The 57,671-nt window shown below is 43.3% G+C and carries 36 protein-coding genes and 1 riboswitch (2 of these 37 only partly in view); of the genes, 26 read left to right on the top strand and 10 right to left on the bottom strand.

Annotation, left to right across the window (positions count from 1 at the left end; genetic code table 11):
* Positions 1-84, top strand: the final stretch of a protein-coding gene (locus MHH68_RS01865; protein WP_180309617.1) for a CoA transferase. It extends 1,119 nt beyond the left edge of the window; only the last 84 of its 1,203 coding nucleotides appear in the window; its start codon lies off the left edge, out of view; its stop codon occupies positions 82-84.
* A 45-nt stretch (positions 85-129) separates the two neighbouring features.
* Positions 130-1,446 carry an MFS transporter gene (locus tag MHH68_RS01870; protein WP_339164867.1) on the top strand — a complete coding sequence of 439 codons (1,317 nt, stop codon included), beginning with the start codon at positions 130-132 and terminating at the stop codon, positions 1,444-1,446.
* Positions 1,447-1,486: 40 nt separating this feature from the next.
* On the opposite strand, the gene MHH68_RS01875 is transcribed toward MHH68_RS01870, so the two are convergent.
* Positions 1,487-2,845, bottom strand: a complete 1,359-nt coding sequence (locus MHH68_RS01875) for a hypothetical protein (RefSeq protein ID WP_339164868.1) — start codon at positions 2,843-2,845, stop codon at positions 1,487-1,489.
* 146 nt (positions 2,846-2,991) lie between these two features.
* On the opposite strand from MHH68_RS01875, the gene MHH68_RS01880 reads away from it, so the two are divergent.
* The 5 genes from MHH68_RS01880 to MHH68_RS01900 all read left to right on the top strand — a co-directional run bounded on the left by MHH68_RS01880 (position 2,992) and on the right by MHH68_RS01900 (position 8,296).
* The gene (locus tag MHH68_RS01880) at positions 2,992-3,765 is read left to right on the top strand and encodes an IclR family transcriptional regulator (protein WP_058015269.1); all 774 of its coding nucleotides are present in this window, start codon (positions 2,992-2,994) and stop codon (positions 3,763-3,765) included.
* A gap of 85 nt (positions 3,766-3,850) precedes the next feature.
* Complete coding sequence (locus MHH68_RS01885) at positions 3,851-4,408, top strand: shikimate kinase (protein WP_050943259.1); 558 nt, start codon at positions 3,851-3,853, stop codon at positions 4,406-4,408.
* A 361-nt stretch (positions 4,409-4,769) separates the two neighbouring features.
* A complete protein-coding gene (locus tag MHH68_RS01890; RefSeq protein ID WP_003213849.1) occupies positions 4,770-5,717 on the top strand; it encodes a dihydrodipicolinate synthase family protein in 948 nt (315 codons plus the stop codon).
* Between the two features lie 77 nt (positions 5,718-5,794).
* Positions 5,795-6,802 (top strand): LacI family DNA-binding transcriptional regulator, encoded by a 1,008-nt coding sequence (locus MHH68_RS01895; RefSeq protein WP_058015270.1) that lies wholly within the window; start codon positions 5,795-5,797, stop codon positions 6,800-6,802.
* A 120-nt stretch (positions 6,803-6,922) separates the two neighbouring features.
* Positions 6,923-8,296: an MFS transporter gene (locus MHH68_RS01900; protein WP_058015271.1), complete on the top strand. Its 1,374-nt coding sequence runs from the start codon at positions 6,923-6,925 to the stop codon at positions 8,294-8,296.
* Between the two features lie 202 nt (positions 8,297-8,498).
* Here MHH68_RS01900 and MHH68_RS01905 read toward each other — a convergent pair whose 3' ends face one another.
* Positions 8,499-9,272: a class I SAM-dependent methyltransferase gene (locus tag MHH68_RS01905; RefSeq protein WP_339164871.1), complete on the bottom strand. Its 774-nt coding sequence runs from the start codon at positions 9,270-9,272 to the stop codon at positions 8,499-8,501.
* 118 nt (positions 9,273-9,390) lie between these two features.
* Here MHH68_RS01905 and MHH68_RS01910 point away from each other — a divergent pair, with 118 nt between their 5' ends.
* Positions 9,391-10,287, top strand: a complete 897-nt coding sequence (locus MHH68_RS01910) for a LysR substrate-binding domain-containing protein (protein ID WP_339164873.1) — start codon at positions 9,391-9,393, stop codon at positions 10,285-10,287.
* A gap of 45 nt (positions 10,288-10,332) precedes the next feature.
* On the opposite strand, the gene MHH68_RS01915 is transcribed toward MHH68_RS01910, so the two are convergent.
* Positions 10,333-11,118: a carbon-nitrogen family hydrolase gene (locus MHH68_RS01915; protein WP_061406700.1), complete on the bottom strand. Its 786-nt coding sequence runs from the start codon at positions 11,116-11,118 to the stop codon at positions 10,333-10,335.
* 236 nt (positions 11,119-11,354) lie between these two features.
* Here MHH68_RS01915 and MHH68_RS01920 point away from each other — a divergent pair, with 236 nt between their 5' ends.
* Positions 11,355-12,311, top strand: coding sequence for an acetylxylan esterase (locus tag MHH68_RS01920; RefSeq protein ID WP_268496631.1), 957 nt, complete (start codon positions 11,355-11,357; stop codon positions 12,309-12,311).
* A 35-nt stretch (positions 12,312-12,346) separates the two neighbouring features.
* Here MHH68_RS01920 and MHH68_RS01925 read toward each other — a convergent pair whose 3' ends face one another.
* Positions 12,347-12,661: a hypothetical protein gene (locus MHH68_RS01925; RefSeq protein WP_268496630.1), complete on the bottom strand. Its 315-nt coding sequence runs from the start codon at positions 12,659-12,661 to the stop codon at positions 12,347-12,349.
* Between the two features lie 60 nt (positions 12,662-12,721).
* On the opposite strand from MHH68_RS01925, the gene MHH68_RS01930 reads away from it, so the two are divergent.
* The 5 genes from MHH68_RS01930 (at position 12,722) to MHH68_RS01950 (ending at position 18,954) form a co-directional block, all read left to right on the top strand.
* On the top strand, positions 12,722-13,525 hold the full coding sequence (locus tag MHH68_RS01930) for a nucleotidyltransferase domain-containing protein (protein WP_081042336.1): 804 nt from the start codon (positions 12,722-12,724) through the stop codon (positions 13,523-13,525).
* A gap of 161 nt (positions 13,526-13,686) precedes the next feature.
* On the top strand, positions 13,687-14,604 hold the full coding sequence (locus tag MHH68_RS01935) for a proline dehydrogenase (protein ID WP_058015277.1): 918 nt from the start codon (positions 13,687-13,689) through the stop codon (positions 14,602-14,604).
* Between the two features lie 23 nt (positions 14,605-14,627).
* On the top strand, positions 14,628-16,175 hold the full coding sequence (gene pruA / locus MHH68_RS01940) for an L-glutamate gamma-semialdehyde dehydrogenase (RefSeq protein ID WP_058015278.1): 1,548 nt from the start codon (positions 14,628-14,630) through the stop codon (positions 16,173-16,175).
* Positions 16,176-16,300: 125 nt separating this feature from the next.
* On the top strand, positions 16,301-17,533 hold the full coding sequence (locus MHH68_RS01945; RefSeq protein WP_058015279.1) for a helix-turn-helix domain-containing protein: 1,233 nt from the start codon (positions 16,301-16,303) through the stop codon (positions 17,531-17,533).
* A 122-nt stretch (positions 17,534-17,655) separates the two neighbouring features.
* The gene (locus MHH68_RS01950) at positions 17,656-18,954 is read left to right on the top strand and encodes an arsenic transporter (RefSeq protein WP_339164876.1); all 1,299 of its coding nucleotides are present in this window, start codon (positions 17,656-17,658) and stop codon (positions 18,952-18,954) included.
* 46 nt (positions 18,955-19,000) lie between these two features.
* Here the strand turns inward: MHH68_RS01950 and MHH68_RS01955 are convergent, their stop codons facing one another.
* Both MHH68_RS01955 and MHH68_RS01960 read right to left on the bottom strand, forming a co-directional pair.
* Positions 19,001-19,678 carry an amino acid ABC transporter permease gene (locus MHH68_RS01955; protein ID WP_144463120.1) on the bottom strand — a complete coding sequence of 226 codons (678 nt, stop codon included), beginning with the start codon at positions 19,676-19,678 and terminating at the stop codon, positions 19,001-19,003.
* A 12-nt stretch (positions 19,679-19,690) separates the two neighbouring features.
* The gene (locus MHH68_RS01960; protein ID WP_058015282.1) at positions 19,691-20,563 is read right to left on the bottom strand and encodes a transporter substrate-binding domain-containing protein; all 873 of its coding nucleotides are present in this window, start codon (positions 20,561-20,563) and stop codon (positions 19,691-19,693) included.
* 180 nt (positions 20,564-20,743) lie between these two features.
* On the opposite strand from MHH68_RS01960, the gene MHH68_RS01965 reads away from it, so the two are divergent.
* Positions 20,744-21,073 carry a YckD family protein gene (locus MHH68_RS01965; protein ID WP_339165778.1) on the top strand — a complete coding sequence of 110 codons (330 nt, stop codon included), beginning with the start codon at positions 20,744-20,746 and terminating at the stop codon, positions 21,071-21,073.
* A gap of 49 nt (positions 21,074-21,122) precedes the next feature.
* Here the strand turns inward: MHH68_RS01965 and MHH68_RS01970 are convergent, their stop codons facing one another.
* Positions 21,123-21,887 (bottom strand): MBL fold metallo-hydrolase, encoded by a 765-nt coding sequence (locus tag MHH68_RS01970; RefSeq protein ID WP_061406708.1) that lies wholly within the window; start codon positions 21,885-21,887, stop codon positions 21,123-21,125.
* Between the two features lie 115 nt (positions 21,888-22,002).
* Here MHH68_RS01970 and MHH68_RS01975 point away from each other — a divergent pair, with 115 nt between their 5' ends.
* A complete protein-coding gene (locus tag MHH68_RS01975) occupies positions 22,003-22,419 on the top strand; it encodes an Lrp/AsnC family transcriptional regulator (protein ID WP_034664465.1) in 417 nt (138 codons plus the stop codon).
* 29 nt (positions 22,420-22,448) lie between these two features.
* The gene (locus MHH68_RS01980) at positions 22,449-23,255 is read left to right on the top strand and encodes an AAC(3) family N-acetyltransferase (protein ID WP_058015285.1); all 807 of its coding nucleotides are present in this window, start codon (positions 22,449-22,451) and stop codon (positions 23,253-23,255) included.
* 1 nt (position 23,256) lies between these two features.
* Here MHH68_RS01980 and MHH68_RS01985 read toward each other — a convergent pair whose 3' ends face one another.
* The 3 genes from MHH68_RS01985 to MHH68_RS01995 form a co-directional block, all read right to left on the bottom strand.
* Complete coding sequence (locus tag MHH68_RS01985) at positions 23,257-23,643, bottom strand: competence protein ComJ (RefSeq protein ID WP_339164879.1); 387 nt, start codon at positions 23,641-23,643, stop codon at positions 23,257-23,259.
* A 120-nt stretch (positions 23,644-23,763) separates the two neighbouring features.
* Positions 23,764-25,461: a methyl-accepting chemotaxis protein gene (locus tag MHH68_RS01990; RefSeq protein WP_339164881.1), complete on the bottom strand. Its 1,698-nt coding sequence runs from the start codon at positions 25,459-25,461 to the stop codon at positions 23,764-23,766.
* Between the two features lie 127 nt (positions 25,462-25,588).
* Positions 25,589-26,017 carry a NucA/NucB deoxyribonuclease domain-containing protein gene (locus tag MHH68_RS01995; RefSeq protein WP_169057407.1) on the bottom strand — a complete coding sequence of 143 codons (429 nt, stop codon included), beginning with the start codon at positions 26,015-26,017 and terminating at the stop codon, positions 25,589-25,591.
* 367 nt (positions 26,018-26,384) lie between these two features.
* On the opposite strand from MHH68_RS01995, the gene MHH68_RS02000 reads away from it, so the two are divergent.
* The 9 genes from MHH68_RS02000 to MHH68_RS02040 form a co-directional block, all read left to right on the top strand.
* The gene (locus MHH68_RS02000; protein WP_144463110.1) at positions 26,385-28,454 is read left to right on the top strand and encodes a hydantoinase/oxoprolinase family protein; all 2,070 of its coding nucleotides are present in this window, start codon (positions 26,385-26,387) and stop codon (positions 28,452-28,454) included.
* Positions 28,444-30,429 carry a hydantoinase B/oxoprolinase family protein gene (locus MHH68_RS02005; protein ID WP_144463108.1) on the top strand — a complete coding sequence of 662 codons (1,986 nt, stop codon included), beginning with the start codon at positions 28,444-28,446 and terminating at the stop codon, positions 30,427-30,429. Before MHH68_RS02000 ends, MHH68_RS02005 begins: the two co-directional genes overlap by 11 nt.
* Positions 30,426-31,511, top strand: coding sequence for an ABC transporter substrate-binding protein (locus MHH68_RS02010; RefSeq protein WP_169057404.1), 1,086 nt, complete (start codon positions 30,426-30,428; stop codon positions 31,509-31,511). Before MHH68_RS02005 ends, MHH68_RS02010 begins: the two co-directional genes overlap by 4 nt.
* Positions 31,512-31,519: 8 nt before the next feature.
* Entirely contained in the window at positions 31,520-32,611 is a 1,092-nt protein-coding gene (locus MHH68_RS02015; protein WP_061406716.1) for an ABC transporter ATP-binding protein, read from the top strand.
* A complete protein-coding gene (locus tag MHH68_RS02020; protein ID WP_058015293.1) occupies positions 32,611-33,480 on the top strand; it encodes an ABC transporter permease in 870 nt (289 codons plus the stop codon). The genes MHH68_RS02015 and MHH68_RS02020 overlap by 1 nt, the downstream gene beginning before the upstream one ends.
* Positions 33,473-34,276: an ABC transporter permease gene (locus MHH68_RS02025; protein WP_061406718.1), complete on the top strand. Its 804-nt coding sequence runs from the start codon at positions 33,473-33,475 to the stop codon at positions 34,274-34,276. The genes MHH68_RS02020 and MHH68_RS02025 overlap by 8 nt, the downstream gene beginning before the upstream one ends.
* Before the next feature lie 369 nt (positions 34,277-34,645).
* A riboswitch (cyclic di-GMP riboswitch) is annotated at positions 34,646-34,738 on the top strand.
* 146 nt (positions 34,739-34,884) lie between these two features.
* Positions 34,885-45,591 carry an amino acid adenylation domain-containing protein gene (locus tag MHH68_RS02030; RefSeq protein ID WP_339164889.1) on the top strand — a complete coding sequence of 3,569 codons (10,707 nt, stop codon included), beginning with the start codon at positions 34,885-34,887 and terminating at the stop codon, positions 45,589-45,591.
* 20 nt (positions 45,592-45,611) lie between these two features.
* Positions 45,612-56,306, top strand: coding sequence for an amino acid adenylation domain-containing protein (locus tag MHH68_RS02035; RefSeq protein WP_339164891.1), 10,695 nt, complete (start codon positions 45,612-45,614; stop codon positions 56,304-56,306).
* 44 nt (positions 56,307-56,350) lie between these two features.
* Positions 56,351-57,671, top strand: partial view of an amino acid adenylation domain-containing protein gene (locus tag MHH68_RS02040; protein ID WP_339164893.1) — the 5' portion only. The gene runs 2,513 nt beyond the window's last position; 1,321 of the gene's 3,834 nt are visible here — the first part of the coding sequence; the start codon lies at positions 56,351-56,353; the stop codon falls past the right edge of the window.

Genomic DNA, 57,671 nt, shown 5'->3' on the forward strand with positions numbered 1-57,671 from the left:
GAACATAATTTTGAGATTTTAACAAATATGCTTGGCTTAACAGAAGAAGAGTGCAAACGATTGGAAGAAAAAGGGGTTATTTAAGGCGCTCAACCGAACCGCACGCTGCGGAAACAAAGGAGGATGGTTATGAAAGTGCATTCAGAACTGAAGGGAAATGAATTGCAGCCCGCTTATATGAAGCCAACGAAAGCCCGTTTTGGCATATTGATTCTGTTGTTTTTTATTACCGCCATTAATTATATTGATCGAGCCAGTGTATCCATTGTTGCACCTGCTATTCAATCTTCATTGCAATTAAATCCTGCCTTATTAGGCCTGATTTTTTCAGCTTTTAGCTGGACATATACAGCGATGCAAATACCAGGCGGCTTTATTCTCGATAAATTTGGCTCAAAGATAACGTATGGGATATCACTCATTACTTGGTCTATTTTCACAGGCCTGCAGGCGTTTGCGAACAGCTTTGCCTTTTTATTCGGCTGTCGTTTGTTGATTGGGATTACAGAATCTCCCGCATTTCCTGCGAATAACCGCATTGTCACCACATGGTTTCCAAGGCGGGAACGGGCTTTTGCAACAGGAGTATACACAGCTGGAGAGTATGTGGGTCTTGCCTTTGCGACACCTCTTCTTTTTTGGATCATGACGACTTTCGATTGGAGAACCGTCTTTATTACAGCAGGTGCGCTCGGTATTATATTTGCTTTCTTTTGGTACAAGTATTATCACGAACCGAAAGAGCATCCAAAGGTGAATGAAGATGAGTTAGAATTCATCCGGCAAGGCGAAGGGATGACAGTCGCATCACAGGAGAAACTGAAATGGGCAGACTTTGCCGCCCTTCTAAAATATCGTAAATTGATTGGGCTCTATATTGGTCAATTCTCTGTTGCGTCTACACTTTTTTTCTTTTTAACATGGTTTCCGACCTATTTAGCAGAGGCGAAAAATATGGCGTTTCTTAAGGTAGGTTTTGCTGCTTCTCTTCCTTATATTGCTGCATTCTTTGGGGTCTTGTTTGGAGGTTATGTGTCTGACTGGCTGCTTAAAAAGGGCGTATCCGTTAATGTAGCGAGGAAGCTGCCGGTAGTGGTTGGCTTGCTTCTGACGAGTACCATTGTTTTAGCAAACTTTACAACGAATATCCCGCTTGTGCTGACCATTTTATCCATCGCTTCATTTGCACAAGGACTGTCTAATATCTCTTGGACGATGCTGTCTGAAGTGGCACCAAGGGAAATGGTTGGGCTGGCTGGCGGTGTATTTAATTTTTTTGCTAATTTATCTGGGATCATCACTCCGCTTATTATCGGATTCATCGTGTCGGCGACAGGCTCTTACAACGGGGGGATTTTATTCGTCAGTTTAGTCGCATTAGGAGGGGCATTGTCGTACATTTTTATCGTAGGGAAAATAGAACGTATTCAATTAAAACCAGAGTGAGAAAGCAAAAGAGAACTCAAACCAAGGTGAGTTCTCTTTTTTATGAATAAAAAAGAACGGTGATGATCGTTGCACATGCGATACCCATGCTGATATAAAAGCCAGCAAACCATATATTCCAGCGTGTAATACGGTAAGGGTTGACCTTCATCAAATCAGCTAACAGGGAGACAGAAACATTAAAAGGACTAAACATGACAGTTGATGTTCCAGCAACGATCAGCATGATGGCAATAGGGAGAACAGGCAGTTCTTGGATGACAGGTGCCATCATGCTGACTAACAAAGCAAGCGAAACGAGCGGGTGAAAGCCGCAAAGAGCGGTGATCAGAAAATATAACCCAATGACACAATAAACCAAAATAGTATGGTCTGATATACTGACAATAAATGCTTGAATCGGCTGCATACTGTTTGTGGCAAGCAGCATATCGACAAAGAAGCCAGCACTTAAAAATAGACACATATAGTTGGAGAGCTGACGGGTTCTTTCTTTCCAATGAGGGACAGAGACGGCTATATATTGTTTTCTTTTTTTGATAACAGAAGAGAATAATAGAGCAAATGGAATAATGGTCAGCACAACAGCGAATAAATAGCCTTTCCCAATCCATGCATCGACAAGTGAGACGGCTGTCATAAAACTCAGCAGCATGAAAGCAAGCTGAAGGGTTTTTCGCTTAATTCGACGAGGATTGGAGTTTGTTTCTGCGGACTGAATGATGTTTGGGAATCGTTTGCTTTGACGAGAAAAGAGCATCCAATCTGTCGCCAGCACGATGACCATTAAACCAAAAGTAACAGGTGCAATTTGATAATATTTGAGTTTGGTTGCATCAATGGTGACGCTTACGAGCACTTCAACAGGACTCCAGCTTAAACATAATGCATATGACCTTAAAAGGTTGCGTGTATAAAGATGTTGTTTCACTTGTTCTTTTAGGGATTCCAGCGACGGTTTGAGCGATGTATATAGTAAGGGGATCGTCGCGATATTTAAAAACATGCCAAGAATATGAGTGACAAATGAACTCTTGCGATATAGCTGGTTTGTGTTCGTTGTATGTAGTGTAAGCAGTTTATTTAATTGTGTATCGAAATGTCCAACATGTATGAGAGAATGAATAAAAGGCAGCATGAAAAATAGAGAAAGCAAGCCTAGCATGGAATGAAAGTGAAGAAAAAAAGTGTGCAATGGCTGGTCGGATAAAAAGAATAAGAACAAGCCAATCATGAGAAACATACCACCTGTTTTCAAATAAAGCCCACTTGCTTTCTTAAAAGAAATGGTGAGCGAAGCAGCAGCCAGCAGACCAACAAAATAGGAGAGTATGGCAGCGGGAAATAGCTGATGAACAATAGATAAGCTAATCAGAAGTGTAAAAACGAGCAGGTACATTCAAATGCCACCTCCATCAAATCTTCAATTGATTTTATTCCGTCTGACGGAATTTGTTTTCTCATAGTGGAACGTTTAAAATGGATTATAGCAAAATCGATCGTTTGTGTCGATAAGAAATCAAAGGGGAAAAGGAGAAAGTGAACATGGCTGATAAGAAGTCAAAAGAAGAATCAGGACTGCGTACGGTTCAGCGCGCTTTGGATATTCTTTATTGTTTTAGTGAAGAACGGCAAGAGCTGACGCTAACGGATATTTCAAAAGAGATGAATTTAGCAATGTCTACTACAACGAGACTGCTCAAAGCACTTGAAATGAATCATTTTGTGGAAAAGAATCCAGACACAATGAAATATAGGTTGGGTCAAAGACTTTATCTCCTTGGATACATTGCGGGGAAGTCCATTAAATTGAGAGAACTGGCTAAACCACTCATGTACGCACTTCGTGATGAAACAAAAGAAACCGTCAACCTGTATGTACTGGATGCAACAAGCAGGGTTTGTATTGAACAAGCGGAAGGGCTGCAATCGATTCGGCATCTTGTCAAAATTGGTGAGAAGCTGCCATTGTACGCAGGTGCAGGCGGAAAGGTATTATTGGCATTTCAAAGTGAAGAATTTCAACAAAAAGTATTAGCGTCTGAGGCTGATCATGTGATGAGAGATGACTGGCAAAAGGAATGTAAACATATTCTTGACACGTATACTTCTTGCAGCATCGATGAACGAGAGGTAGGCTCTGCGGCAGTAGCGGCACCAGTCTTTAACATTCATGGGGAAGTGAAGGCTTGTTTATCCATATCTGGTCCAACCCACCGGTTTACTGAAGAAGTCATTCCCAAGCTGCAGCAAAAAGTGAAAGAACAGGCACAAAGGCTTTCTGAACAGCTCGGCTACGTCGTCAAACACAATTTTTAAGATTGCCTATCTTTTCGCGCTCTATTTATCATATAATAGAAACATTATGTAGCATTCCTTGTCGTAAGGAGGACGTGTCACGATCATGAAAATCAATAGAGAAATCCCTGTAAGACAGCGGAATATTGTTCTCATTGGCTTTATGGGTGTTGGGAAAACAACCATTGGTCAGCTAGTTGCCAAAAAGCTATATCGAGATTTTATTGATGTCGATCAGGAGATTGAGAAAAAATACAACATGACGATTCCAGAGATGTTTCAGCAAAAAGGAGAAGCATTCTTTAGACAGGCTGAAAAGGATTATATCGTCGATTTATGCGAACATACACAGCTTAAGATCGTCTCACTTGGAGGCGGTGCATTCAAACAGGAAGAAATCAAACGTGCCTGCTTGAAGCATTGTACGGTTCTTTTCCTTGACCTTTCTTGGGAGAATTGGAAGCAGCGGCTTGATATTTTAATTGAAAACCGTCCTGTTCTTCACAACCGGTCACTTGATGAAATGAAAGAGTTGTTTGAAGAACGCCGTGAGATATATTCTCTTCATAACTCCAGAGTGGAAACAGATCATTTAGAGGCTGAGGAAGTCGCCAATTATATTGTGGACACACTCAAGCTTGGCTGGGATTTATATTCGAAATAAAAAAGTCTACCGTTTAGGGTAGACTTTTTTCTATTGATGCCTTTTTCTTCGTAGATAGGATGATGTTTTGACAGTAAAATTTATTTATCCTTTTTTTGGTGTGTGACTGTTTGGAAAAAGTGATCATACATCATCAACCAAATCATGATGATGAGGTTTTTTGGTTGATATAGTAAACAAAATATACCCCTCATTTTATTTTTTGGAAAAATAAAATAGTATCTAAAATTCAATAATAGTATTTTGAATTATTATAATTTTTAAAAAATAATGTTGACACCCTCGGCGATATCATTCTATGATTGTTTACGTAAACGCTTACCGTAAACGTTTACTATAACGAGTGGGGAGGAATTTGTTTATGAAAAATAAAGAAAAATGGAGCGGTGTATTCCCGGCTGTCTTAATTCCTTTTAAAGATGACTATTCAATTGATGAACCTGCTTTTCGTAAGCTTGTCCGTTGGGTAGCGGATCACAAAGGGATTAACGGGATCGTTGTCAATGGACATACTGGCGAGATTATGACTTTACTGCCACATGAACGAGCTGAAGCAGTGCGCATTGCAGCCGACGAATTAAAAGGGGAAGTACCTGTCATTTCTGGGGTTTCTGCAGAAGGGACAATTGAAGCGATCCAGCATGCAAAAGCCGTTGAAGAAGCTGGTGGTGAAGGTATACTTCTCATGCCGCCACATTCATGGCTAAGATTCGGTATGCAGCCTGAATCACCTGTCCAATTCTTTAAAGATGTTGCAGAAGCGATTGATATTTCAATCATTGTCCATCAATATCCAACATGGACAAAAACCTCATATACAACCAGTCAATTACTAGAAATGTCGGAAATTGAGAATGTTGTTTCGTTTAAAATTGGTCAAAGAGACATGGCACAATACGAGGTCGATGTACGGGCATTGAAAAAACATGCACCAGATGTATCGTTACTCACATGTCATGATGAATATTTATTGCCAACATTGGTTCAAGGCATTGATGGAGCACTTGTAGGTTTCGGCTGTTTCGTGCCAGATTTGATCGCTGAACTTGTGAAATGTGTGGAAGAAAAAGACCTTGTAGCGGCTAATAAAGTTTACGATAGAATCTTTGAATTAAAGCATGCTGTGTATAAAATGGATGAACCTTCATCTACTTCTCATCTGCGCATGAAAGAAGCGATGTATCAGCGAGGTTTGATCAGCAGCTCGCTTGCTAGGAAGCCGGTATTACCTTTAACTGATGAGGAAAAAGAAGAAATTCGCCAGGGCCTTCAAAGTGTTGGTTTGCTTAAGGAAAACGTCGGTAGATAACAGACCATTGATTTCATGATGAAGGTGAGTCAGGTTATAATAGTGTATAAAACAACAGACTCCCGGAGGTATGAAATGTGTCAGTAAGTATTAAAGATGTCGCATTGAAAGCTGGAGTGTCTATCGCCTCTGTTTCCCGAGTATTAAGTGGTAAACCAGGAGTAGGTGCTCAAACGGCTGAAAGAATCAAACAAGTGATTGATGAGTTAGGCTATCGTCCTAATCTAGGAGCCAGAGGGCTCGTTAAAAGAAAGACTGGGAATATAGCGGTCGTGGTTCCGCGTGGCTCATATATTTTGAATAATCCATTTTTTTCGACGATTTTAGATGGTATAGCGAAAGAGTTAGATGAAACTGAATTCAATATGTTGATGTCATTTACATCTATACAGCAGCAGCGATTACTTGAAACGCAAGCTGTAGATGGTGCGATTTTATTTTCGCCAAGAAATGAAGAATTGAGCATGGATTGGTTAAAAAGTTTAGCGATTCCCATTATTGTTGTTGGAAGTTACTTAGAGGATTCTCCTTTCCCATGTGTCAGACCAGATGATGAAGAAGGTGTGTGTCAATCTGTAACGGCCTTATTTGAGAAAGGTCATCGAACCATTGGGCTGGTCAATGGTCCAATGAGTTCGATGCATAGTGTCAGGTATTACAATGGATATGAGCGAACACTTAAAAATTTAGGGTTAACAATGAACAAAGAACTTGTGTTTGAGTTAGATGAATTTGATGGGGGAAAAGTAGTAGAAGTGGTTTCTCAATTTCTCCAAGGAAACCAGCACATGACTGGAGTTGTTTGCTCTTCAGATTTTTTGGCGATGGGGGTCATGAAAGCTGCAGATCACGCAAATGTGTCTATACCTCATGACTTGTCTGTCGTTGGTGCCGATGATGTGCCCATTGCAAGCTTTCTAACCCCTTCTTTATCTTCAGTTCATGTTGATTTAGTTGGCATGGGGAGAAAAGCTGTTTCTTTATTAACACAGGTATTAGATGGAGATCTGATAGAGGAAATGGAGCATATCTTCCCTATGTACTATATAGATCGGGGCACCACGGGAACGCCAAAAAAGAAATGATAGATGCTGAAAACTCGTATGAACGCTTTAGAATGTCTCTTGATTTGAAATGTAAGCGATTTCTTTAGCGCTCTTCGGCATGTACTTTTGCATCATTTCCTCTAATAAGGAGGAGATATCATGACGTTAGAAGTCAGCGGAAATTCAAATTCTCATGATGGGCAAGTTGTTGATAGAGCTTCACAACTATTGACGAGAATGGAAAGTGTACCTTTTTCTAGATGGCATTTAAAGCCTCGTATCATTATGGGATCTGCCACCTTTTTTGATGCTTTTGATGCTCTGTCTTTAGCGTTTGTTCTCCCAGTTCTCATCGGCATGTGGAGTTTATCACCTGCTCAAATTGGTCTTCTTATTGGGTCTGGTTATATAGGACAAGCGATTGGTGCCATTTTCTTTGGGTGGTTAGCAGAAAGGCGTGGCCGTGTTTTTAGTGCAAAGTGGACTGTACTCCTCATGTCCGTCATGAGTATTGCATGTGTGTTTTCAGGTAATTTTATGGCACTGTTTATTTTTCGTTTTATACAAGGGATTGGGGTAGGAGGAGAGGTGCCGGTAGCAGCCTCATATATCAATGAGCTATCCCGAGCTCAAGGGAGAGGTAGATTTTTTATGCTTTATGAGATGATTTTTCCTTTAGGTTTAATGATCTCAGCTCAAATCGGCGCATTTGTGGTACCTAGTTTTGGGTGGAAGTGGATGTTTTTAATTGGAGGTATTGGAGGTTTAATCGTCTTTGTATTCTTTTTTATGTTACGTGAATCTCCACGATGGCTGATTTCGAAAGGCAGATTAGATGAGGCCGAAAGAATTATTGTAGAAATTGAAGCTAGTACTGACAAACGAATGCCTGTAAAACAAGTATCTAATAGTACTGAAAAGGGCGACTGGAAAGAGCTTTTTTCAACTTTCTACCGTAAAAGAACATTGATCGTATGGGGACTATGGTTTTCTGCCTACTTTGTATCGAATGGTTTAAATAACTGGTTACCAAGTCTTTATAATACGGTTTACAATTTGCCAGTTGGAGATTCATTAAGGGCAGCCTCTCTGACAAATATTTTACAGACTGTCGGTGTATTCGCTTGTGCATTTTTGATTGATAAAGTAGGACGAAAGCGCTGGGCAACCATTGCATTTATTGTAACAGGTGCTTTATTAACTGCTTTATGGATCAGCGGAGCGAGTTCTCCAGAAAGTGTGATCTATTTAGGGTCCGCTGCTTACGGAATGATGGGGACAATCACAGTTCTTCTCTATTTATATACACCTGAAATTTATCCAACTCGTATGAGGGTGATTGGAACGGCATTTGCTACTGCTTGGCTTAGGCTGGCCTCAGCGATTGCTCCTATTATGATAGGCTTTATTTTAGAGGTGAGCGGTGTTTCAACTATTTTTATTCTTTTCGCAAGTGTGACTATAGTGGGAGCAATTCTTGCTTTTAAAATGATCGAAACGCGCGAGAAAGTATTAGAGGATATTGCACCGTGATTGACGCACGCAGTGAAGAACTTATTCCAAAGAGGGTAGGTTCTTTTTTATTCAGAGGATCTACGTACAATTTTTAAAATGCCTAACCGATCTCCGTTCATTTATCATATAATAGAAACATGAAAAGCCATACCTGTGAGACAGTGAAGATGTATATCCGAAATAAAAAGTCTACCGATGAAGGTAGACTTTTTCTATAAGTTCAATTCTTGATTCCTTGAATGAGTGCAGCTTTTAAGCAGAAGGAAATAGGCTGCTGCTGTGCATCGAATTGAAGCTGAAATAGCTGCTTTGTATCAGGGTCTGCGGCTTGAAGATGGGAAACGATCTCCTGCTGGACATTTTCTGGTGTGCGTCCACGTATGATCCAGTCCTGATAATCAATTTGCAGATCCCAGAAACGAATCTCTTTTTGAGTTAGTTGGTTGGCAGCGAAAAGCTCTTCCCATTCTGATAAAGAGCTTTCTCGCACATGAGAAGGATCTCTGAGTCTATTTAAGTGATTAATGAATGAATCCTGTGCCGCATTCTCAGGTGCATAATGGTCGACGAGCAGAAATGCGCCGCCTTTTTTTAAGACCCGGCTGATTTCAGACATGGCTGCGGGAAGGTTTGGAAAGTGGTGAGCGGCAAACCGGCACGTCACGATATCAAATGATTCATCAGCGAATGGCAATGCTTCTGCGGCTGCCCGTTCAAAAATAATATGTTCCAGCTGGCGTTCTTTTGCAAGTGCTGCTGCAACCTCGATCATTTTTTGCGTGACATCAATGCCGATCCCTTTAGAAATAATGTCTGAAAAGGAAAAAACGGTATGCCCTGCTCCGCAGCCGATATCAAGTAAATGCTCATGACCCTTCGTATTTGCTGCCTCTTTTATCCATTCCAACTCTTCTCCGGCTGCAAATATAGGTGAATCTCGATAGTTCTCGGCATTTTGTGAGAATTGGTTTTCGGCTTTAGCATATGGATTCAATTTTTTCTCCCCCTTTTGTTGTCTCTTTATCGTAAAATTCCTTTTGTTATTTGTCTAAGACATAAAAGATATGACATGAATAGTTAAAACCTATGAGGTGATGAAAGTGGATATACGAATGATGGAATATGTCATGGAAGTGTACCGGCAGAAAAGTTTTACAAAAGCAGCGGACCAGCTTCACATTGCACAGCCTTCTTTAAGCCAACAAATAAAGAAGCTGGAAGAGGAATTAGACACACCCCTATTTATTCGAAAGTATGGACAAGTCACACCCACACCTCAAGGGAGCCGGTTCATTAAAAGGGCAGAGAACATTTTGAAGGAAAGAGATGATTTGCTGCGTGAAATGGGAGAAGCAACTTATGAGGTGGGGAAAGAGCTGAACATTGGGGCGCCAGCCGTCACAGGGGGATATGTCTTGCCCGGTTTATTAAAAACCTTTTGCCAAACGTATCCTCATGTTCACGTTCAACTAATAGAAGAATCACCTCGTGAGCTAGAAAAACTTCTATTGGCTGGTCAGCTGGATTTGGCTATTTTATCTATGCCGGTCGAGCATGAATCATTGAAAACGAAACACATGCTGACAGAGCCGCTTCTTCTTGCAGTACCGCCATCTGCTCAACCTTGGTTACAGGCGGAATTGAACGATATCATCAATCAAGCAGATCAGAAAGGGACTGTTCCGTTTCGCCTTTTGGAAGATGCCGCATTTATTATGCTGAAAGAGGGATATGGCTTTCGACAAGTGGTCACAGAACTTTGTCATCATCATGGTTTTCAGCCGAAGATAACCTTTGAAACAAGTCATATTCAAACAGCACAGGCATTGGTCAAAAATGGACTAGGTGTGACAGTTGTGCCGAAAATGTTGGCACAAGAGGAAAGAAACGAAGTCACTTATTTGAAAATTGATTCATGTCCAACCCGTACACTTGTGTTTGCATATGTGGAAGAAAGGTATTTAACGAAAGCCGCTCGAGCCCTAATGGACCTTTATCAAAAAGCTTAAACAAACGTTTAATTAAATGCAAAAAGCAGGGGAGCACCCTGCTTTTTAATAAATATCCAGACGCTGATCTGTCATCACAGGAATCTGCTGTCTTACTTCATCCACTAGCTGAAGATCAATGTCCGCATAATAAATATCTTCCTCATGGTTTGTTTCAAGTAAAATACGGCCAAGTGGATCAATCACCATGGAGTGTCCAGGGAATTCAGTGTCTCTGCTTGTGCCTGTTCTGTTAACAGCAATCATAAATGACTGATTTTCAATCGCTCTTGCGATAAGCAAGCTGCGCCAATGATCTACTCTTGCTGATGGCCATTGCGCCGTATTGATAAGCACCTTCGCCCCTTTGTTGACAAGTGTTCTGGAAAGCTGCGGAAAGCGAAGGTCGTAGCAGATCATCGCCCCGATCTTCACATCCTCATCATAGTCAAATAAACCAAGCTGATCACCAGCGGTTAAATAGCTGTGCTCATCCATTAAGCGGAATAAATGAATTTTGTCATAATCGACTAAAAGCTCACCTTGGCGGTTAAATCCATACATCGTGTTGGTGATCCTCTCATCTTCTGTGCGCTTGTTCAATACACTTCCTGCAATGAGAACGACTTGGTGCTTACGGGCAAAGGAAGAGAAAAGCTGTTTTGTTCGTTCACCGTTTACATCCGCTAGCTGATCGGCTTTTTCAAGAGCGTAACCAGTATTCCACATTTCGGGTAAAATGATCAGATCAGGCTGCTCGCGGATCGCTTCTTCTAAAAATGCTTCTGCTTTTTGAAAGTTCACATCAGGTTCTCCAATTTGTACGTCCATCTGGACAAGGGCGATTTTCATACAGGTTCCTCCTTTATTCGATGATTGCGAATGTGAAATCCATGAATGGATTTGTTGATTTGTTTTGTCTAAGAATCTCTAGTTTTCAAGCCAGTTTCTTTATCATAAAGGTTTCAATCTTCTTTGCCAATAGAAATGTCAGAAGGTTTTGTCTTTTGTGGTGAAAATGTCTTTCTTCGTCAAGAAAACAGTGATATGATACACATAACTAATAAAACAAAGGGGGATAGTAGGATATGCAGTTGTTTGATTTACCGTTAGATGAGCTAAAAAAGTATAAACCGAAGAAAACAGCACGTCCTGATTTCTCAGACTTTTGGAAGGCGTCGCTTGAAGAACTGAACCAAGTGGAGGCAGAGCCAGCACTTGAACCTTATGATTATCCAGTAAAGGGCGTTAAGGTGTATCGCCTGACGTTTCAAAGCTTTGGTCAATCTCAAATTGAAGGCTGGTATGCGGTACCAGATCAAACAGGTCCGCATCCAGCACTCGTTCGTTTTCATGGCTATAATGCAAGCTATGACGGCGACATTCATGACATCGTCAATTGGGCACTCCATGGCTATGCGACATTTGGCATGCTCGTCCGCGGTCAAGGCGGCAGTGAAGATAAGACAGTGACACCAGCAGGGCAGTCTCTGGGCTGGATGACAAAAGGTATTTTATCGAAAGAGACCTACTATTATCGGGGTGTTTATTTAGATGCGGTTCGAGCGCTCGACGTGATTCAGTCCTTCCCAGAAGTGGATGAACACCGAATCGGTGTGGTGGGCGGCAGCCAGGGTGGTGCACTAGCAGTTGCAGCTGCAGCACTTTCAGACATTCCGAAGGTCGTCGTGGCAGATTATCCGTACTTATCAAATTTCGAACGTGCGGTAGATGTGGCATTACAGCAGCCTTATTTAGAAATCAATTCATACTTTCGCAGAAACAGTGATCCAGAAGCGGAAGAAAAGGTATTTGAGACGTTAAGCTATTTTGATTTGATCAATTTAGCCGGATGGGTGAAACAGCCCACGTTGATGGCAATCGGTTTGATCGACCAAATCACCCCGCCATCTACTGTGTTTGCGGTATACAACCATTTAGAAACAGATAAAGATTTAAAGGTGTACCGCTATTTTGGACACGAGTACATCCCGGCTTTTCAAACAGAGAAGCTTGCCTTCTTACAAAATCATTTAACGAATTAAAAGAAAAGAGGCCACTCTCTAGGAGGGCCTCTTTTTTAATAGTTCGTATTCTGTCTCGTTTTTTCATCAGGCACTAACGCGGTGATAATGAGGGCAAGGGCAGTGATGATATGAAGAATGAATCCGAGAATCGGAATCCATGCAAGGCAGGATGTGACAATTCCAATGATACTTCCAATCATTGGTCCCTGGTCTCGCTTCGATAAGACGAGTGTGATAATATGCAGAATAAGCATGACCATGAGCGGCGAATAGCCATTGCTAATAACGAATAGACCTCCGATCACAGGGATAGCAAGGCAAGCTTCAAAAATCCCAGTGATCCATTTCATAATGCGAGATATAGACATCAGATCCAACTCCTTTTTCATATATGTCTTATTCGTATTTTCCCAAAACGTGAAGAAGTCATGCAGAATTCTATAGAAAGAGTTGATGGACACTTGAGAGAGAGAATTAAGGAAGAGCTGAAAATCATCGAAACAACGTATGACGTAAAGATTTGTCTTGCCGTCGAATCAGGCAGCAGGGCATGGGGATTTCCTTCGACCGATAGTGATTATGATGTTCGCTTTTTATATGTTCCCCGGAAAGAATGGTATTGGGCGATGGAAGAGCATCGTGATGTCATTGAACGGCCGATTGATGACATGCTTGATATCAGCGGCTGGGAGCTTAGAAAGGCACTGCGCCTATTCAATAAATCAAATCCGTCCATTATGGAATGGCTGTCTTCTGATATCATCTATGCTGAATCTTTCTCTTTGGCAAAGCAGCTAAGAGAATTAAAGGATCGAGCGTTTTATCCTGCGGCTTTGATGTATCATTACCTCAATATGGCGAAGCGGAATGAGAGCCGGCATTTACGAGGAGAGCAGGTGCGAATCAAGAAGTATTTCTATGTGCTTCGTCCTCTGCTTGCCTGTCAGTGGATTGAACGTTACCGAACAGTTCCACCAATGGACTTTCATGAATTACTCAAGGAGCTAGTGGAGGAAGGCCCGCTGTTAGCAGAAATTCACGAACTGCTCAAACGTAAAATGGACGGAGAAGAAATGGATGTAGAGAACCGTCTCGCTCATGTCCATCCATTTATTGATCAAGAGCTGGCGCGTTTTGATGAATTGGTGAAAAGCTACAATCAGCCGAAAGACAATCTGATGCAAGAATTAAATGAGCTTTTGCAGTCTACCCTTGATGAGGTGTGGGCGTAGGAGGGGAGAGTCAGCCGGATAGCGGCAGACTCTTTTTTTATCTCTTATTGTGATAAAACCACAAAAAAAGTCAGAATTTTTGTCATCTTCAAATATTGTAGCGGACAGCTTATGAGCCTTACAATAAAGACATAGCTTACAAAGAGTGGGAGGTGCCCTTTATGGAGTCGGTCACAAGAAATTTCTTCTTGTTTTTGTCAAAGAGCAGTCTCTTGAACCATATTGCTCGTAATTGGGGAAGTGCTGTTGCATCTAAGAAAATCATCGGTGGGAAAGATTTTGAGAGCGCTATCTCTGTCATTAAACGATTAAATGATCAAGGAATGGCTGTAACAGTCGATCACCTTGGTGAGTTTGTCACAAAGGCAGAGATTGCAAATGAGCGGACGGATGAGTGTATTCAAACCATTCAGCGGATTGCAGAGGCCAAGCTCAATTCCCACGTGTCACTCAAAATGACATCACTTGGACTAGATATTGACGATGACCTTGTGTATCGCAATATGAAACGTATTTTAGATACGGCAGAAAAACACCGTATCATGGTGACAATCGATATGGAGGATGAACAGCGCTGTCAAAAAACGCTGGACATTTTTAAAGAGATGAAATCTCAATATGAGTATGTCAGTACGGTTTTGCAGGCGTATTTGTACAGAACAGAAAAGGATCTTGATGACCTGAATGAGCTGAATCCATTTTTACGACTTGTAAAGGGTGCCTATAAGGAATCCGCCGAAGTGGCGTATCCAAACAAAAAAGACGTTGATCAGAATTACAAGAAGCTGATCGAAAAGCAATTACTCACAGGGAACTATACAGCCATTGCGACACATGACGATCAAATGATCGAGTTCACGAAAAATATTGTGAAAAAACACAATATACCGACAAGTCAGTTCGAATTTCAAATGCTGTATGGCATGAGATCAGAAACGCAGCAGGCACTTGTGAAGGAAGGCTATCAAATGAGAGTCTATACCCCGTATGGACGAGAGTGGTATGGCTACTACATGAGACGTCTTGCAGAACGGCCGGCAAACATTGCCTTTGCTTTAAAAGGGATGACGAAAAAATAATTTGAAACGGGAGCGTGACAAAGATGACAACACCTTACAAACATGAACCATTCACGGATTTTAGCCAGGAAGAAAACCGCAAAGCGTTTGAACAAGCATTAGCAAAGGTAACAGAATCACTAGGTCAAACCTATCCGCTCGTGATTAATGGAGAAAGAATCGAAACGAAAGACCAAATTGTCTCGATCAATCCAGCGAAAAAGGATGAAGTCGTTGGAACCGTATCAAAGGCCGGAAAAGAAGAGGCAGAACAAGCGGTTCAGGCTGCGGCGAAAGCATTTGAAACTTGGCGTTATACGTCTCCAGAAGAAAGAGCCAGCGTCATCTTCCGTGCTGCGGCAAGCATTCGCCGTAAAAAGCATGAATATTCAGCCCTTCTTGTCAAAGAAGCAGGGAAGCCTTGGAATGAAGCGGACGCAGATACAGCAGAAGCGATCGACTTCCTTGAATATTATGCTCGTCAAATGCTGGAGCTGGCGAAAGGCAAACCAGTGAACAGCCGCGAAGGAGAACACAATCAATACGTATACACACCAACTGGCGTGACACTCGTCATTCCGCCGTGGAACTTCTTGTTTGCCATTATGGCAGGAACTACAGTAGCACCAATCGTGACAGGGAACACAGTTGTCTTAAAACCTGCTAGTGCAACCCCTGTGATTGCGGCACGTTTTGTGGAAGAGCTTGAGCAAGCAGGTCTTCCAAAGGGTGTGGTGAACTTTGTACCAGGAAGCGGAGCTGAAGTTGGAGATTATTTAGTCGATCACCCGAAAACAAGCCTGATTACATTCACTGGTTCAAGAGAAGTAGGGACACGTATCTTTGAACGCGCGGCAAAAGTCCAGCCAGGTCAGCAGCATTTAAAGCGTGTCATTGCTGAAATGGGCGGTAAGGATACAGTGGTTGTAGATGAGGATGCAGACGTCGAATTAGCGGCTAATGCCATTTTCACATCAGCCTTCGGTTTTTCAGGTCAGAAATGTTCAGCTGGATCTCGGGCTGTCGTCCACGAGAAGCTGTATGACCAAGTGATCGAGCGAGTGAAGGAAATCACAGAAACGAAAACAACAGCGAACCCTCTTTCTGCGGATGTCTACATGGGACCTGTCATTGATCAAGCGTCCTTTGACAAGATCACGGATTATATCGAGGTGGGCAAACAGGAAGGCCGCTTAGTGACTGGCGGAACGAGTGATGATTCGGAAGGATACTTCATTCACCCAACCATTTTTGCAGATCTTGAGCCAACATCTCGCTTGATGCAAGAAGAAATCTTTGGACCTGTCTTGGCCTTCTCGAAAGTGTCTAGCTTTGATGAGGCACTTGAAGTAGCCAACAACACGGAATATGGTTTGACAGGTGCTGTCATTACCAATAATCGTGATCATATCAACCGTGCGAAGCAGGAGTTCCATGTAGGGAACCTCTACTTTAACCGTAACTGCACAGGAGCCATCGTGGGATACCACCCATTCGGCGGATTCAAAATGTCAGGAACCGATTCAAAAGCAGGCGGTCCAGATTACCTAGCTCTACACATGCAGGCAAAAACGATTAGTGAAATGTTTTAAGTTGGAAAAGCATGAACCTGTGCACACGGGTTCATGCTTTTTTTGCTTGTCTACGACTTGTTTCTATGCAAATCTGTCCGGAAAGAAGTATGATAAATGTATTACTTAATCAGGGAGCAATCGGGATGGAAGAGATATTAGAAAAGCTTCATACATTTTTTGATGTCGATAAGTTAATTGCATTTATTAGCGGGTATTTAAAAAAACCTGTGATTTTAGAAAGCACAGAGTGTCAGCTCCTTGCTTATAATTCTTACAGCATTCAGCAGTTTGACCCAGTCAATCAGCAAACGATTTTCTCAAAGGAATGTCCGGGGTCTGTAGTCGATTGGTTAAAGAAAACAGGGGTTATCGAGCGGCTTCACAAGGAGTCAAAGCCTTTTTATGTGAGCGGTCATGACGAGCTCGGGTTTAATCGGCGGGTGGCTGTGAGTGCCAAGCACAAACAAGAGGTTGTGGGCTTTATTTGGGTGCAGGACATTGAGGATTCTCTCACGCAGGAGGAGCTGCAATTTTTGCATGAAGCTTCCTTTCAAGTGGGAAAAGTGATTTATAAGAATAAAAAACAGCTGGAGAAAAAGGAAGGCAAGATTGAAGAATTTTTCAAAAAGGTCATGGATGATCATTTTTATACAGAAGAAGAACTGAAGTGGGAGGCTGAGAATTTAAGCATCCCGCTGCCAGCGGTATTTACTGTCATGGTCGTACACGCTGCCGATAACAAAAGTGAGACGGCAGAAGATGTAAAGGATGTCATTCGAACGTATTTGCAGTTAGAAGATAAGGTGAATCACGTATACTCCGTTCAAGCCGACATTGTTGTGATATTGGGCAGCTTGTCAGACCGGCATTCACCGAAAGCCACTGCGGCTGACGTCATCGCTCACCTGCAATCGAAAGCGCATGCCCATCCTTCTCCATTGTATATTGGGATGGGGAGAGAGTATCGAGATGTCATGAAAATGAGCACAAGTCGATTTGAAGCGATAGAGGTCGTGAAGGCCGTGAAAATTGTGGGGGGACAAGAGCTGATTCCATATGATTACGAGAATCTGGGGGTTTTCCGATTCTTAGACTCGATTTACAGCCATCAAAAAAAGAAAAATGATTTCAATCCAGATTTGTTACGTTTGAAGGAAAAAGACCGTGAGAGCCAAACCTCATTTTTAAAAACGCTTGAAGTCTACTTGTTGAATAACTGCAAGCTAAAGCCAGCCGCAGAGCAGTTGTTTATTCATCAAAATACATTAAACTATCGAATGAAACAAATCTTTGAGATGACCTCAATCGATTTAAGTCACTTCAGTCAGCGATGTGAGTTATTTATTGAATTAATGCTGATGAAAAAAGATCAATAGTCATCGAATCCGCAGGTGCCCGTGATCACCTGCGGGTTTTCATGTGAAAAATGGCATACAACGGCTTCGCTACGTTGTATGATAGATAAGGATTTTATGAGAGAGTGAAAGGAGGACCACCTTTGGGAGCAGTCACCTTGGCTATTTTGATTTTCATCCTGACCCTCGTCCTTGTCATTTGGCAGCCAGGACGTTTAACCATTGGATGGTCAGCGTGTGGAGGCGCCATTCTTGCACTTGCCTTTGGTGTCGTTCATCTGGGCGATGTGTGGGAAGTGACGCAAATAGTATGGAACGCAACATTTGCGTTTATTGGCATCATTATTATTTCGTTAATTTTAGATGAAATCGGTTTTTTTGAATGGGCTGCACTGCATATGGCAAAAGCCGCAAAAGGGAACGGTGTCCGTATGTTTATTTATTTAACATTGCTTGGCGCTGTCGTTGCTGCTTTTTTTGCGAATGATGGAGCGGCTCTGATTTTGACCCCGATCGTCTTGTCTGTAGTGAGAGCGTTAAAGCTGGATGAGCGGATGATCCTGCCTTTTGTGATGGCGAGCGGCTTTATTGCAGATACAACCTCCTTGCCATTTGTCATTAGTAACTTGGTCAATATCGTATCAGCCGACTATTTTCATATTGGGTTTCTAGAATATACAGCAAACATGTTCGTGCCAAACCTTGTGTCGCTTGGAGCGAGCATGCTAGTGCTTTATGTGTTTTACCGAAAGCTCATCCCAAAAACATACGATCTGTCACAAGCGAAGGAACCGGCTTCAGCGATCCGGGATATCCGCATGTTCCGCTTGTCTTGGTATGTGCTTGGTTGTCTGCTTGTCGGTTATTTTGCAGGGGAACTCATTGGGATTCCGGTCTCCATCATTGTGGGCGGTATTGCCCTTGTTTTCTTGTGGCTGGCCAGAAGAAGTCCGCAAGTGGCAACAAAACGCGTCATAAAAGAAGCGCCATGGTCCATTGTCTTTTTCTCAATCGGCATGTATGTCGTTGTATATGGACTGAAGAATGTCGGTCTCACAGAAATATTGGCGGCATGGATCGAACAAGGAGCATCGCATGGCTTGCTTGCGGGAACGATGTTTATGGGTGTGCTTGCCGCAGTGCTGTCCTCAGTCATGAACAATCTGCCTACTGTGTTAATTGATGCGATTGCGATCGGTCATACAGATACAGCAGGCGTCATGAGAGACGGACTAATTTATGCCAATGTCATCGGCTCTAACCTTGGTCCGAAAATGACCCCTATCGGCTCATTGGCGACATTGCTATGGCTTCATGTTCTTAAGAAAAAAGGCGTCCATATCTCTTGGGGTGCATACATGAAAGCTGGAATCATCCTCACCATCCCGACCTTGATCCTTACTTTATTGGGGTTATATGCGTGGTTATGGTTCATACATTAAAGCTGAATATAAAAAAGAGCAGGTCGCTTGGATCTGCTCTTTTTTGTTACAGATATTTTGCATAGCGTTTTTCTAAAAAGTCCTGAAGCAATGAGACTACACTGCAAATGCCCCAGTAAATGAGGGCGACCAAAATATACATGGTCATATAATCGAATTCGCGCCCACCTACGATTTTTGCTTGCTGGAACAGCTCGGGTACAGTAATCATTGCAGCCAGTGAGGAGGCTTTGATTAAATCGAGCATGACATTGGCTAGTGGCGGCAGAGCGATGCGGACGGATTGAGGCAAAATGACACCGCGCATCGTTTGCCAATAGCTGAGACCTAGTGACTTGGCAGCTTCTACCTGTCCGCCCGGCACAGAGGAGAGAGCCGCCCGATTGATTTCTGCAATATAGGCAGCGCTATTGAAGCTGAATCCAATAATGGCAGCAGTGACCGCTGTAAACTCAATCCCGATATAAGGGAATCCAAAATAAAGAATAAACAAAATCACCAGAATGGGCACGCCACGCATGAATGAGATATACAGCCGTGCAGGCAGCCGAAGCATCCACGTATTCGCCATTCTGGCAAGCGCAATAAAAAAGCCAAGAATGGTACCAAAAAACATGCTCACAAAGGAAATGAGCAGCGTCAGCCAGATGCCTTTCATGACAAATGGAAATGACGCCTTTGCCAGTGCAGGATTAAATATATATTCTAAATGAATATCTCCCACGCTTGCGGCTCCTTATTTCGAAATGTCGACATCTTCGACATCAGCATCTATTTTCTTTGAAACGTCTGCATGATTAAAGAATTTTTCGGAAATCTTTTTCATGGTTCCGTCTTTTTTCATTTCTTTTAAGACACGATTTAATTCTTTTTGAAGCTCTGTGTTGTCTTTCTTCATCACAAAACCTTGTTCGTTTGGCATGTATTTTAAGTCAGGGTGAATCGTAATATTTAATTTCGGGAATGCAGCTAGAGCTAGTGTCTGCAAGTAATAATCATTGAGAATGACATCTGTACGACCGTTAGCGACATCCTTTAAGTATTGCTCATTTGTCGCATTATCATAAATAACTTCCTTCGCACCGTACTTGCGAGCGACATCCATATAAATCGTTGTGGCAGCACCAGCTGCTTTCTTTCCTTTTAAATCTTTTAACGTTTTAATGCCAGACAAATCATCTTTTCTTACGATCGCCGTGCCATAAGAATATTTATAAGGAGTTGAAAAGGCGAACTTATCTTTTCTGTCATCTGTGATGTCAATGTCATTTGCAGCGGCATCCACTTGACCAGAATTAATGGCGCTCAGCATGCCATCATAGCCCATTTCTTTAAATTCTACTTTCACATCAAGGCGTTTAAATGCTTCTTTGACCACTTCCACTTCATAACCAGTCAATTGATCCTTGCCATTAGCTGTATCATGATATGACGTTGGATAAAGGGTGCCTGAAGTAGCAACCACGATTTTCCCTTTCTTTTGAATCTCATCCCACTTTGAATCTTTAGACTGTGAAGAGCCTGATTGACTGCAAGCAGACAAGACAAGTATGAAAGCAGACACAACAAGCATTACCCAGATCGATTTTCTATGATAAAAACGACTCATTTAAGAATCCTCCTCTATTTTTTATACAAAACAAAACATAGCACGCTTTTTCTGTTAGGACAACGTTTTCAGAAGAAAAGCGAAAAAGTAAGAATATTATGTGCAATTTGCGCGATGAAATAATGTATAAAAAAGGAAAGTGCGTACAAAATAAATGCGTATAAAGGAGGGAAGAACATGATGAAAAAAATAAGTGACTTGATCATATTATCGATGATGCTGTTGTCTGGTTTTTATATGGAAACAGCTCATGGAGAAACACCCCAAATGGAAAAGCGTCCAGTAACGCATCAAGTAAAACTAACGACAGAACAACAAAAACAAATTGAAACGCTTGAGCAGCAAATTCTTTCTAAGCGAAAAGAAGTGATTGAGAAATATGTCCAATATGGTGTGTTAACAAAGGAACAAGGTACACATATTACGAAGCGAATGGATGAGCATTACAATCATTTGAAAAACAACGGATTTGTGCCATTGTTGAAAAAACCACAGCACCATCGACCATAAGGATGAAACCGGCAGCGAGGTGCCGGTTTTTTATTGTTTGAGATTCTTTTCAGAAGGTGAGACTTTCACCATCTTGAGGGACAAAAATGGCTTGTTCTGCTTGATGCTCCTGAATGTAAGCTTGTAAAGAAGCTCTTGTTAGCAAGCAGTGATTCACTGCCTCAAGGTGACAAGCGACAATTTGTGCTGTTGGGTGAGAATGGTGAACCTCTAAAATGTCTTCCTTCGTCATCGTAATCGGATCGCCTTCTAAAAATTGAGCAGCTCCGCTATTGACCACAATGACATCTGGCTTGCAAGTATTGACAACCTCCTTCGGTTCATCACACCAAATGGTATCACCTGCAATGTAAAGGATAGGTTCATCAGGGTGAGAGAAAACAAAACCGCTGACTTGTCCCATCCGCTTCGCTGTTTCTCCTGTCCCATGCTGTCCACCTGTCCGCTGAATATGAACACCACAAATGTCTATTTCATCTTCAATGCAAATGACATGCTCGAAACCGGCTTCTTCAACGTCTTTTTTGTCATTCTCCGATTGCGTATAAATGGGCTGGTTTTGGGCTAATTTTTGTTTCGCCTCGTCATCAAAGTGATCCACGTGCAAATGAGTGAGTAAGACAGCATCTGGGTGTAGCAAGTTGTCTAAGTCAATGTTTACAGGCAGATCAACAATCGGATTGTTCAAATGTTGATTGGCTGTATGAGGAAACGGTGGATATGTTCCTTTTGCTGCTAAAAAAGGATCAATGAAGAAAGTTGCCTGCCCATATTCAAGGTATAAAGTAGCATTCCGAATGAGCGTGATTTTCATGAAAAGGCCTCCTTTTTTTCTGATTAAGTTTACAGTATATTAAAAGAGTTCCATGTGACAGAGGGTAATGAAAGTCTTTCATCAGAGGGACTTGATTTTTGAAAGAGGTGAGCCAATGTTAGACCAAACCGATATGGATATTTTAAAAGAGCTCTCAAAAAACAGTCGATTAACCATGAAAGCGCTAGGTGAAAAAGTTCATTTAACGGGCCAAGCTGTTGCAAATCGAGTGTTAAAGCTTGAAGAAGAGGGTGTGATTGAAGCATATACCATTTCGATTGACTGGCGAACGCAAAAGACCATCCAAACATTTATGCAGCTCTATACCCGAAGTCATCATCACGAACCACTTCTGTCATTTCTCGACCAACAGGAAGAGATCAAGAATTTATTTAAAATAAGTGGTGAGGGCTGTTATATGGCTGAAGGCCATTTCTCCAGTCATGATGAACTGGATCTGTTTTTAACGGAGCTGACAAATTACGCAAATTATAAACTGTCTATTGCGGTTAAGCGTCTCATTCATCAGTAAAAGAAGAGACGCAGGAGGATAAGGAAACGATGAAAAAATTAATCGAAAATCAAGCTGAACCGGTGACAAAGGAAAAAATCAAAGCAGACTTGGTTCAACTTGGTGTGGAAAAAGGCATGATTTTATGTGTTCACTCATCTTTATCATCTATCGGCTGGGTAAACGGTGGCGCTGTTGCCCTCATACAAGCATTGATGGAAACCTTAACAGAAGAGGGGACACTGATCATGCCGGCACAAACGTTAGAGCTTTCTGATCCCGCTGATTGGATCGATCCGCCTGTTCCTTTTTCATGGTGGAAATCGATCAAAGACACGATGCCTGCATTTGATCCAGCTTACTCGATGCCAACAGCAATGGGAAAGGTAGTAGAAACGTTTTGGAAATACCCAGGCGTGGCGAGAAGCAATCACCCTCATTTTTCATTCACAGCTTGGGGGAAGAAGAAACATGAGCTTCTGAAACACCACGCACTTTCTTTTGGATTAGGAGAACATTCGCCTCTAGCCCGCATGTATGAGCTTCAGGCTCAGGTGCTGCTGATTGGTACGTCTTTTGAAAGTCTGACAGCTTTCCATCTGGCTGAATATCGCATCCCTCAGCAAGACCTCATGACAAGAGGAGCTCCCATCTTAGAAAATGGATGGAGAGTATGGAAAGAATACCAGGATATTATCACAAGAGAAGAACTATTTGAGCAGATCGGCCGTGACTTTCTGCAATCAGGAGGCACTCATCATCACGGACAAATCGGGCTTGCCAGTTCATATTTATTACCGATGAAAGAATCGGTAGACTTTGCGGAAAAGTGGCTTGATTTGTACGATCAGTCGTGATCTACACAGTTTGGAAATTGATATGATAAAGGTCTTGATCAGGCTGCTGTGAAGTATAGCAGGTGAGCTGATAGTCTCCCTTTGGAATAGGGAAAGACAGTACCTGAGCCATGACGCTTGTGATATAAACTTGATCGCTTGCATGCGTAAAAGGTACTGTGACTGTTCTGTCAGCCGAGGCTGGGGGCATATCGCTATTTAAAGTAACAGTAACAGATGCTTTTCCGTTGTTGACCCCTTCAAAGGATACACCGTGATCTCCCATGGCGAATCCTTGAAGAATGTCATCATCTGACCAGTCAATCACAGGTGGTGTTTTGTTTCCGCTGTATACGGTGATTTGATGATAGGAGATAGATAGGGAATAGGCTTGGTTTAAGTTATTCATTTAAAAAACCCCTTTATACATAGATTTTCGTTGGAATGTGAATGGTTGAAAGAGTGAATCTTGAAGAGAATGTTAGGCAGCAAGACGATTGTCGCCGTCTTGCGCTTCTATATGAGGAATCTAGATGTGAAATTGTGAAACCATTGCTTTTAAATCTCCTGCTAAATGAGCAAGAGCTTCTGATGAAGCAGTTACTTCTTCCATTGCGGCAAATTGTTCTTCTGTTAAGCCGGCTACTTGCTGTGAATGTTCACTCGTTAGTTTAACCACTTCTGTAATAGTGGCAAAGGATTGTTTCGCATCGTTTGTATAAGCTGCGATTTTTTGTGATGCACTAGATAAATGCTTGATGCCATCTGCCATTTCTCTCATTGACTGTTGAATATCAATAAATGATTCTTCTGTATGAGAAATAAGTACAGACCCTTGAGCCGCTTCCTCTCTTACTCGTTTGATCGCATTTGTTGAATGAGTCATCTCTTTTTGGATTTCAGAAATGAGATGGGAAATCATATTTGATGAGGCTTGAGATTCTTCAGCGAGCTTTCTCACTTCGTCTGCGACAACTGCAAATCCTTTCCCATGCTCGCCTGCTCGTGCTGCTTCAATTGCTGCGTTAAGAGCAAGCAGGTTGGTTTGGTTAGCGATGTCTGTAATAATATGGGAAATATGATCAATTTCAGCCGAACGTGTTTCTAATGCTTGAATGGCTGTCCCATTTTCCTCTATTGATTGTGCAATAGATGTCATTTGTGAGTTTACTTCCCCAATATTCTCCACACCTTTTAGGGCCATTTCTTGTGCAAATTGACTTCTTGAAGCCATTTGCCCTGCATTTTCCGTGATGTTTGCCAACTCGTTAGATACTTGAATCATCGTGTGCACACTTGTTGTCATTTGAGTTGACTGTTCTTCTGATGAATGAGCGACTTCTTGAATACTATGGGTGATTTTTTCGGATGCTGCACTTGTTTCTTCTGCACTAGCTGACAGCTGTTCAGATGAGGTTGCCACTAATTCAGATGTGTTCATCACATTAAGAATGGTGTGATTTAATTTTTCCCGCATCTTATTGAAATGATCAGCCAAATCAGACAGTTCGTCGCCTGCTGTATCTGTCACATTGATGGTCAAATTTCCTTCACCTGCACTCTTAATGGCAGAAGCCATAAGCTTGAGACGGGTTTGAATCCGCTTTGTGAAAATAGAAATAATGATTACAGCAACGATTAAGCTTAACAACAGAACAATGAAAAATTGAATGTAGAATGACTGAAGCATTTGTGAAATCATGCTTTGGTTGGCACCCGTATAAAAAATACCGATCGTTTCACCTGCATCATTTTTGATTGGCATATAAGCCGTTTGGTAGTCTTTCCCAGCAACATTTGCTGTGCCGTAATAGTTTTCACCTTTATCTAATACAGTGGCCTTCACTTCTGGTGAAACTTGTGTACCGACAGCTCGTTTTCCGTTTAACATGACATTCGTTGCAACACGGGTATTTCCTTGGAATATTGTGATGGTATCATCGGTGTATTCTGCTAAATGGTCGACCAATGTATCATGATCATTGATTTGGGTATTCCCTTTGTAAAGCTTTCCATCTTTTATCTGCCACGAGCCTGCTACTTTTTCATCTAGGTAGGCATAGCCTAGCTTTAAATCACCTTTTGCTTTTTCAGTGGCCATGTGCTTGATGTTTTCTGTCATTTCACGATTCACCACATAACCAACAATTGCTGAGAAGATAATGATGACACTTAAAAAGATCAGCAAAATTTTGGCACCAAGCCTCAGTTTTCCCTTTTTCTTCATGCTTTTTGACTCCTTTAGGTATAAGGTAGGATAAACCTCCTTAAGGATTATCGGCATGAAAAAAATGTTTGAAATACCTGTAAGCAGTTACGAGGAAATTTTTTTTAGATAGAAAAGGGTCATGTCGTTAATCGATGATAAATTGTATTCTTGTGCCGTCAGGATCATCTGATAATTGATGACCGACCCATGAGCCTGCTCCTCTATTATCTGAAGGACTAATGTATTTGACTGAAGCTCCTGTTCCTCCTTCCTTACACATCGCCATCGGCCATTCGTCCCGATCATATCCGCGCTTTGTTGGGATGCCATGAAGTGATTGTTCTCTTTGTTCATCGCTATGTTTACGGTCAATTGTACATACGGATGAATGGCCTTCATCAATTGCCTCTTCTATGTGCTTCGCGGTTTCGGGGTAACGATCTGATGGGAAGTGAATCGTTTTGTCATAAGATGAATTCGTCGTCTCTTGTTTACCTTGCTCCAGCTGAATATAGCCTGTTGCTACACCAACGATGATCAGTAAAAGCAAGAGAATGATTTTAAGAAGTTTCATAGATGCTAGCTCTCTTTCTTGTTTGCGTATTTTGTAAACAGAAGTATAGCAGAATTACTTACCAATTTCTCCTGGTTTTGAAAAAACGCCTTTTAAAGTTCGAAAAACGGTTTTTATCCGTTTTCTTGCTTTTCACATTTAAAAAAATTCATAAAAATTTTAATTTTTCAGTTCATAAAAAGATTATGCTTTATCAAAATGGCTTTATCACTGCTTTTTGGGCTAATTTCAAGAATTTAACACACAGAAATTTTAAAAAAATAAAATTGACTAGACCGATATGCTTTAATAATATGGAGTCAAATATCAAAAAATGTCGTAATTTATCAAAATATCATTCTATTTACATTGTAGGAGGGAAGTACAAATGGCGGATGTCTCTTATCGGCTTGGTATAGACATAGGCGGAACATTTACTGACTTATCGCTGATGAATGAAGCAACAGGGGCGTTAACTGAGCTCAAAACACCCACAGTGACTGACGACCCAGCTCAGGGAATTATCAATGGGCTAAAACTTCTAAAAGACAGAGGTGTTGATTTATCTAAAATCCAATATCTCGTACATGGCATGACAATCGGTCTTAATACATTGTTGCAGAGAAAAGGAGCAGATTTGGCCCTTTTTGTGACGGAAGGCTTTCAAGACATATTGTCACTACAGCGTTTACGACTACCCATTCCTTATGACTTCAATTCTCGTTTGCCAGAACCATTAATACCACGAAAGCACGTATATCCAATCTCTGAAAGGTTGATACACGATGGTACGATCAAAAAACCTCTCCATCTGCAGCAATTAGATCATGCTGTCCAGCAGGTCATGTCTAAAGGGCTAGCAGGTATTGTCATTTCTTTTTTACATAGCTATCAAAATCCAGTTCACGAATTACAGGCAAAAGCCTATATCAAACACCATTATCCGCAATTAGAAGTCCTTACTTCATCTGAATTATGGCCCCAAATGAGAGAATACGAGCGTACCGTGATGTCTGTTGTCAATTTGTACATCCAACCAAAGGTGAAACAGTATTTACAAACATTGAAAAGCCGTTTGAAAGAAGAAGGTGTACCAATTTCTCCATACATTACCCAATCAAATGGTGGTTTAATGGATGCAGAAAGTGCAGCAACTTCACCAGTTAAAACACTTTTTTCTGGTCCGGCAGCTGGTGTCATTGGTGCGGCAAGAATTGCAGCTTCTGCAAACGAATCCAATCTCATCACGTTTGATGTTGGGGGGACGAGTGCAGATATTTCCATTATTCAAAATGGACAGCCTACAATGGCTCAGTCAAATCAGCTTTCAGGTTTTCCTATCATTCTTCCATCTGTTGCGATGTATTCAATAGGGGCAGGCGGGGGTTCTGTTGCATGGATTGATCAGGGCGGGCTTCTCAAAGCAGGACCAGAATCAGTCGGCTCACAGCCGGGACCTGCTTCGTATGGTAAGGGAATAAAAGCCGCTTTAACTGACGCGTTCCTCATATGTGGTTATCTCAATCAAGAGCGTTTTGCCGGAGGACATCTACAACTACAGCGGTCCGCGGCGGAAAAGGCCTTTCAGCCAATTGCTGACCAGCTCAACAAAAAGGTAGAAGAAGCGGCTGACCAGCTGATTCAAGTAGCTGTCGCCAATATGTACACAGAATTAAGCAATGTCATGGAGCAGCAAGGGTTTGACCCAAGAGATTTTAGTTTACTAGCGTTTGGCGGAGCAGGACCAGTTGTAGCGAATTTCCTTGCGCGAGAAATTCATGCGAAAAACGTGGTCGTTCCTCCAAGTCCAGGAACATTATGTGCATTAGGTGCCCTGAACGCTGATTTTATTCATGATGCGGTGCTGTCAAAGAAGATATGCTTACAAGACTACTCGATAGATCAACTAAAACAAGATTATGAGATGCTTTCTCGAAAAGCGACTGATTGGTTCAGTCAGCAGAACATTCAGCATATTAAACAGACATCCATTCTATTATTGGCAGATGCACGTTATCAAGGACAAGCCTTTGAGATTGAATTACCATTATCAGCTGAATGGCTGAAGCAAGAACAAGATATCCATCAACTCGTTGAAGCCTTTCACAAACTACATCAACGTCAATATGGTCATAGAGATGATCAGGCGAACATCGAGTTCACTCATTTACGAGTTCGAGTTATAGGCGAGACGCCGCCGCTGCCTTTCACACCTGTTCATGAAAGCAGCGGACAATCTTTGAAGCCACATGAATTCAGGCGAATCTTTATAGAAGAAAAAGAATATGAAGCAGCTATTTATTACAGAAATACTTTGTCAGTAGGTTCTGTCATTAATGGACCTGCCATCATTGAGCAGGATGATACGACAACATTGATTCTGCCAAATTGGGCAGGCAGCATTGATCAATCAGGGAACTTGGTGATTTCAAGGGAGGCGGCTTTACATGAGAACTGATCCAGCAAAGCTTGAGATGATGCGCAGTTATTTTAATGCAATTGCATCTGGCATGGGACATGTCATTGAGCGGACGTCTTTTACGACTTTCGTTAAAGAATCAGCTGACTTTGCGACAGCGTTAGCCACGCCTTCTGGAGATTTCTTTGTTTATCCGAAGACAGTGGGTGTCACGATCTTTTTAGGGCTGAGTCTTAAAAAAGCGATTGATGAGAGCGGACCGATGCAGCCAGGAGATATTATCATCACAAATGACCCTTATACGACAGATGGTTTAGCGACTCACCTGCCGGATGTCCATATCATTAAGCCGATTTTCGTAGATGGTGAAATTGTCAGTTATGCTTGGTCTTTTGTTCATGTAAGTGATGTGGGCGGACTTGTGCCCTCGAGTATTTCACCGACAGCGACAGATATTCATCAAGAAGGATTAAGAATACCGCCAGTGAAAATTTATGAAGGCGGAAAAGAGAATCAGGTTGTTCGTACTTTTTTAAGAGCCAACAGCCGAGCTGGTCATTTAAATGATGGGGATATCAATGCAATGATTGCTGCAGTAAATACAGCAGAAATTCGGTTAAAAGAAATGATCGGGAAATTTGGAATAAATGAAGTGAAACAAGGAATGATGGACCTCCTGAAACAAGCTGAGGTTCGTGCAGGAAAGGTCATTGAAGCCATTCCGGACGGAACGAGTGAATTCGCTGATTATTTAGATGACGATATGATTTCAGATGTGCCGATCCGGTTGAAAATCAAGTTAACGGTGAAAGGAAAGCGGCTGACGCTTGATTTTTCTGAGTGTGACCCGCAAGTGAAAACAGCTTTTAACCTTGTCACCAATGGTCAGAAGCATTCCTTTCTATATCAAGGATTGATTAATTACATTATTAGTAAAGATCCCTTTATACCGATTAATGGCGGAATCACATTTCCGATTGAAGTGATTTCACCTAAAGGGACGCTAGTGCATCCAGAATACCCGGCTTCTGTTGGTATTCGGCATTCGATTACGATGAGGCTGTTCAATGTCGTGCTAGGCGCCATAGGTAAGCTGTTACCCGAAGCTGTGCCGGCAGCAGGTGCAGGTCAATCTGCCATTGTTGTTCTCTCTGTTCCTGATAATCAAACAGGTGGCAGGAAAATGTCTGTTGTTGAACCATTAGGCGGAGGCGGCGGTGCTCAAAATGGAACGGATGGAGTAGATGGTATTGATCATTCGTCTGGCTTTTTGAAAAATACACCCATTGAGAGCTTAGAACAGCATATTGATATTCATGTTCACCGATATGAGCTTTTGCCAAATACAGGCGGAGCAGGAGAAAACAGAGGTGGACATGCGATTGGTTTGGAATTTGAAATGATCAAGCCTGAATCCATGGTGACCGCACGAGGTATGGAACGGATGAAGTTTCAGCCTTGGGGATTAATGGGCGGCCGAGCGGGAGCTATCGGTGAGGTCAAACTGGTCACAGCAAAAGGTGAAAAACAAGACCAGCCGAAAATAGATGTTCTACGACTTGAAAAAGGCGATATTGTGCAATTGATATCACCAAGTGGAGGCGGATGGGGAAATCCATTTGCAAGAGAGAAAGAAAAAGTCCTTCATGAAGTAGAAGCAGGTTTATTAAGTGAAGAAAGAGCGCTACAGCAATATGGCGTTAAAGTGTATCTAGACCAAAATGAATGGAAGATTGATGAAGAGCAAACGAATCAGCTTCGTGAAAAGGGTAATCACCCTGCTCATATCATGTGGGATGTCGGAGAACACAGAGAAGCTTATGAGAAAGTATGGACGGATGAAGCCAGCAGCGAGCTTGCTGTGCGGCTGCGCTCCTACCCAGCTAACGAACGTACACATTATAAACATGCAGTTCATCAATATTTCAGTCATAGAAATGAGCCGTTAACAAAGAAAGATATTATTCAAGCACTTCGTCATATGGATGGACAAAAAGGGGGAAATGAATCATGAAAAGAAGATTAATCACTATTTTTGCAGGTGTTCTGTCATTGATTCTACTGCTGACAGCTTGCGGTGGGAATGGACAGGATCAAGGTAAACAGCAGCAGACTGTGATCGTTGGCGTATACGGAGGCGATTGGGAAAAGAATATCAAACCGATCCTCGAAAAGTTTGAAAAAGATACGGGAATTAAAGTCCAAACAGTCTCTGGTGCGGATTCTGAATGGTTTACAAAATTAAAAGCGTCAAATGGTAAAAATCCACCGTATGACCTACTTATTTTACAGCCTGATACGATTCAAAGAGGCATTGCAGCAAACGTTCTTGCACCTATCGATGAAGATCAAGCACCGAATGTTAAAAAACTTTACCGCTCTGTTCAGAAGAAGCTCACTGTTGATGGGAAACAATATGCAGCAGGCTTTAGCATGGGGCAGCTCGGGATTGCTTATAGAAAAGACCTCGTAAAGCAGGAACCAAACAGCTGGACTGACCTATGGAGCAGTCAGCTAAAAGGGAAGGTAGCCATTTCATCGCCAACTTATTCAGCAGGGTTACAATTTTTCTCTGCGCTTGTCCATGCTCAAGGGGGGACAGAATCAAATCCTAAGGATATTGATAAAGCCTTTAAAAGCCTTTCGCAATTAAAAGGGCATGTTGCTGCTTTTCCAGATAATCCAGGGTCTATTCAAACCTTGTTAGAACGTGGTGACGTCGCAGCAGTTCCATATTGGGATGGACGATCATTTGCACTTGAAGAAGAAGGTATGAATATTGGTTTCTCCTATCCAAAAGAAGGTGCTGTTGCAGCAGTTGCGAGCTGGGCTTTAACGAAGGGAAGTCAGCATGAAGAAGCGGCTTACAAACTATTAAACTATTTAAGTGGAAAAGAAGCTCAGGAAGCTTTCTCGGAAAAATCTTATTATGGTATGTCGAATTCTGATGTGAAATACGGTGACAAGATTAGGGGGAAGGTCAAGGTTGGAGAGAATTATTATAGCAAGCTGACTTGGGTAGATTACGAAACAGCAACTTCGGAGCTGGGCAATTGGACAAATCGATGGAACGAAGTATTAGGTGGAGGAAAATAGGTGATCGTATGAGTGGAATTCATTTAGAACATATCAGCCAGCATTTCGGCGAGCAGATTGCTCTTAACGATGTCAGTCTTACGGTGAATGAGGGGGAGTTTTTCTCCCTTCTTGGTCCTAGCGGCTGCGGGAAATCAACGTTATTAAACATCATTGGAGGTTTTTTAGAGCCAACAAAAGGTGTCGTCTATATTGGTGATCAGGATGTGACGAATTTACCACCTTATCAAAGAAAAACGGGTATGGTTTTTCAAAGCTATGCACTCTTTCCGCATCTGACCGTCTTTGATAATGTGGCGTATGGGTTAAAGGTTCAAAAGAAAAAGAAGGCAGAAATCAAAGAGAAGGTAATGGAGAGCTTGTCTCTTGTGCAATTAGAAGCGTTTGCGAAACGTATGCCGCATCAATTAAGTGGTGGACAGCAGCAGCGGGTAGCGATTGCAAGAGCGCTTGCGATTCAGCCATCTGTTCTTCTTCTTGATGAACCGCTCAGCAACCTAGATGCAAAACTAAGGAAAAACATGCAGACAGAGCTTAGAAATATTCAAAGGAATGTCGGAATTACCACCATTCTCGTGACCCATGATCAAGAGGAAGCACTGAGTCTTTCCGATCGGGTTGGGATTTTAGGAGAGGGGAAAATCCAGCAGATCGGGACGCCTTTAGAGGTGTACCGACAGCCAAACAATCGATTTGTTGCTGAATTTATCGGACAAGTGAACCTATTTGAGGCAGTCTATGATGAAGCAAGTGCTGCATTTATCGTTCCTCATTTAATCCAGTCAAACGGGCAGGAAGTTCAGTTAAAGGCAGCGGCACACCAAGAGAAGAAGGAAAATCAGTTGCTCATGCTCCGTCCAGAAAGAATCAGCATATCTTCTGAGCGGGGAGGCGTTCAGTCCAACCATGTATCAGGCGTGCTGACAGATGTCAGTTATATTGGTCACTCATTACGTTTGGTGGTGGGACTCGATAGAGGTGAAATGATTGTTCATGCTACTGATGCGGCATTTCCAGAGCTGCCGAAAGCTGGAGAAGCTATTCATATCAATTGGCAGCCTGAAGATATCGTTTTCCTAGATTCGAAGGTGCATACGTGATGCGTATCAAGAAAAAGAATCAGCGATTTCATTGGTTCATGCTGCTGCCAGCGTGTTTGTTTCTTGTTGTATTTCTTCTAGTGCCGCTTGTGATGATGTTCGTCCTCAGTTTTCGCGACGTGGATTCAATGATGAACACATTACAAACGTATAGCTTTTCTCAATATATTCATGTGTTTACGACAGATGCGTATGTGAAGGCGATTGGAAGTACAGTGTGGGTAGCCTTGCAGACAACAGTGATTTGTTTAGTGATGGCATACCCAGCAGCATACGTGCTCGTCAAGGCACCTCATCCACGTCTGCGGGCATTTTTCTATATCTTACTTGTCTCGCCGCTTTTGACAAGCGTTGTAATTCGGACGTTTGCGTGGATTGTCCTTCTTTCACAAAATGGTTTGATCAATGGCATGTTATTAGATTTACATGTGATTGAGAAGCCGCTCTCTATGCTGTGGAATATGAATGCGGTGATTATTGCTTATGTTCAGGTCATGCTGCCTTTTGCAGTGCTGCCTATCGCGACGAGCTTAACCGATATGGATCGTCATTTACGACCGGCTTCTATGAGTCTAGGAGCTGGACGAATTCGAACCTTCTTTCATGTGACTTTTCCACTAACCATTCCAGGGATGGTGACTGGGGCTATTATTGTCTTTTCGCTGGCAGCTGGGAGCTATATCACTCCGCTCTTAGTCGGCGGAAGAATGCAGCCGCTGCTGCCGCTGTCTATTTATCAGCAAGTCATGCAGGTGTATAACTTGCCTCTTGCTGCAGCGATGTCCTTTACGTTATTGGTTTGTGTGCTTGTCGTGGTCAGTTTATTAAGCTATCTATTGAAGCGTTGGGAGGCGAGGATGCATGCGTAAAAAATCATTTGGTGATCGCTTGCTTTCAATCCTGATTTGGACTGCTGGGTCATTGGTTTATCTCTTTTTGACCATACCTGTTCTTGTCATCGTCTTATCTGCTTTTAGTCCAAATGCCTTCCCTGAATTTCCGCCGACTTCGTTCTCTGTTCGTTGGTTTCAAGAGGTCGTGTCGAATCCAGAATGGATGGAGTCTCTGCGTATCAGTGTGATTTTGCTAATCATCGTAACGCCTCTCACGGTTCTTTTAGGCACGATGGCTTCATATGCTTTAGCAAGGCTTTCCTTTAAGGGAAAGGAGGCGATTCAAGCCTTCATTTTGTCACCTCTTATGATCCCTCAAGTAGTGTTAGGGATTGCCATGCTCTATTTGTTTACGGCTATGGGGTTTACAGGATCTTTGTGGGCGCTTGTCATAGGTCACGTCATCATTGGCTTTCCCTATGTGGTTCGAACAGTAGGCGTCAGTGTCTCGAATTTGGACCCGCGGCTTGAGTTAGCTTCAATGAATCTTGGCGCAGGACCTATTCGCACATTCTTTCGAGTGACGCTGCCTTTGATAAAGCCAGGAATTATTGCAGGCGGGGTATTTTCAGCCGTGACGTCATTTGGGGAAATATCGATCAGTTTGTTCGTTTCCTCTCCCCAAACGATTACAATTCCCGTCAGGACGTTTAATTACATTGAGCAAACCTTTGATCCGAGTGTCAATGCGATATCTGTCATATTTATTATCATTTCTATCATTGCGTTGCTCATTATTGAAAAAACAATTGGCCTGTCTAAGGTGATGTAAATATAATGAAGAAACAAGGGAGCTGTCATTTGAAATGGCAGCTCTTTTTGTGTTGTTTTTACGGTAAATATTTTCAATTTTTTAGGGAATATAGTTCTTAAGATTTAAGAAATTGCGGAGGATGAAAGGAGACCTCTATCCTACATTTTCGGTCATATTTACAAAATTTAAGGAAAAACATGAAATTTTTGCGGTATTTAGTCGATTATTTTCGGTTGAACGCAACTATTATTAGTTATTTTCGGTAAATATCGTAAATTATTATGTGATTCATTCGGTATAACGCATGAATCTTTACACCCATTTTTCGGTGAAAAAAACAATAATTTCATATAAAGTGGACGTAAATAGAAAATATTTAAAAAGAAAAGAAGAAAAAGGCAAATCTATGGAAACGTAGAGACGCAAAGCCATGTCCTAAGGTGAAAGTTGTTTTTTTACTATGGTCGGCAGGTTACCGAATCAAAATGGGAGTCCCTCCGTTTTATTCGGGGTGGGCTTCTTTCCGTATTCTGTCTATTTTAATGAAATAGACTTGGTTCTTTTGATATAGAGGGTGCAGGGTTGTCACAATGGTGGAGAAAACACAGAAGAGGCGGAGGATGAAAATGAATACAGTTTATTACCCCTTAACACATGCGCAAAAGCGAGTATTCTACACGGAAAGATTTTATCCAGGTACAAGTATTTCTAATTTGGGTGGATTCGCCAGATTGAGATCGGTATCAGGTTTAGATCCATCTTTGGTCGTTGACGTGCTTCAAGCGTACATTCGCCAAACTGACTCCCTTCGGCTGAGGCTGGTGTATCAACATGAGCAGGAGGAGCCTGTTCAATATATCAAGCCTTATGAAGAACAGCCGATTCGCATGGAGAAGGGCTGGAGTGAAGAAGAAGTGAGGGCTTGGGCGAATGAGCAAATCCGTGAGCCGATGCCGTTGATTGACAGCCCCTTGATTGAATTTACAGTCTTTCAAATCAGTGATGAAGAGTGCTGGCTGTTTTGTAAAGCACATCATATTGTGGCGGATGGTATCTCCATTATCTTAATGGGAAATCGCATCATCGACTTATACCAGGACATGCTGCACGGGGTAGACATCTCACCGGTTGAGGAGATTTCCTTCGTTGACCATATCATGAGTGAGCAAAGCTATGAAACTTCTAAACGGTTTCAAAAAGACCAATTTTTTTGGAATGAGCAATTTGCCAATATTCCAGATTTCGCTTCTTTAAAACCGCATAAGGGATATGAGATGAGTTTACATGCGGAGCGATTTTCAGGGGATATTCCAGATTCTTTGAAGGAGAAACTTCGTGCGTTTTGTGAAGAGCAGAAAGTCAGTATGCTCTCGATGTTTATGTCTACTGTTTATATGTATTTGCATCGTTTTAGCGGTATGGAGGATGTTGTCCTTGGAACCTTTATGGGCAACCGAACAAATGCCAAAGAAAAAAAGATGATTGGTATGTTTGTTTCCACCATTCCGATGCGTGCATCTGTTCAGGGGTCGCAATCATTTCTGGATTTCGTCAAACAGGTCATGGCGGATCAAATGAAGATCTTGCGTCACCAAAAGTACCCTTACAATCTTCTCATGAATGATTTGAGAGAAAGAGAAGGGTTTACAGGACGCCTTTTTGATATTTCTTTAGAATACCAGGTCATGCAGTGGCAGAAAAAAGAGAATCTGTCTTTTATTACTGAACCGATCTTTAGCGGGAGCGGAATGAATGATATATCCATTCATGTAAAGGACCGTTGGGATACAGATACATTGACCATTGATTTGGACTACCGTACAGATGTATTCACCGAAGAAGAAATCAGTCAGATGTTTGATCGATTCTTAATCATACTAGAAGCGGCGGTCTCCCAGCCTGATCAGCTGATCGGGAAACTCCCTTTACTTCCACAAGATGAACAAAAGGAACTGCTGCAATTATCTCAGAGAAAACCGTTTCAAAAACCAGCTGAAAAGCCAGTTCATCATTTGTTTGATGAGGCAGCCAATAAGTATGCAGAGCGGAAAGCCGTTGTAGCAGAAAATGGAGCATTGACTTATGGAGAACTGTATCAAAAGGCAGAAAGGCTGGCGCGTTTTTTACAAATGAAAGGTGTCTCGCGTGATGTGCCTGTTGCTGTCCTAATGGATCGAAAGGCAGAGGCTATGGTGGCGATCTTCGGCATATTAAAGGCTGGCGGGGCGTATGTACCGATTGATCCGGTATTACCTGAGGAGCGCATTCAATATATTGTGGAGGATTCTGGTGCTTCCATTGTGTTAACAGAGGAAACGTTCGTTTCAACATACCGTGCCCTCTCGGAAAAAATGGTCGTGCAGCAGCAAATCGAATTAGATGATGAACTGCTGCCTCAGCTTGTAGATCAGTCGGTACCAGAGGATTTGGCTTATATGATTTATACATCGGGGACGACTGGAAAACCGAAGGGCGTCATGATTGAGCATCTTCAGCTGCATCATTTGGTTCATGCCTTGCATCATGAGATTTATGAAGAGGCGAGTGAGCTTCAAATGGCGCTTCTTGCACCATTCCATTTTGATGCATCGGTGAAACAAATTTTTGCTGCGATATTATTTGGGCATACACTTCATATTATTCCGCGAGAAACAACGAGAAATGGTGTTCAATTAGCGGCTTATTATAGAAAACATCAAATTGAAGCAGCAGACGGAACCCCGGCCCATGTACAGCTTTTACTTGCAGCGGAATTAGACGGTCTGTCATTGAGACATATGTTAGTTGGGGGAGAGGCATTGCCTGCGAAAGCAGCATACTCGCTTATTGAAGCGGTTCGTATGAGTGAGCCTGCTTTTACTTTGTGGAATGTGTATGGTCCGACTGAGACGTGTGTCGATGCGGCGGTTCATCGCCTAGAACTAAGTGAACTTCGCGAATCATCTGAACAGCAGCGTTATGTGTCAATCGGAAAGCCGCTCGGTCATCACCGTCTTTATATTTTAAATGACCATGATCAATTACAGGTACAGGGGGCTGCCGGAGAACTGTGCATTGCAGGGATAGGTGTTGGACGAGGCTATGTGAATCAGCCTGAATTGACGGAGAAAGTATTTACGGCAGATCCATTTTCTCCAGGTGAGCGGATGTATCGAACAGGGGATTTAGTCAGATGGCTTCCAGATGGCACAATTGATTATCTTGGCAGAATGGATGATCAAGTGAAAATAAGGGGTTATCGCATAGAAACAGGCGAAATTGAAGCAGTGATGGAGCAGATAGATGGAGTGGATCAAGCTGTCGTACTAGTAGTTGATGAAGCGGACGGGGAAAAGGTGCTAAGTGCTTATTATCAAGCTCGTCATAAAGATGTGTCAGTTGACATGGTGCAAGCCGCTATCAAACATCAGCTGCCAGCTTACATGATGCCGCTCTATTTCAAGGAGCTTGATGCATTTCCACTCACAGTCAGTGGCAAAGTTGATCGTCGTGCACTTGCTGCCTTAAAAGGTGATAAAGCCGTTCAAGCTGTTTATGCTGCGCCTAGAAACGATCTCGAAACGAAGCTTGTGCGTTTGTGGGAAGAAATTCTTGGTCAAGAGAAGATTGGTATATATGATTCCTTCTTCGAACGAGGGGGGCATTCGCTGAAAGCAATGACTGTACTCACACATGTGCAGCGAGATTTCCATGTAGAGGTGCCTCTATCCATTTTATTTGAACAGCAGACCATTGCGGCTTTGGCTGCCTACATTGAGCAAGCGGAAACAACTTCTGAAACGGTGATACCTAAAGCACCTGCTTTAGACCATTACCCATTGTCACCTCCACAGCAGCGCGTTTATATGGTGAGTCAATTGGAGCAAAGTACTGCATATCATATGCCAGCTGTTGTGAGGTTAAAAGGAACGCTGCAACAAGAGAGGCTGACTGAAGCCTTTGAAAAACTCATCACACGTCATGATATGCTGCGTACGTCTTTTCATACGTTGAAAGGCGTTCCTCGTCAGCGGGTAGCTCCTTCCGTACCTTTTCAAATAGAGCAGCTAACAGGCGGTACGATGGAAGAAAATATGCAGAAATTTGTCAGACCCTTTGACCTTGAGTGTGCACCACTTCTTCGCATTGGCTTGAAGTCATTAGATGATCAGGAGCACTTGCTCTTTTTCGATATGCATCACCTGATTTCAGATGGTCTTTCGATTGATTTGATGCTGCGTGAGCTATCAGATGCTTACGAAGGATCCGTCAAAGTCCCATTGAAGCTTCAATATCAGGACTATGCTGTTTGGCAAGAACAACAAAATTTTCAAAAAGAAGAGGCATTCTGGCTGCAAGAATTCTCGGGTGATCTTCCTGCTTTACAGCTGCTGACCGATTATCAGCGCCCATCGATTCAGTCGTTTGCAGGGGATCGTGTGATCAAAGAAATCAATGAAACGTTAAAGAGGCAATTACAGGAGATAGCGGCAAAACACCATACGACACTGTATACGGTTCTGCTTTCTGCTTACTATACATTGCTTGCGAAGTACACGGGGCAAAAGGAATTCGTGGTAGGAACACCGGCGGCGGGGCGAGTGCATGCAGACTTGGATGACATGATTGGCATGTTTGTCCAGACACTTGCATTGCGGTCAGAGGTTGATCCAAATAAAACCATGTCGCAGTTGATCGAGCAAGTGAAGGAAAAGACGATGCATGCATTTGAGCATCAGCAATATCCATTTGAACGATTGCTTGAAAAACTGAATATGCCAAGAGATTTTAGCCGTCATCCATTATTCGATACCGTTTTTACACTCATGCCAGATCATGGATCAGCCCAGCATATTGGAGAAATGCAAGTTGAAATCGAAGAAACCAATTTCCATATTGCAAAGTTTGATTTAACGCTGCAAGCAATGGAGTCAGATCAAGGTTTATCCTTTGTCCTCGATTACAGTACGGCGCTATTTAAACGAAATACAGCCGAGCAGATGCTGCATCATTATATGTATTTGCTGGAGCAGATGGTCCAAGCGCCGGAGGAAGCGATTCGATCTTATCGATTACTTTCTGAACAAGAAGCAGATGCTCAACTGAATCTGTGGAATCCGTTACCGTCACCTTATCCGGCAGAAGAAACCATAGTGACGCAGTTTGAAGCACAGGTGGAGGCGCACGGTCATAAGCCTGCACTCCAGTGTGAAGGCGTGATTCTTTCTTACCAAGAACTAAATGACCGTGTGAATCAGCTGGCTCATTATCTGCGTGAACATGGGTTTGAAAGAGGGATGAAAGCAGCCTTATTCTTTGAACGATCTCATGAGATGGTACTCTCTGTTCTAGCTGTACTTAAGGCTGGCGGCGTCTATGTACCAATTGATCCTGATTTTCCTGATGAGCGCGTGAAGCACTTTTTAACAGACAGCGGTGCGCAATTCTTATTGACACATCAAGTGCTGCGCCATCGCTCGGTGCTCGCTTCTTTTGAGGGAACCATCATCGAAACAGAAGATCAGGCAATTGATCAGCAATCAGACAGCCCTATAGATGTTGGTATTTTACCAGAGGACTTGGCGAATTTGACCTATACATCTGGTACAACTGGAAAACCTAAAGGAAATATGGTGAAACACCGGAACATTTTGAGGACAGTGAAGCAATCAAATTATCTTGCCATTCATCATGATGACACGGTGATGAGCCTGTCAAACTATGTATTTGATGCTTTTATGTTCGATGTCTTTGGTGCTTTATTAAACGGTGCGAAACTGATTGTTCTGCCAAAGGATCATATCTTAAACATGAATGAGCTTTCTGGAGCGATTGAGAAGGAGAAAGTCAGTATTTTAATGATCACGACAGCTCTTTTTCACTTACTTATCGATATGAAAAAAGACAGCTTGAAGAACGTCAGAAAAGTTTTGTTTGGCGGAGAACGTGCTTCTGTGCCTCATGTCATGACTGCACTTGAAACGGTAGGGGCAGGCAAGCTTGTTCATATGTATGGTCCTTCTGAAAGCACGATATTCACTACGTATTATCCTGTGAATCACATTGAGAAACAGGCGGTGTCTATCCCAATCGGAAAGCCAGTGAGTCAAACGGCTGTTTATATTGTAGATGAATTTGGACAGCTGCAGCCGTCAGGTGTAGCGGGAGAGCTATGTGTCGCTGGGGATGGACTGGTCAAAGGATATTATGGACAGCCAGAACTCACAAGTGAAAAATTCGTAGAAAACCCTTTCCGCCCTGGTGAGGTCATGTATAAAACGGGTGATCTTGCACGCTGGCTGTCAAATGGAGAGATTGAATTCATTGGACGAATCGATCATCAAGTAAAGATTCGAGGTCAGCGTATTGAACTTGGAGAAATTGAGCATCAGCTGCTTTGCCATCCGCAATTGAAGGAAGCTGTCGTCATTGCAGCCCCAAATGACACATTATGTGCATATTTTACAGCCGAAGGGTCCGTCTCATTAACTGATTTGCGGGAGCAGGCAGGGCGTGAACTGCCTGTGTATATGATGCCGTCATTCTTCATGCAATTAGACGAGCTGCCGCTGACGAATAACGGCAAGGTAGATAGGCGTGCGCTGCCAGTGCCTGACTTAAGTGAGCAAGGGGTAAATGAGTACATCCCACCTCAAACAGAAACAGAGCGTCTTGTAGCGCGCATTTGGGAGGAAGTTCTTGAAGCGCCGCGAATCGGCAGGCACGATCATTTCTTTGAATGCGGTGGTCATTCACTGCGCGGCATGAAAATGCTGAACAAGCTGTATGAAGAGATGCATGTGGAGCTCACTTTGAAGTCTTTATTTGAATCTCCAACATTAGAGACGTTTGCCTTTGCGGTTGATCAAGCGGATCAAACGGAGATCAAGCGGGTGGAGGTTGCAGAAGAAGCGGCCTATTATCCAGTGACATCAGCTCAGAAAAGGCTGTTTGTATTGGAGAAAATGACCGATGCGCAGCAAAGCTATCATATGCCGGCTGCTTTAAAGCTTGAAGGTGCTTTTGATGAAAAACGATTTAAAAAAGCGATTGAACAGCTTGTCCATCGTCATGAAGCATTTAGAACGAGCTTTGATTTTGTTCAGAATGAACCTGTTCAACGGATTGAATCAAACATCTCCGTAGACATTGAGACAATCGAAGGGAACGGACGAGACATACAGGAATTGATGAATGACTTTATCCGTCCATTTGATATAGAAAAGGCGCCTCTACTCAGAGTAGGTCTAGTTTCTGGTTCCGTAAATGTCCATTATTTACTGATTGATATGCACCATATCATTTCAGATGGTGCATCTGTGGGCATTTTAATTGAGGAGCTTTCAGCCTTGTATCGAGGAGACAAACTAGAGGAATTACCTGTTCAATATAAGGATTATGCGGTTTGGTCAAAAAGCGAGGCGTTTGCTGCACAAATAGAAGCTGAAGAGGCGTTTTGGCTGAAGCAATTAGAAGGAGAACTGCCTGTACTGGCACTGCCAGAAGATCTGCCAAGACCAAAAGTGCAAACATTCGAAGGAGACCGCGTCTCATTTACAATCAATGGGCCGCTTAAAGCGAAATTGGATGAGCTGGTCAGAGCGCTCAACAGTACGACGTATACAGTGCTGCTCACGTGCTACAGCACCCTTTTAAGCAAGCTGTCAAGACAAGAAGATATCATCATCGGTTCACCGATTGTAGGTAGAACTCATCCGGATATTCAATCTGTCATTGGTATGTTTGTGAACACGCTGGCACTTAGAACAAAGCCAGCAGGACATCTGACAGCGGCAGAATTTGCGTCAAATGTTCATCAGCTTGTGTTAGAGGCAAATGAGCATCAGTTGTACCCATTTGAAGAATTGGTAGACCATGTGCAAACGGTTCGAGATACTAGCCGTCATCCAATCTTTGATGTGGTGTTCTCGATGGAAAATGCAGATATCCGTGATTTAACGATGGACGGACTTCATATTGTTCCGCAGCCATTCGAAGAGAATATCGCCAAATTTGATTTGACCTTAACTGGAAAAGAATCAGCTGATCACATTGAGCTTGTGTTCGATTTTAATTCTTCTACTTTTCAAAAGTCGTCGATCGAAAAGTGGAAGGTGTTTTTCCTTCATTTATTGGAACAAATGGTATCAGCGCCAGATCAATCGCTGGATCAAATGCAGCTATTATCACCGAATCAGCAGCAAAAACTGCTCAGTGAATGGTCGGGTCCTGTACTAAACGTTCCGTCAGATCAAACGGTTCATGCACTGATTGAGGCTAAGGCATACGAGACGCCTCATCAAAAAGCGGCGACCTTCCGAGGAACGAGCTGGACGTATGAAGAGCTGTACAATCGGGCAAATACAGTCGCTTCAAAACTCATCTCAAACGGCATAAAACGAGGAGACCGCGTCGGTATTCTGACCCGTCCGTCCCTTGATATGACGGCAGCTGTCCTTGGCGTTCTCAAGGCAGGTGCGGCATTCGTTCCAGTCGATGCGGATTATCCGGATCAGCGTATTGCCTATATGCTGGAAGACTGCGGGGCAGAGGTTCTTCTGATGCAAAAAGGGCTGGCTGCACCATCTTCATTCACAGGTCATGTTCTATTGATAGAAGATGCGGTAGAAGGCGAAGCACAAGACATTCATGTTCATGTCAAACCAACTGATCTCGCCTATATGATTTACACGTCTGGAACGACAGGACAGCCGAAGGGTGTCATGGTTGAGCACCAGTCCATTGTAAATCTTTCGTTCTGGCACAATGATGCCTTCCAAGTGACCAATGCGGATCGAACTGCCAAATATGCCGGCTTTGGCTTTGATGCCTCCATTTGGGAAATGTTCCCGACATGGATCGCCGGCGCAGAGCTGCACATCATTGATGAAGCGATTCGTCTCGATATGATCAAGCTCAATACGTATTTCAATGACGAAAATATCACCGTTGCGTTCCTGCCGACCCAGCTATGCGAGCAGTTTATGTCGATGGACAATCATTCCTTGCGTTACTTACTAACAGGCGGAGACAAGCTAAAACAGGTAAAGCCTGTTCCTTATCAACTCGTGAATAACTATGGTCCAACAGAAAACACGGTCGTGGCGACAAGCGGGATCATCAACCTAGATCAAGGCACGCTTCCAATTGGAACAGCGATTGCCAATACCCGTTTTTACATCATGGGTTCGTTATATGACCTCTCGCCGCCAGGCGTACCGGGTGAGCTTGTGATTGCGGGGAAAGGACTGGCACGAGGGTACTGGAATCTTCCAGAGGAAACAGAGAAAAGCTTTGTCCCAGATCCATTTTATTCGGGTGAGCGTATGTACCTGACAGGCGATTTAGTGAAATGGACAGAGGATGGCGAGCTGATCTATCTCGGCAGAAAAGACCATCAGGTCAACATTCGCGGCTTCCGGATTGAGCTGTCAGAAATTGAAGCGCAACTTCTTGCACTTTCGGAAGTCAAAGAAGCAGTTGTGACAACGGTCAAAGATGCCAGCGATCAAGACGCGCTTGCCGCATATGTCATCACAGATGAAGAAACGACTGACCTAAAGGAAAGTCTAAAACGAACGTTGCCAGACTATATGGTCCCTTCATGGATCATCAAGCTAGACCACCTGCCGATGACGGCAAATGGCAAAGTCGATCTAAAGGCATTGCCAGCACCTGATAAGGAAGCCAATCAAACAGCTTACGAATCCCCAAGAGACGAAGTTGAAACGCTTCTATGTGGCATTTGGGAAGACGTGCTTGGCGTCAGCCAAGTCGGCATTCACGATCACTTCTTCTTCCTTGGAGGAGATTCAATTAAAGGCATCCAAATGGCAAGCAGACTCACACAAGCGGGCTGGAAGCTCGATATGAAATTGCTTTTCCAATACCCAACGATTGCGGAGCTGCGCCCATATATCGAAGAAGCGGACCAACTGACAGCCGACCAATCACCTGTCGAAGGGGAAGCCATTTTCACACCGATTCAGCGCTGGTTCTTTGAACGGAACTTTACGAATCAGCACCATTGGAACCAATCGGTTATGCTCCAAGCGCCAAATGGCTTGGATGAAACCATCGTTCAGCAAGTGTTGGAGCAGCTCATGATCCATCACGATGCGCTGCGAATGGTGTATCCGCTTGAAGAAGGACGCGTGATCCAGCGTCATCGAAAAATCGAAGAAAACTTGGTAACTGTTGATGTAATGGAAGTACGAGGGGAACTGTCGCAGCAAATCCAGCAGGTAGAAAAGCTGGCAAATGAAGTGCAAGCGAGTATATCGCTAGCGGAAGGACCTTTAGTAAAGCCAGCCATTTTCCGAACGGATCAAGGGGATCATTTACTGCTCGCTGTACATCATCTTGTCATCGATGGTGTGTCATGGCGTATTTTCCTTGAAGATTTTATGGCTCTTTATGAACAGTCGAAGCGCGGGGAAATCCTGACACTTCCTGAAAAAACACACTCTTTCCAAGAATATGCCCAGAAGCTGACGGAATACGCGATGTCAGATGAGTTGCTGTCGGAAAGAGCTTATTGGAAAAAGGTGCTTGCGCATCCCGTTACACCAATTCAAAAGGATCATGTGACAGAGGATCAGAGGATGCTTCATACACAGATCATTCGTTTTACATTGTCTGAGGAGGAAACACGCAGTCTGCTGACAGATGTACATGAAGCATATCAAACAGACATCAATGATATTTTGCTGACAGCACTCGGATTGTCTATGAAAGAGTGGACAGGAGAAGACAAACACTTTATTCATCTTGAAGGACACGGAAGAGAGAACATCCTCCCTGCGGTCAATGTATCACGGACGATTGGCTGGTTTACAAGTATGTACCCTGTGTTACTGGATATGTCGCATGCAGACGATCTTTCTTATCAGATTAAGCATTTGAAAGAGGAGCTCAGGCACATTCCGAACAAGGGAATCGGCTACGGCATATTAAAATATTTAACCCCTGACAAGATGAAGGAAGATATCTCATTCGATCTCGCGCCAGATATCAGCTTCAACTATCTTGGTCAGTTTGATGAACAGATCAGCGGTGAGTTAAGCCGCTCAACGTGGCATCCAGGACAATCGCTGAGTCCTGAATCAGAGAAACCTCATGCACTTGATATTGTTGGTTTCGTCGAACAAGCTATGCTCCATGTGACAATTTCTTATCATCATCTTGAATTTGAAGAACGTACGATGGAACAATTCAAGGACCTTCTTGAAAAGAATGTGAAGGCGCTGATCTCACATTGTGTATCACAGGAAGAAACCCAGATGACACCTAGTGATGTAGGGGATGAAGATCTCACGATGGACGAACTTGAAAAGCTAATGGATATATTTTAAGCAAACGAAGAGGTGGACATATGAGCAAGCAGAAGATTCAAAAGGTATATCCTTTAACACCCATGCAGGAGGGCATGCTGTATCATGCCATGCTAGACCCTAATTCCTCCTCTTATTTCACACAGCTTGAGCTTGGAATAAGCGGAGAGTTTGATCACGCTCTTTTTGAAAAAAGTCTCAATGAGCTCATACGGACATATGACATTCTCCGTACAGCCTTTGTTTATCAACAATTACAAAAGCCTCGTCAGGTTGTACTTGCTGAACGTCATCTCGATGTGTATAGAGAGGATCTATCACATCTGAATCATCAAGAGCAGCAAATGGTATTGGATCAATATAAAAAACAAGTGAGAAAGCAAGGATTTCACTTAACAAATGATCTGTTATTGAAGGTCGCTGTTTTTCAACTCAATGAAACAAACTGGCATCTGATTTGGAGCAACCATCACATCATCATGGATGGCTGGTCCATGGGTGTTTTAATGAAAAAATTGTTTCATTACTATGAATCTTTTCGGAACGGTCGAACGCCGGATCGCTCACAAGGGAAGCCTTATGCAGATTATATCCAGTGGCTTGGAAAGCAAAATAAACAAGAAGCGGAAAGCTATTGGCTAAAGCGTCTAGATGGAGCGGTTCAGCATCAAGGGCTGCTACAGCAAAAAGAAGCGAATGGGCAATACGACCATCAGGAATGGACGTTTACATGGGATGCTCAAACGGTACAAGCCATTCAAAATGTAGCAAGACAATGCCAAGTGACAGCCCCGAACCTGTTTCAGGCTGTCTGGTCTGTTCTTTTAGCCACCTATCATGCAACTGATGATGTCACATTCGGCACCGTTGTATCGGGCAGACCTCCAAGTGTATCTGGAATTGAGCGCATGGCAGGGCTGTTTATCAATACGATACCCGTTCGAGTGACATTGGATCAGAAGCAGACGTTTAAACAGTTGTTTCAAACGGTTCAGCAGCATGCACTAGAAGCGGAAAACTATGATTTTATGCCGCTTTATGACATTCAGCAGAAGACAACTGCTGGAGGGCAGCTCTTTGATCATTTGGTTGGGTTTGAGAACTATCCTTTAGATCAGGAGCTGTCTGGTGACACCATGTCTGCACGTCTTGGTTTTTCCATTGATGTAAAGGACGGATTTGAACAAACGAATTTTGATCTAAATGTCCTTGTGTATCCAGGTGAAACGTGGACATTGAAAATCAAATACAACGCCATAGCTTTTGAAGAAAAGGTCATTGAAAACATATCAAAACATCTGACCAATCTCATGAAGCAAATCACCAAAAACCCTGATGTACGCCTTCATGACGTGACATGTATCACGGAAGAAGAGAAGCGACAGATAAAAGCGTGGAATCAGACGGAGCGAGATTATCCGAAGCATCTGTCTATTCCTGAGCTGCTCAATGAACGTATGAAGGCGCAGCCTGACCATCTAGCACTAGTTGAAGGCGACCGAACATTTACGTACGAGGAGCTTGGACAAGAAATCCGTCGTTTAGCTGGCAGTCTTATTGAAAAAGGCGTACAGCCCGGGGATGCTGTGGCGGTGTATATGAACCGATCAGCTGATGCGGTAATCGCCATCTTAGCAGTTCTACACGCAGGGGCAGCTTATGTACCGATTGACCCTTCCCAGCCTGAGGAGAGAATCCGATGGATGCTTGAAGATAGCGGCGCATCCATTTTGCTTCATGCTGATAGTCCGCCGTCAGTTGATGAACAGATCAGGGCTGTACATGTGACGAGTAAGCCTCATCACTCACACATGGATGTATCAATCAGGACGTCTCCATCTCACTTGGCGTATATCATGTATACATCGGGGTCAACTGGACAGCCCAAAGGAGTTCAAATTGAGCATCAGCATATTGTGAGATTGGCTTGCTCTCAGGAGAAATTAGGCTTGACCAAGTCGGATCGTATGGCACATACAGGTGCCGTCAGCTTTGACGCCATTACCTTTGAAATCTTTACCACGCTGCTGGGTGGCGCGACACTGTATCCTGTTGACCGCGATACTTTATTGGATATTCATCGATTCGAACGATTTATCCAAACACATCAGATCACGACGCTCTTTTTAACGACTGGATTATTTAATCAACTCGCTCAGCAGCGACCGCAAATATTCAAAGGATTAACCACATTAATTACAGGCGGTGACGTGATTAATGTGAAGAGTGCGGAGCTTGTGAAACAGCATCATCCAGCACTTGTTTTACTGAATGCCTATGGCCCAACAGAAAATACAACCATCTCGACCATTTACGAAGTAAGAGGAGATGAAACGGGTCCGATTCCAATTGGTCAGCCGATCAATCATTCGTCGGCTTATATTTTAGATGATGATCAAAGATTGCAGCCAATTGGAGCGCCAGGAGAGCTGTATGTTGGCGGAGATGGTGTCGCAAGAGGGTATTTACATCGTCCAGATTTGACCAATCAAGTATTCTTGGCAGATCCTTTTAAGCCGTCAGGCCGTTTGTATCGAACAGGGGATTTGGCTCGGTATGGCGCAGATGGCCAGATCGAATTCCTCGGACGGACAGATGATCAAGTGAAAATTCGAGGCTTCCGTATTGAGCTTGGTGAAATTGAAACAGTGCTTCAGCAAAAAGCGGGCATAGATGATGCGGTTGTGCTTGTCCATTCGTTTTCCACAGATGAAAAGGAAATCACGGCTTACTTTACAGGGACAATGACAGATGAAGAAGTGCGAGATGTATTTAATCAAGAGCTGCCAGCTTATATGGTGCCGCACCATGTGATGAAGTTGAATGCTTTTCCGCTCACATCGAACGGCAAGGTAGATCGAAAAGCTTTACCAAAGCCGGACGAAGCCTATCAGGAGAAAAGGGAAATCATTCCGCCTGAGACGGAGACAGAAAAGGCACTCGCTCAAATTTGGGAGGAGCTTCTTGGAAAAACGGTAGGAGCAGATGAACATTTCTTCATGGCTGGCGGGCACTCTCTCAAAGCGATGATGATGTCCGCGAAGATTCAAGAGGTGCTTCAGAAAGAAGTGCCGATTCAAGTGATTTTTGAGAAGCCGACGATTCGTTCATTAGCGGCATATATCGATCAGGATGGTCAAGAAGAAATGGGGCATCCGATTTTACCAGCAGAGCAGGCGGACGAGTATCCGGTATCACCAGCTCAGCGCCGTTTATATATTTTGCAGACACTCGAACCAGACAGCACGAATTATCATATTCCAATCGTCTTAACACTAGAAGGGACACTCGAATATCAGCGGCTCAAATCAGCATTCGATCAGTTGATCCAAACGCACGAAATCCTAAGAACGAGTTTTCATATGAATGGAGAAGACATTGTTCAAAGAGTGAATGATTGGACGGCATTTGATCTTCCCGTTCATGATGTCAAGGAAGAAGAGGCGGAAGCATTTCTTTCTGAACAGCAATCTCCATTTGATTTAACTGCTGCGCCTTTATTACGAGCCCAGTTGTTGAAGGTCAGTGAAAACCGTCATCTTCTTGTCTTGGAAGCACATCATCTCATTACAGATGGCAGCTCCATGAAAACGTTTATACAAGATTTGGCGAAGGCCTATGATGGAGAAGCTCTTGCAGAAAGAGTCATTCATTATAAAGATTACGCTGTCTGGCAGTTAAGTGAAGAAGAGACGGAGAAACAGAAGGAGCATGAAGCCTATTGGCTGAAGCAATTCGAAGGAGAATTGCCAGTATTAGAGCTGCCAACTGATTATTCGCGTCCAGCGGAGCGTGATTTTTCAGGAGAACGATTCATGTTTGGCTGTGATCAAGTGACGACTCAGCGGATTCATGACCTGCTTCAGAAAACAGATACGACCATGTACATGTTCTTGTTATCTGCTTTTCAAGTGCTGCTTGCCACCTATAGCGGGCAGGAAGATATCATCGTTGGTTCCCCTGTTGCAGGACGGACACATCCTGATATACAGGACATGCCGGGGATGTTTATCAACACCGTTGCGATGCGCGGAAAACCAGAGCAAACGAAAACATTTTTACAGCTTCTTGAAGAAATAAAAGAAACAAGTGTTGACGCTTTTGCTCATCAAAGCTATCCGCTCGAAGAGTTAATTGCACGCCTTCCGCTAGATCGTGATACAACCCGAAGTCCGCTCTTTAGCGTGTCATTTAACATGCAGAACATGGAGGTTCCCGTACTAAAGCTCGGCGATCTGCACATTTCGCCTTATGCCATTCAGCATCATTCAGTCAAATTTGACTTGTCTCTAGAAGCATTTGAACGAGAGGGAGCATTAAAGCTGAGCTTTGACTATGCAGCGGCGTTATTTAAAGAAGAGACGGTCCGCAGATTCGGAACTCATCTTCTAGCGATTATTCGTGAAGCGGTCCAACACCCGGAGAAACAGATCGGCTTGCTCCGTATCCTTGATCAGCATGAGCAAATAGAGCGGTTGGAGAAAAAAGACGAAGTGCAAACAAATCGTCATGAGCCTTTCCATGTCCAATTTTCACGTCAGGCAAAGGAAACACCAGATGCCATTGCGGTGATGGATGATCAACGGAAGCTCACTTACCGCGAGCTAGAAGACATGTCAAATGCGCTTGGCAGTGAACTAAAGATACGAGGCGTCGAGAAAGAAAAGACTGTAGCGCTGATTCTTGACCGCTCTGTCTATGTCATCGTTTCAATGCTTGGTGTGATGAAAGCGGGTGGTGCATTTGTACCAATTGATCCGGCCTTCCCTGCGGAACGTATCAATTACACATTAGAAGATTCAGGTGCACAAGTGATCGTAACAAATGAGTCTCTTGCAGAGGCCTATCAACATCACAAGTCGATTCAAGTTGTGCAGGTTGAAAAAGCAGTACTTCAAAGCCGCACGCTAGATTTGCCGGAAGCATCAGCCGATCAACTTGCGTATGTGATTTACACATCTGGGACAACAGGAAAACCGAAGGGTGTTCAGCTCACGCATCGTAATCTATCACACTACGTGAACTGGCTGACAAATGAGGTGACATTGCAAGAATGCGATCGGACGGCACTGCTTTCTTCTTATGCATACGATCTTGGTTACACAAGCATTTTCCCTGTCTTAAAGGCAGGAGGAACACTGTATGTGCCTCGTGAAGATGTGTATACAGACCCGGTTCGACTCATGCGTTTAATTGATGAACAAGAGCTGACTTATATCAAAATGACACCATCCTTATTTCATATGATAGCAGATTCGAAGGATCATGCATTTAACGCTTTACGCCTTGTCATACTTGGAGGGGAACCAATTGTCTCTGAGGATGTGGAAACATTTATGGAGCAGCATCCATGTGTGGCTGTCATGAACCACTACGGCCCGACAGAGACAACCATTGGGGCTGTGACCAAGCTGATTACAAAGCAAGAGCTAGGCACACTCAAGGATCGCTCTGTGATCGGACAGCCAATTGCTCACACAAGAGCGCTCGCACTCAATCGTCAGCAACGCCTCGTTCCATATGGTGCACCTGGAGAGCTTTATATATCAGGGGAAGGTGTATCGAGAGGGTATTTGAATCAGCTTGAATTAACGGCAGAGCGTTTTCTAGAAAATCCGTATTATCCCGAAGAGCGGATGTATCGTACAGGAGATTTGGTCAGACAGCATGCAAATGGAGACATTGAGTTTCTCGGAAGAATAGATGATCAGGTGAAAATACGCGGGTATCGTATTGAAAAGCAAGAAATTGAGTATGCCGCACGTGCACGATTATCCATTCCAGAGGTGTATGTCAAAGTACTTTATATGTCCCGTTTACCAGAGCTTGCACTTTATTACACATCGCCTGAACCAATTGGAACACTGACGTTTAGAGAAAAGCTTGCGGAGACACTGCCGGATTATATGATCCCAACGTACTTTGTCAAAGTCGACCACATCCCGCTTACTCAAAACGGAAAGGTAGATGCGAAGTCTCTGCCGCTTCCGCACGAGGTGCATATGAATCGCGCGGTGCATGTAGCACCAGAAACGGCACTTGAGCAGACACTTTGCGATATTTGGTCAGAAGTACTTGGGGTTGAACAAATAGGTGTTCATGATCACTTCTTTGAATTGGGAGGTCATTCCCTCAAAGGCATGGTGCTCATATCGAAAATGCAAGCCAAGCTGAACAAACATGTGCCGCTCAAAGTCCTTTTTGAAAAGCCAACGATACGGGCGATGGCAGCTTATTTAGAAGAAGTGAATTCCTCGGACATGACATCCATTCAACCGGCGGAGAAGCAAGATTTCTATCCTGTCTCTTCTGCTCAAAAGCGGATGTATGTATTGCAGCAGCTGCATCCAGAAGCAGTGACTTACCATATGCCTGCCGTATTGATGATGGAAGGCAGTCTTGATGTAAAACAGCTAGAAGAAGCGCTGCAGGCTTTGATCGAACGACATGAATCATTGCGTACAGCCTTTGTAGAAATTGACGGCGTACCCGTTCAAAAAGTCTATCGCCGAGTGCCGTTTACGTTAGAGGTGGTTGAAGTAGAGAACGGTCATGAGCAACCTGTCATAGACGCATTCATCACCCCATTCTCATTACATCAAGCACCATTAATGAGGGCAAAGGTGGCGAAGCTTTCTGATGAGAAATATGTGTTCATGATGGATATGCACCATATCATCGCAGATGGTGTCACACGCAGTCTGCTCATTCAAGAATTGGCAAAGCTGTATGAGAAAAAGACGTTACCACCAGTTCAGCTGCACTACAAGGATTATGCGGTATGGCAGCAGGAAGAAAAGCAGCAAGCGCTGCTTGAGAAACAGCGTCAGTATTGGCTGGAGCAATACGCAGAGCCTCCTGAAGATTTGGCACTGCCACTTGATTTTCCGCGTCCTCATGTACAGTCATTTGAAGGAGACCGAGTCGATAGATGGTTATCTCCTGAGAAGGTGCAGACCATTAAAGCACTCATGGCTGATAAAGGTGTGAGCATGAACATGGTCATGCAAACGGCATTTGCCATTTTCCTTTCCAAATTAACCGGGCAGACAGATATCGTCATAGGCGCTGTTACAGCGGGACGTACGCATGCTTCAATCGAACGGGTTCCAGGCATGTTTGTGAATACACTGGCTCTTCGACATGAAGTACAGCTCGAGGAAACGACAGCACAATTGCTTGAAAAAATGAAAGATCGAAGCCTATCAGCCTATGAACATCAAGAATTTCCGTTTGAGGAATTGGTGGCACAGTTAGATCTTCCGAAAGACACGAGCCGCAATCCATTGTTTAGTGTCATGCTGACAACGGATGACCGTGACATGACGTTACCGAATCTAAATGGACTCAAGCTTTCGCAAAAACAGCAAGAGACAGCTCATGCAAAATTTGATGTAACGCTCGGTGTATTTGAAGAACAAGATCAAGTGGGCGTACGCTTTGAGTATGCAACGGCGCTGTTTAAAAAGAAGACCATTCAGCGTTGGAGTCGATATTTTGAACAAATCATAGACGAGATGCTGGTGAAGCTAAATGAACCAATTTCATCGCTTTCGATCTTAAATGAAGAGGAAAAACAAGAGCTGATCAATGAATGGTCGGGTCCTGTACTAAATGTACCGTCAGATCAAACGGTTCATGCACTGATTGAGGCTAAGGCATACGAGACGCCTCATCAAAAAGCGGCAACCTTCTGCGGAACGAGCTGGACGTATGAAGAGCTGAACAGCCGGGCAAATACAGTCGCTTCAAGACTCATCTCAAACGGCATAAAACGAGGTGACCGCGTCGGCATTCTGACCCGTCCGTCCCTTGACATGACGGCAGTCGTCCTTGGCGTCTTGAAGTCAGGTGCGGCATTCGTTCCAATTGATGCGGATTATCCGGATCAGCGTATTGCCTATATGCTGGAAGACTGCGGGGCAGAGGTTCTTCTGATGCAAAAAGGACTGGCTGCACCAACTTCCTTCACAGGTCATGTTCTATTGATAGAAGATGCCGTAGAAGGCGAAGCACACGATGTTCAGGTTCATATGAAACCAACAGATCTCGCCTATATGATTTACACGTCTGGAACAACAGGACAGCCGAAGGGTGTCATGGTTGAGCACCAGTCCCTTGTGAATCTGGCGTTCTGGCACAATGATGCTTTCCAAGTGACCAATGCGGATCGAACCGCTAAATATGCCGGCTTTGGCTTTGATGCCTCCATTTGGGAAATGTTCCCGACATGGATCGCCGGCGCAGAGCTGCACATCATTGATGAAGCGATTCGTCTCGATATGATCAAGCTCAATGCGTATTTCAATGACGAAAATATCACCATTGCATTCCTGCCGACCCAGCTATGCGAGCAGTTTATGTCGATGGACAATCATTCCTTGCGTTACTTACTAACAGGCGGAGACAAGCTAAAACAGGTAAAGCCTGTTCCTTATCAACTCGTGAATAACTATGGTCCAACAGAAAACACAGTCGTGGCGACAAGCGGGATCATCAACCCAGATCAAGGCACGCTTCCAATTGGAACAGCGATTGCCAATACCCGTTTTTACATTATGGGTTCGTTATATGACCTCTCGCCGCCAGGCGTACCGGGTGAGCTCGTGATTGCGGGGAAAGGACTGGCAAGAGGGTACTGGAATCTTCCAGAGGAAACAGAGAAAAGCTTTGTCCCAGATCCATTTTATTCGGGTGAGCGTATGTACCTGACAGGCGATTTAGTGAAATGGACAGAGGATGGCGAGCTGATCTATCTCGGCAGAAAAGACCATCAGGTCAACATTCGCGGCTTCCGGATTGAGCTGTCAGAAATTGAAGCGCAGCTTCTTGCACTTTCGGAAGTCAAAGAAGCAGTTGTGACAACGGTCAAAGATGCCAGCGATCAAGACGCGCTTGCCGCATATGTCATCACAGATGAAGAAACGACTGACCTAAAGGAAAGTCTAAAACGCACGTTGCCAGACTATATGGTCCCTTCATGGATCATCAAGCTAGACCACCTGCCGATGACGGCAAATGGCAAAGTCGATCTAAAGGCATTGCCAGCACCAGATATGGAAGCGAACCAAACGGCATACGAAGCGCCAAGAGATGAAGTGGAAACACTTCTATGCGGTATTTGGGAAGACGTGCTTGGCGTCAGCCAAGTCGGCATTCACGATCACTTCTTCTTCCTTGGCGGAGATTCGATTAAAGGCATCCAAATGGCAAGCAGACTCACACAAGCGGGCTGGAAGCTTGATATGAAGTTATTATTCCAGTATCCAACCATTGCCGAGCTGCGTCCATATATCGAAGAAGCTGATCAACTAACAGCCGACCAATCACCTGTCGAAGGAGAAGTCATGTTAACACCGATTCAGCGCTGGTTCTTTGAACGGAACTTTACAAGTCAGCACCATTGGAATCTCTCGATGATGCTTCATGCGCCAAATGGGTTTGACCTTTCGATGACAGAACAAGTGATGCAGAAATTACTTTCACATCATGATGCACTGCGTATGGTATACAGGCAAGAAAATGGCAGCATCCTGCAATACAACCAGCGGGAGCTTACAGAGCCGATTGCGATAATTTCTCATGATGTCTCTAAAGAGAACGACGTGAAAAAAGCCATTTCCACCTATGCCAACGAGTATCAGCGTCAGTTGAACCTCGAAACAGGTCCGCTCATGAAAGTGATCTGTTTCCGTGCAAAAGATGGCGATCACTTACTCATCGTGACACACCATCTTGTCATTGATGGTGTCTCATGCCGAATTTTACTAGAGGACTTTATGTCTCTTTATCAACAGGCAGCCCAAGGACAAACGCTCGTCCTGCCGCCCAAAACCCACTCCTTTAAAGAATGGGCAGAGGCGATCGAACGATACGCACAGTCCAAGCCGTTAAAAAGCCAAAGTGAGTACTGGAATGAGATTGACAGGACGCCAATCACCACTTTACCTGTTGATCGTGAAGTAACGAAAAGAAAAGTTGCGCAAACAAAGGCAGTACAGATGCAGCTTTCAGAGTCCGAAACCGAGCATCTTTTGACCGACATTCATCTACCGTACACAACGGAAATGAACGATATTCTTCTATGTGCGCTCGGTCTTGCTGTTCAGGAGTGGACAGGTGAGTCCCGTGTACATGTGCAGCTTGAAGGTCATGGAAGAGAGGATATTTTATCAGGACTGGATGTCTCCCGCACGGTTGGATGGTTTACGAGTATGTATCCAGTCGTACTGAAAGCAAAGCCGGATCAGACCATAGCTGAGACTATTAAAGGAACGAAAGAGATGCTGCGGCGTGTCCCGAATAAAGGGATCGGCTACGGGATTTTAAAATACCTCACAGCCACTGAATCGTCAGGACAGCATGTACAACCTGAAATCAGCTTGAACTATCTGGGGCAGATTGATCAAGAAGTGACGACAGAACTCTTTAGAACGTCCGCCTATGATATGGGACGACAAGCAAGCCCTGATTCAGAAGCTGTCTATAAGCTGAATCTCAGTGGTCTTGTTCAACACAAACGATTCATGATGTCGTGTTCCTATTGTACAGATGAATATGAAGAACAAACGATACAGCAGTTCATGACATTGTTGAAAGAAAAAATCCAATCCATCATGACTCATTGTTTAGCGCAGCACGAACGAGAATTTACGCCAAGTGATTTCTCTGCTGGTGACCTTGAAATGGATGAAATGGATGACATTTTTGACATGCTTGAGGAGAAATTGACTTAGCAACATGAGATCAGACATAAATACGGGAAGGGAGGATGAAATAGATGAGTTCATTTAAAAGGGATCAAGTTCAAGACATGTATTATCTGTCACCGATGCAAGAAGGCATGCTGTTTCATACCCTCCATCACCAAGAAAAGGGCTTTTATGTTGAGCAAATGGATATGAACGTAAAGGGCACACTGCGTCATGACTTACTTGAGAAAAGCATGAATATCATCGTGGAGCGGTACGATATTTTTCGTACCGTATTTCTCCACGAAAAAGTGAAGCGCCCTGTCCAAGTTGTGCTGAAGAAACGTCCTTTTACGCTTGATGTGGTGGACATGCAGAAGCTTTCTGAAGATGAACAGCTTGTACGTATTGAGACATTTAAACAACAGGATCAGCTGAGAGGATTTGACCTTTCGAAGGATGCGCTCATGCGGGCAACTGTTTTCCAAACGGGCCCTGCCAGCTATCGCTGGATATGGAGCTATCACCATATCCTTCTTGATGGCTGGTGCTTTGGGCTTGTGGTGCAGGAGCTATTTGCGATTTATCATGCCCTTTTGCATGATATCCCTTACAAGCTGGAACCGGTTAAACCGTACAAAGAATATATTCAATGGCTGGAAAAACAAGATAAACAAGCATCACTTCAATACTGGCAGCAATCTTTAGCTGGGTTTGATGGACATTCTACCTTTAAAGAACAGAGAAAGCAAACGAATGAACACGAATTAGGCGAATTGGAATGGTCGATGAGCAAGGGAGAAACGGCTGCTTTATCAGAGTTAGCGTTCCAGCAAAATGCGACGTTAAGCAGTGTCCTTCAATCAGTCTGGTCAATTTTATTGAGCAGATATCAGCGTTCAAATGATGTGCTGTTTGGCACGGTTGTGTCGGGGCGTCCGGCAGATTTGGCTGGTGTTGACAGAATGGTTGGCTTGTTCATTAATGTCATCCCAAGAAGAATTCAGCTGACAGATGACATGACATTCCGTTCTCTTCTGTCAGAAACGCAGCAGCAGTCTCTTGCGGCCGAGCCGCACCAATACATTCCAATTTATGATATTCAGGCAAAGACAGGTCATCAGCCACTCATGGATCATATTGTCGTGTTTGAAAATGTCCCAGCCGCAAAGAAGGAAGAGCAAGAGGAGCGGTTAGGATTTACTGTGGAAAACATGAATGTGTATGAAAAATCGAACTATGATCTCAATTTGCTGGCATCACCAGGAGAACAATTGCAATTGAAGCTGGCCTTTAATCAAAAAGCATTTGATCCTCAATTTGTTCAACGGTTAAAGGAACAGCTGAGTCTATTGATGAAGGAGGCGGTCAAACATCCTGATCAATCGGTTCATACACTTACACTTGTCA

The sequence above is a fragment of the Bacillus sp. FSL K6-2841 genome (genome assembly GCF_037976435.1).
Taxonomy (GTDB): domain Bacteria; phylum Bacillota; class Bacilli; order Bacillales; family Bacillaceae; genus Bacillus; species Bacillus pumilus.

Coding starts and splice junctions, on each gene's coding strand:
- MHH68_RS01870 (WP_339164867.1), top strand. CDS start 130: ATGAAAGTGCATTCAGAACTGAAGGGAAATGAATTGCAGCCCGCTTAT.
- MHH68_RS01875 (WP_339164868.1), bottom strand. CDS start 2,845: ATGTACCTGCTCGTTTTTACACTTCTGATTAGCTTATCTATTGTTCAT.
- MHH68_RS01880 (WP_058015269.1), top strand. CDS start 2,992: ATGGCTGATAAGAAGTCAAAAGAAGAATCAGGACTGCGTACGGTTCAG.
- MHH68_RS01885 (WP_050943259.1), top strand. CDS start 3,851: ATGAAAATCAATAGAGAAATCCCTGTAAGACAGCGGAATATTGTTCTC.
- MHH68_RS01890 (WP_003213849.1), top strand. CDS start 4,770: ATGAAAAATAAAGAAAAATGGAGCGGTGTATTCCCGGCTGTCTTAATT.
- MHH68_RS01900 (WP_058015271.1), top strand. CDS start 6,923: ATGACGTTAGAAGTCAGCGGAAATTCAAATTCTCATGATGGGCAAGTT.
- MHH68_RS01910 (WP_339164873.1), top strand. CDS start 9,391: ATGATGGAATATGTCATGGAAGTGTACCGGCAGAAAAGTTTTACAAAA.
- MHH68_RS01915 (WP_061406700.1), bottom strand. CDS start 11,118: ATGAAAATCGCCCTTGTCCAGATGGACGTACAAATTGGAGAACCTGAT.
- MHH68_RS01920 (WP_268496631.1), top strand. CDS start 11,355: ATGCAGTTGTTTGATTTACCGTTAGATGAGCTAAAAAAGTATAAACCG.
- MHH68_RS01925 (WP_268496630.1), bottom strand. CDS start 12,661: ATGTCTATATCTCGCATTATGAAATGGATCACTGGGATTTTTGAAGCT.
- MHH68_RS01930 (WP_081042336.1), top strand. CDS start 12,722: ATGCAGAATTCTATAGAAAGAGTTGATGGACACTTGAGAGAGAGAATT.
- MHH68_RS01935 (WP_058015277.1), top strand. CDS start 13,687: ATGGAGTCGGTCACAAGAAATTTCTTCTTGTTTTTGTCAAAGAGCAGT.
- pruA (WP_058015278.1), top strand. CDS start 14,628: ATGACAACACCTTACAAACATGAACCATTCACGGATTTTAGCCAGGAA.
- MHH68_RS01945 (WP_058015279.1), top strand. CDS start 16,301: ATGGAAGAGATATTAGAAAAGCTTCATACATTTTTTGATGTCGATAAG.
- MHH68_RS01960 (WP_058015282.1), bottom strand. CDS start 20,563: ATGAGTCGTTTTTATCATAGAAAATCGATCTGGGTAATGCTTGTTGTG.
- MHH68_RS01965 (WP_339165778.1), top strand. CDS start 20,744: ATGAAAAAAATAAGTGACTTGATCATATTATCGATGATGCTGTTGTCT.
- MHH68_RS01970 (WP_061406708.1), bottom strand. CDS start 21,887: ATGAAAATCACGCTCATTCGGAATGCTACTTTATACCTTGAATATGGG.
- MHH68_RS01975 (WP_034664465.1), top strand. CDS start 22,003: ATGTTAGACCAAACCGATATGGATATTTTAAAAGAGCTCTCAAAAAAC.
- MHH68_RS01980 (WP_058015285.1), top strand. CDS start 22,449: ATGAAAAAATTAATCGAAAATCAAGCTGAACCGGTGACAAAGGAAAAA.
- MHH68_RS01985 (WP_339164879.1), bottom strand. CDS start 23,643: ATGAATAACTTAAACCAAGCCTATTCCCTATCTATCTCCTATCATCAA.
- MHH68_RS01990 (WP_339164881.1), bottom strand. CDS start 25,461: ATGAAGAAAAAGGGAAAACTGAGGCTTGGTGCCAAAATTTTGCTGATC.
- MHH68_RS01995 (WP_169057407.1), bottom strand. CDS start 26,017: ATGAAACTTCTTAAAATCATTCTCTTGCTTTTACTGATCATCGTTGGT.
- MHH68_RS02000 (WP_144463110.1), top strand. CDS start 26,385: ATGGCGGATGTCTCTTATCGGCTTGGTATAGACATAGGCGGAACATTT.
- MHH68_RS02005 (WP_144463108.1), top strand. CDS start 28,444: ATGAGAACTGATCCAGCAAAGCTTGAGATGATGCGCAGTTATTTTAAT.
- MHH68_RS02010 (WP_169057404.1), top strand. CDS start 30,426: ATGAAAAGAAGATTAATCACTATTTTTGCAGGTGTTCTGTCATTGATT.
- MHH68_RS02015 (WP_061406716.1), top strand. CDS start 31,520: ATGAGTGGAATTCATTTAGAACATATCAGCCAGCATTTCGGCGAGCAG.
- MHH68_RS02020 (WP_058015293.1), top strand. CDS start 32,611: ATGCGTATCAAGAAAAAGAATCAGCGATTTCATTGGTTCATGCTGCTG.
- MHH68_RS02025 (WP_061406718.1), top strand. CDS start 33,473: ATGCGTAAAAAATCATTTGGTGATCGCTTGCTTTCAATCCTGATTTGG.
- MHH68_RS02030 (WP_339164889.1), top strand. CDS start 34,885: ATGAATACAGTTTATTACCCCTTAACACATGCGCAAAAGCGAGTATTC.
- MHH68_RS02035 (WP_339164891.1), top strand. CDS start 45,612: ATGAGCAAGCAGAAGATTCAAAAGGTATATCCTTTAACACCCATGCAG.